General features: G+C 68.8%; 50 protein-coding genes and 2 tRNA genes (1 of these 52 only partly in view). 26 read left to right on the forward strand and 26 right to left on the reverse strand.

Going from position 1 to position 48690, the window contains the following annotated elements; translation table 11 throughout:
* The 4 genes from ASD59_RS09365 to ASD59_RS09380 form a co-directional block, all read left to right on the forward strand.
* Nucleotides 1-629: the 3' portion of a multidrug effflux MFS transporter gene (locus ASD59_RS09365; protein ID WP_055831154.1), read on the forward strand. The gene continues 634 nt to the left of window position 1, outside the view; 629 of the gene's 1263 nt are visible here — the last part of the coding sequence; its start codon lies off the left edge, out of view; its stop codon occupies nucleotides 627-629.
* Between the two features lie 93 nt (nucleotides 630-722).
* The gene (locus ASD59_RS09370; RefSeq protein ID WP_055831155.1) at nucleotides 723-2687 is read left to right on the forward strand and encodes a M1 family metallopeptidase; all 1965 of its coding nucleotides are present in this window, start codon (nucleotides 723-725) and stop codon (nucleotides 2685-2687) included.
* A 255-nt stretch (nucleotides 2688-2942) separates the two neighbouring features.
* Nucleotides 2943-4046 (forward strand): 4-hydroxyphenylpyruvate dioxygenase, encoded by a 1104-nt coding sequence (hppD, locus tag ASD59_RS09375; RefSeq protein WP_055831157.1) that lies wholly within the window; start codon nucleotides 2943-2945, stop codon nucleotides 4044-4046.
* Nucleotides 4039-4224, forward strand: coding sequence for a hypothetical protein (locus tag ASD59_RS09380; RefSeq protein WP_055831159.1), 186 nt, complete (start codon nucleotides 4039-4041; stop codon nucleotides 4222-4224). Before hppD ends, ASD59_RS09380 begins: the two co-directional genes overlap by 8 nt.
* Before the next feature lie 77 nt (nucleotides 4225-4301).
* Here ASD59_RS09380 and ASD59_RS09385 read toward each other — a convergent pair whose 3' ends face one another.
* The 8 genes from ASD59_RS09385 to aroA form a co-directional block, all read right to left on the reverse strand.
* A complete protein-coding gene (locus tag ASD59_RS09385) occupies nucleotides 4302-7595 on the reverse strand; it encodes an error-prone DNA polymerase (protein ID WP_235561783.1) in 3294 nt (1097 codons plus the stop codon).
* Entirely contained in the window at nucleotides 7592-9199 is a 1608-nt protein-coding gene (locus ASD59_RS09390; protein WP_162246630.1) for a Y-family DNA polymerase, read from the reverse strand. The genes ASD59_RS09385 and ASD59_RS09390 overlap by 4 nt, the downstream gene beginning before the upstream one ends.
* Nucleotides 9105-9662 (reverse strand): hypothetical protein, encoded by a 558-nt coding sequence (locus ASD59_RS14380; protein ID WP_055831164.1) that lies wholly within the window; start codon nucleotides 9660-9662, stop codon nucleotides 9105-9107. Before ASD59_RS14380 ends, ASD59_RS09390 begins: the two co-directional genes overlap by 95 nt.
* Before the next feature lie 184 nt (nucleotides 9663-9846).
* On the reverse strand, nucleotides 9847-10266 hold the full coding sequence (gene mscL, locus ASD59_RS09400) for a large-conductance mechanosensitive channel protein MscL (protein WP_055831167.1): 420 nt from the start codon (nucleotides 10264-10266) through the stop codon (nucleotides 9847-9849).
* Nucleotides 10267-10282: 16 nt separating this feature from the next.
* Entirely contained in the window at nucleotides 10283-10570 is a 288-nt protein-coding gene (locus tag ASD59_RS09405) for an integration host factor subunit beta (RefSeq protein ID WP_055831169.1), read from the reverse strand.
* A gap of 223 nt (nucleotides 10571-10793) precedes the next feature.
* Entirely contained in the window at nucleotides 10794-12503 is a 1710-nt protein-coding gene (gene rpsA / locus ASD59_RS09410; RefSeq protein ID WP_055831171.1) for a 30S ribosomal protein S1, read from the reverse strand.
* A 154-nt stretch (nucleotides 12504-12657) separates the two neighbouring features.
* Nucleotides 12658-13308: a (d)CMP kinase gene (cmk, locus tag ASD59_RS09415; protein ID WP_055831173.1), complete on the reverse strand. Its 651-nt coding sequence runs from the start codon at nucleotides 13306-13308 to the stop codon at nucleotides 12658-12660.
* Nucleotides 13305-14627, reverse strand: a complete 1323-nt coding sequence (gene aroA / locus ASD59_RS09420; protein ID WP_082560140.1) for a 3-phosphoshikimate 1-carboxyvinyltransferase — start codon at nucleotides 14625-14627, stop codon at nucleotides 13305-13307. The genes cmk and aroA overlap by 4 nt, the downstream gene beginning before the upstream one ends.
* 118 nt (nucleotides 14628-14745) lie before the next feature.
* Between aroA and ASD59_RS09425 the strand changes: the two genes are divergently transcribed.
* The 4 genes from ASD59_RS09425 to ASD59_RS09440 all read left to right on the forward strand — a co-directional run bounded on the left by ASD59_RS09425 (nucleotide 14746) and on the right by ASD59_RS09440 (nucleotide 16351).
* On the forward strand, nucleotides 14746-15207 hold the full coding sequence (locus ASD59_RS09425) for a TIGR02300 family protein (RefSeq protein ID WP_055831174.1): 462 nt from the start codon (nucleotides 14746-14748) through the stop codon (nucleotides 15205-15207).
* Nucleotides 15208-15362: 155 nt separating this feature from the next.
* Nucleotides 15363-15438: transfer RNA gene (locus ASD59_RS09430), tRNA-Ala, on the forward strand.
* Nucleotides 15439-15589: 151 nt separating this feature from the next.
* Nucleotides 15590-16009, forward strand: coding sequence for an Hsp20 family protein (locus ASD59_RS09435; RefSeq protein ID WP_055831176.1), 420 nt, complete (start codon nucleotides 15590-15592; stop codon nucleotides 16007-16009).
* Nucleotides 16010-16093: 84 nt separating this feature from the next.
* Nucleotides 16094-16351 (forward strand): DUF1150 family protein, encoded by a 258-nt coding sequence (locus tag ASD59_RS09440; RefSeq protein ID WP_055831295.1) that lies wholly within the window; start codon nucleotides 16094-16096, stop codon nucleotides 16349-16351.
* Between the two features lie 6 nt (nucleotides 16352-16357).
* On the opposite strand, the gene ptsN is transcribed toward ASD59_RS09440, so the two are convergent.
* The 3 genes from ptsN to rpoN form a co-directional block, all read right to left on the reverse strand.
* The gene (gene ptsN, locus ASD59_RS09445; protein ID WP_055831178.1) at nucleotides 16358-16825 is read right to left on the reverse strand and encodes a PTS IIA-like nitrogen regulatory protein PtsN; all 468 of its coding nucleotides are present in this window, start codon (nucleotides 16823-16825) and stop codon (nucleotides 16358-16360) included.
* A 75-nt stretch (nucleotides 16826-16900) separates the two neighbouring features.
* The gene (gene hpf / locus ASD59_RS09450; protein ID WP_055831180.1) at nucleotides 16901-17566 is read right to left on the reverse strand and encodes a ribosome hibernation-promoting factor, HPF/YfiA family; all 666 of its coding nucleotides are present in this window, start codon (nucleotides 17564-17566) and stop codon (nucleotides 16901-16903) included.
* Nucleotides 17567-17766: 200 nt separating this feature from the next.
* Nucleotides 17767-19284 carry an RNA polymerase factor sigma-54 gene (gene rpoN, locus ASD59_RS09455; RefSeq protein ID WP_055831188.1) on the reverse strand — a complete coding sequence of 506 codons (1518 nt, stop codon included), beginning with the start codon at nucleotides 19282-19284 and terminating at the stop codon, nucleotides 17767-17769.
* Nucleotides 19285-19446: 162 nt separating this feature from the next.
* On the opposite strand from rpoN, the gene ASD59_RS09460 reads away from it, so the two are divergent.
* A complete protein-coding gene (locus ASD59_RS09460) occupies nucleotides 19447-20742 on the forward strand; it encodes a M20/M25/M40 family metallo-hydrolase (protein WP_055831190.1) in 1296 nt (431 codons plus the stop codon).
* A gap of 4 nt (nucleotides 20743-20746) precedes the next feature.
* Here ASD59_RS09460 and lptB read toward each other — a convergent pair whose 3' ends face one another.
* The 5 genes from lptB to ASD59_RS09485 form a co-directional block, all read right to left on the reverse strand.
* Nucleotides 20747-21538 (reverse strand): LPS export ABC transporter ATP-binding protein, encoded by a 792-nt coding sequence (gene lptB / locus ASD59_RS09465; protein WP_082560141.1) that lies wholly within the window; start codon nucleotides 21536-21538, stop codon nucleotides 20747-20749.
* Nucleotides 21539-21560: 22 nt separating this feature from the next.
* Nucleotides 21561-22034, reverse strand: coding sequence for an LptA/OstA family protein (locus tag ASD59_RS09470; protein WP_235561784.1), 474 nt, complete (start codon nucleotides 22032-22034; stop codon nucleotides 21561-21563).
* A gap of 2 nt (nucleotides 22035-22036) precedes the next feature.
* Nucleotides 22037-22693 (reverse strand): LPS export ABC transporter periplasmic protein LptC, encoded by a 657-nt coding sequence (gene lptC, locus ASD59_RS09475; RefSeq protein ID WP_055831194.1) that lies wholly within the window; start codon nucleotides 22691-22693, stop codon nucleotides 22037-22039.
* The gene (locus tag ASD59_RS09480; protein ID WP_055831196.1) at nucleotides 22693-23307 is read right to left on the reverse strand and encodes a ribonuclease D; all 615 of its coding nucleotides are present in this window, start codon (nucleotides 23305-23307) and stop codon (nucleotides 22693-22695) included. The genes lptC and ASD59_RS09480 overlap by 1 nt, the downstream gene beginning before the upstream one ends.
* A gap of 123 nt (nucleotides 23308-23430) precedes the next feature.
* Nucleotides 23431-23517, reverse strand: a tRNA-Leu gene (locus tag ASD59_RS09485).
* Nucleotides 23518-23696: 179 nt separating this feature from the next.
* On the opposite strand from ASD59_RS09485, the gene ASD59_RS09490 reads away from it, so the two are divergent.
* Nucleotides 23697-24665 carry a complex I NDUFA9 subunit family protein gene (locus ASD59_RS09490; RefSeq protein WP_055831198.1) on the forward strand — a complete coding sequence of 323 codons (969 nt, stop codon included), beginning with the start codon at nucleotides 23697-23699 and terminating at the stop codon, nucleotides 24663-24665.
* 7 nt (nucleotides 24666-24672) lie between these two features.
* Here ASD59_RS09490 and ASD59_RS09495 read toward each other — a convergent pair whose 3' ends face one another.
* Both ASD59_RS09495 and ASD59_RS09500 read right to left on the reverse strand, forming a co-directional pair.
* Nucleotides 24673-25479 carry an undecaprenyl-diphosphate phosphatase gene (locus ASD59_RS09495; RefSeq protein WP_055831200.1) on the reverse strand — a complete coding sequence of 269 codons (807 nt, stop codon included), beginning with the start codon at nucleotides 25477-25479 and terminating at the stop codon, nucleotides 24673-24675.
* Nucleotides 25480-25505: 26 nt separating this feature from the next.
* Entirely contained in the window at nucleotides 25506-26675 is a 1170-nt protein-coding gene (locus tag ASD59_RS09500) for a citrate/2-methylcitrate synthase (RefSeq protein WP_055831299.1), read from the reverse strand.
* Between the two features lie 137 nt (nucleotides 26676-26812).
* Between ASD59_RS09500 and ASD59_RS09505 the strand changes: the two genes are divergently transcribed.
* Genes ASD59_RS09505 through queG form a run of 3 tightly spaced genes read left to right on the forward strand, consistent with a single transcriptional unit; the run spans nucleotide 26813 to nucleotide 29619 of the window.
* Nucleotides 26813-27802, forward strand: a complete 990-nt coding sequence (locus ASD59_RS09505; protein WP_055831202.1) for a cation diffusion facilitator family transporter — start codon at nucleotides 26813-26815, stop codon at nucleotides 27800-27802.
* 47 nt (nucleotides 27803-27849) lie between these two features.
* Nucleotides 27850-28533 carry an FtsZ-binding protein FzlA gene (gene fzlA / locus ASD59_RS09510; RefSeq protein WP_055831207.1) on the forward strand — a complete coding sequence of 228 codons (684 nt, stop codon included), beginning with the start codon at nucleotides 27850-27852 and terminating at the stop codon, nucleotides 28531-28533.
* A gap of 24 nt (nucleotides 28534-28557) precedes the next feature.
* The gene (gene queG / locus ASD59_RS09515) at nucleotides 28558-29619 is read left to right on the forward strand and encodes a tRNA epoxyqueuosine(34) reductase QueG (protein ID WP_055831209.1); all 1062 of its coding nucleotides are present in this window, start codon (nucleotides 28558-28560) and stop codon (nucleotides 29617-29619) included.
* 113 nt (nucleotides 29620-29732) lie between these two features.
* Here queG and ASD59_RS09520 read toward each other — a convergent pair whose 3' ends face one another.
* Both ASD59_RS09520 and ASD59_RS09525 read right to left on the reverse strand, forming a co-directional pair.
* Nucleotides 29733-30275 (reverse strand): FKBP-type peptidyl-prolyl cis-trans isomerase, encoded by a 543-nt coding sequence (locus ASD59_RS09520; RefSeq protein WP_055831210.1) that lies wholly within the window; start codon nucleotides 30273-30275, stop codon nucleotides 29733-29735.
* A complete protein-coding gene (locus ASD59_RS09525) occupies nucleotides 30256-31458 on the reverse strand; it encodes a threonine ammonia-lyase (protein WP_055831211.1) in 1203 nt (400 codons plus the stop codon). The genes ASD59_RS09520 and ASD59_RS09525 overlap by 20 nt, the downstream gene beginning before the upstream one ends.
* A 136-nt stretch (nucleotides 31459-31594) precedes the next feature.
* Here ASD59_RS09525 and ASD59_RS09530 point away from each other — a divergent pair, with 136 nt between their 5' ends.
* The 3 genes from ASD59_RS09530 (at nucleotide 31595) to ASD59_RS09540 (ending at nucleotide 33112) form a co-directional block, all read left to right on the forward strand.
* A complete protein-coding gene (locus ASD59_RS09530) occupies nucleotides 31595-32098 on the forward strand; it encodes a hypothetical protein (RefSeq protein ID WP_055831212.1) in 504 nt (167 codons plus the stop codon).
* Nucleotides 32099-32162: 64 nt separating this feature from the next.
* On the forward strand, nucleotides 32163-32786 hold the full coding sequence (locus tag ASD59_RS09535; RefSeq protein WP_055831214.1) for a BA14K family protein: 624 nt from the start codon (nucleotides 32163-32165) through the stop codon (nucleotides 32784-32786).
* 128 nt (nucleotides 32787-32914) lie between these two features.
* Nucleotides 32915-33112 (forward strand): hypothetical protein, encoded by a 198-nt coding sequence (locus ASD59_RS09540; protein WP_055831216.1) that lies wholly within the window; start codon nucleotides 32915-32917, stop codon nucleotides 33110-33112.
* Nucleotides 33113-33159: 47 nt separating this feature from the next.
* Here the strand turns inward: ASD59_RS09540 and ASD59_RS09545 are convergent, their stop codons facing one another.
* The 3 genes from ASD59_RS09545 to rplU form a co-directional block, all read right to left on the reverse strand.
* Nucleotides 33160-33693 carry a GNAT family N-acetyltransferase gene (locus ASD59_RS09545; RefSeq protein WP_055831217.1) on the reverse strand — a complete coding sequence of 178 codons (534 nt, stop codon included), beginning with the start codon at nucleotides 33691-33693 and terminating at the stop codon, nucleotides 33160-33162.
* Between the two features lie 165 nt (nucleotides 33694-33858).
* Entirely contained in the window at nucleotides 33859-34140 is a 282-nt protein-coding gene (gene rpmA, locus ASD59_RS09550) for a 50S ribosomal protein L27 (protein WP_055831219.1), read from the reverse strand.
* 27 nt (nucleotides 34141-34167) lie between these two features.
* Nucleotides 34168-34764, reverse strand: a complete 597-nt coding sequence (gene rplU, locus ASD59_RS09555) for a 50S ribosomal protein L21 (RefSeq protein WP_055831221.1) — start codon at nucleotides 34762-34764, stop codon at nucleotides 34168-34170.
* Between the two features lie 191 nt (nucleotides 34765-34955).
* Here rplU and ASD59_RS09560 point away from each other — a divergent pair, with 191 nt between their 5' ends.
* Together ASD59_RS09560 and ASD59_RS09565 are read left to right on the forward strand one after the other, a co-directional pair.
* Nucleotides 34956-35615, forward strand: coding sequence for a hypothetical protein (locus ASD59_RS09560; RefSeq protein ID WP_055831223.1), 660 nt, complete (start codon nucleotides 34956-34958; stop codon nucleotides 35613-35615).
* 10 nt (nucleotides 35616-35625) lie between these two features.
* A complete protein-coding gene (locus tag ASD59_RS09565; protein WP_055831225.1) occupies nucleotides 35626-36567 on the forward strand; it encodes a cation diffusion facilitator family transporter in 942 nt (313 codons plus the stop codon).
* Here ASD59_RS09565 and ASD59_RS09570 read toward each other — a convergent pair.
* Complete coding sequence (locus ASD59_RS09570; protein ID WP_055831227.1) at nucleotides 36470-37489, reverse strand: retropepsin-like aspartic protease; 1020 nt, start codon at nucleotides 37487-37489, stop codon at nucleotides 36470-36472. The two genes, ASD59_RS09565 and ASD59_RS09570, sit on opposite strands and share 98 nt — an antisense overlap.
* Nucleotides 37490-37597: 108 nt before the next feature.
* Between ASD59_RS09570 and ASD59_RS09575 the strand changes: the two genes are divergently transcribed.
* From ASD59_RS09575 to ASD59_RS09600, 6 genes are all read left to right on the forward strand, one after another.
* Nucleotides 37598-38674, forward strand: coding sequence for a CobW family GTP-binding protein (locus ASD59_RS09575; RefSeq protein ID WP_055831229.1), 1077 nt, complete (start codon nucleotides 37598-37600; stop codon nucleotides 38672-38674).
* On the forward strand, nucleotides 38671-39636 hold the full coding sequence (locus ASD59_RS09580; RefSeq protein WP_055831230.1) for a WD40 repeat domain-containing protein: 966 nt from the start codon (nucleotides 38671-38673) through the stop codon (nucleotides 39634-39636). The genes ASD59_RS09575 and ASD59_RS09580 overlap by 4 nt, the downstream gene beginning before the upstream one ends.
* A gap of 40 nt (nucleotides 39637-39676) precedes the next feature.
* On the forward strand, nucleotides 39677-40387 hold the full coding sequence (mtgA, locus tag ASD59_RS09585) for a monofunctional biosynthetic peptidoglycan transglycosylase (protein WP_055831232.1): 711 nt from the start codon (nucleotides 39677-39679) through the stop codon (nucleotides 40385-40387).
* A gap of 84 nt (nucleotides 40388-40471) precedes the next feature.
* On the forward strand, nucleotides 40472-42337 hold the full coding sequence (locus tag ASD59_RS09590) for a M2 family metallopeptidase (RefSeq protein ID WP_055831234.1): 1866 nt from the start codon (nucleotides 40472-40474) through the stop codon (nucleotides 42335-42337).
* A 154-nt stretch (nucleotides 42338-42491) separates the two neighbouring features.
* On the forward strand, nucleotides 42492-44372 hold the full coding sequence (locus ASD59_RS09595; protein ID WP_055831236.1) for a TadE/TadG family type IV pilus assembly protein: 1881 nt from the start codon (nucleotides 42492-42494) through the stop codon (nucleotides 44370-44372).
* Between the two features lie 157 nt (nucleotides 44373-44529).
* Nucleotides 44530-46362, forward strand: coding sequence for a ubiquitin-activating E1 FCCH domain-containing protein (locus ASD59_RS09600; protein WP_055831238.1), 1833 nt, complete (start codon nucleotides 44530-44532; stop codon nucleotides 46360-46362).
* 31 nt (nucleotides 46363-46393) lie between these two features.
* Here the strand turns inward: ASD59_RS09600 and ASD59_RS09605 are convergent, their stop codons facing one another.
* Nucleotides 46394-47305 (reverse strand): isopenicillin N synthase family dioxygenase, encoded by a 912-nt coding sequence (locus ASD59_RS09605; protein ID WP_055831301.1) that lies wholly within the window; start codon nucleotides 47303-47305, stop codon nucleotides 46394-46396.
* 225 nt (nucleotides 47306-47530) lie between these two features.
* Between ASD59_RS09605 and ASD59_RS09610 the strand changes: the two genes are divergently transcribed.
* A complete protein-coding gene (locus ASD59_RS09610; RefSeq protein ID WP_055831240.1) occupies nucleotides 47531-48205 on the forward strand; it encodes an OmpA family protein in 675 nt (224 codons plus the stop codon).
* Between the two features lie 148 nt (nucleotides 48206-48353).
* On the forward strand, nucleotides 48354-48521 hold the full coding sequence (locus tag ASD59_RS14260) for a hypothetical protein (RefSeq protein WP_156376990.1): 168 nt from the start codon (nucleotides 48354-48356) through the stop codon (nucleotides 48519-48521).
* Between the two features lie 3 nt (nucleotides 48522-48524).
* Here ASD59_RS14260 and ASD59_RS13945 read toward each other — a convergent pair.
* Nucleotides 48525-48690 (reverse strand): UDP-glucose/GDP-mannose dehydrogenase family protein (locus tag ASD59_RS13945; RefSeq protein ID WP_235561788.1); only part of this gene is annotated, 166 nt, incomplete at its 5' end.

Raw genomic sequence — 48690 nt, forward strand, 5'->3', positions numbered from 1 at the left:
TCGCCTCGGCCTTCCGGCAGGCGCTGACCAACCGCCAGTCGATCGGCTACACCCTCGCCATAACCGCCATCTCGGGCGCCCTGTTCGGCTTCATCAACTCCAGCCAGCAGATCTTCTTCGACGTCTTCCATGAACCGCAGCTGTTCACCGTCGTGTTCGCCCTGGTCGCCGGCGGCATCGCCGTGGCCTCGCTGCTGAATGCGCGGCTGGTGGAGCGTCTGGGTTCACGGCTGATCTCGCACACGGCCCTGCTGGGCTTCATTGCCATATCGTCGGTCCACGCGGCGGTCGCGGTGTCGGGCCATGAGACGATCTGGACCTTCGCCGTCCTGCAGGCCCTGACCATGTTCTGCTTCGGCTTCATCGCCGGCAATTTCGGCTCCATGGCCATGGAGCCGATGGGCCATATCGCCGGCACCGCCTCCTCGGCCCAGGGCTTCATCTCGACCACCGTTGGCGCGACGCTGGGCTTCCTGATCGGCCAGCAGTTCGACGGCTCGGCCGCGCCCATGACCATCGGCTTCGTATGCCTCGGGCTCACGGCGCTGGCCTGCGTCCTGATCGCCGAGCGGGGACGCCTGTTCAAGGCGCGGAACCTCGCCCCGGCGCCGGCGCCCGCCCCCTCTTGATCTTTTTCGCCCGCCGGAGCGTTGTCCCGGCAGGAAACGAACCCGCCCGACCGCCGAAACAATGACGGCGGGCCTTCTGGTCAAGGACTCTCGATGATCCGCACGTTTGGACTGGTCTCCGCCCTCGCCCTCGCGACGGCTCTGGGAGGATGCGCCTCGATGCCCGGATTTGGCCCCTCGTCCGGCTCGGACATGCCGCCCCTTCCGGCCTCGGCCGCCGCCCCGGCGGAATACGCGCGCGACACCCATACCTATGCGCGGCCCGAGATCGCCCATGTGCGCCACGTGGCCCTGGATCTGACCGCCGACTTCCGGGCCCATACGCTCGCCGGCACGGCGTCGCTCGACATCCAGGGCCGGCCTGGCGCGAACGAGGTGGTGCTGGACGTCAAGAACCTGGATATCCGCAACGTCACCGACGCCGCCGGCGCCCCCCTGCAGTATGAGACCGGCGCCAGCGACCCCATCAAGGGCCAGCCCCTGACCGTGCGCTTCCCGGCGCTGGCCGCGGGTGAGAAGCGCCGCATCGTCGTCGCCTATTCGACCCGACCCGACGCCGCCGCCCTGCAGTGGCTGACCCCGTCCCAGACCGCGGGCGGCCAGAAGCCCTATCTGTTCAGCCAGGGCCAGGCCATCCTGACGCGCACCTGGGTGCCGACCCAGGACAGCCCCGGCATCCGCCAGACCTATGACGCCCGCATCGTCGCCCCCGCCGACCTGCGCGTGGTCATGAGCGCCCAGCAGCTGACGCCCGAGGGGGAGGACGCCGGTCCCGGCATGAAGGCCTGGCGGTTCCGCATGACCAATCCGGTGCCGCCCTATCTGATCGCCATCGGCGTCGGCGACCTGGCCTTCGCCGCCATCGACGAGCGCACCGGCGTCTTCACCGAGCCCTCGCGTCTGGAAGCCGCCCGCGCCGAACTGGCCCCGACCGCCGCCATGGTCGACGCGGCCGAGCGGCTGTACGGCCCCTACCGCTGGGGCCGCTACGACCTGCTGGTCCTGCCGCCGTCCTTCCCGTTCGGCGGGATGGAGAATCCGCGCCTGACCTTCGCGACCCCGACCATCATCGCCGGCGACCAGTCGCTGGTCTCGCTGGTGGCGCACGAGCTGGCGCACAGCTGGTCGGGCAACCTCGTCACCAACGCCACCTGGAACGACATGTGGTTGAACGAGGGGTTCACCGTCTATTTCGAGAACCGCATCATGGAGGCCCTCTATGGCGAGGACCGCGCCCTGATGCTGCGCGCGCTCGGCTGGGGCGACCTGCAGACGGAGATGGCGGGCCTGCCCGCCGCCGACACCCGGCTGCACCTCGACCTCGAGGGGCGCGATCCCGACGAAGGCCTGACCGACGTCGCCTATGAGAAGGGCGCCGCCTTCCTGTTCACCATCGAACGGATTGTCGGGCGCGAACGGTTCGACGCCTGGCTGAAGAGCTATTTCGAGCGCAATGCCTTCCGCCCCATGACGACCGACCTGTTCCTGCAGGACATCCGGACCCATCTGATCGCAGGCGACGCCGCGCTGGAACGTCAGCTGATGATGGACGCCTGGATCTATCAGCCCGGCATGCCGTCGAACTGGCAGCCGCCGGTGTCGGGCGCCTTCGGTCCGGTCGACGCGGCCGCCCGCGCCTTCTTCGCCGACAAGGGTCCGGCCTCGGCGATCCCGTGGGCCGGCTGGTCCACGCAGGAGCGTCAGCGCTTCCTCGCCTGGCGGCCGTCTGGCCTGCGCGATGGCGCTGACTGGCTGACCGACGCCCAGCTGGCCGATCTGGAATCATCCCTGAACCTGCGCAACGAAGGCAATGCCGAGGTGCTGTTCGCCTGGCTGCAGATCGCTGTCCAGCATCGCTATCAGGCTGCTGTCCCGACGCTGGAGAACTTCCTGACCACCATGGGCCGGCGCAAATTCGTCCTGCCGCTGTTCACCAGCCTGTGGGCCGAGGGGGACTGGGGCCGTCCCATCGCCACCCGGATCTATGCCCGGGCTCGGCCCGGCTATCACCCGGTGACGACCGGTTCGGTCGACGCTGTGGTGGGCCGGCCCAACTAGCCTTCTCCCTCCCTTCATGGGGAGGAAAGATCGCGCAGCGATCCGGGTGAGGAATTGCAGCGGCAAGCCCGCACGGCGGCGGGTTCGCACTTTCCCACCCGGGGCTCGTCTTCGCCTCGTCGTCCCCCACCACTTCGGGCGAGGGAGAACCACGCCCATGTGACCGCCGCTAGCCTTGGCTTCCGCCCTTCCGGTCACTAGGTTCCGCCCGACGAACGGCGGCCAACGCCGACAAGCGCTTTCAGGAGACGCCCCATGCACGACGCGCCCCAATCCGACGCGGCCACCCGGCTGGACAAGGAAAACCCGCTCGGCGTCGACGGCTTCGAGTTCGTCGAGTTCACGGGCCCCGATCCGGCGGCCATGATCGCGCGCCTTGAACTCATGGGCTTTACCCAGACTCACGTGAACCCGGCCAATGACGTGGTGCGGCTGAAGCAGGGGGACATCACCCTGCTGGTCAACCGCTCGCCCAAGGGTCAGGCGGGCGAGTTCGCGACCGAGCACGGCCCTTCGGCCAACGGCATGGCCTTCCGCGTGGCCGATGCGAAGGCGGCTTTCGAAGGCGCCGTGTCGCGCGGCGGACGTCCGGCCGAGGGTCATGACGGCGGCGCCCTGGGCGGCGGCTATCCCTACATCCTGCAGGGCATCGGCGGCTCGCTGCTCTACCTTGTCGATCAATATGGCGACGCCGGTTCGCTGTATGACGGCTGGGACGAGATCGAGGGCTGGGAAGAGGCCGAGCGCAAGAACTCCGTCGGCCTGTTCATGCTCGACCACCTGACCCACAACGTGCGGCGCGGCCAGATGCGCACCTGGTCCGGCTTCTACGGCGACGTCTTCGCCTTCGAGGAGCAGAAATATTTCGACATCAAGGGCAAGGCGACCGGCCTGTTCTCCCAGGCCATGATCGCGCCCGACCGCGCCATCCGCATTCCGCTGAACGAGAGCCAGGACGAGAATTCCCAGATCGAGGAATTCCTGCGCCGCTACAACGGCGAGGGCATCCAGCACATCGCCCTGGCCACCGACGACATCTTCGAGACGGTGGAGGAGCTGAAGCGCCGAGGCATTCCGTTCCAGGACACGATCGAGACCTATTTCGAACTGATCGACAAACGCCTGCCCAACCACGGCGAGGACGTGGAGCGGATGCGCAAGAACCGCATCCTGATCGACGGTTCGGACGAGGAAGGTCTGCTGCTGCAGATCTTCACCCAGGACACCTTCGGCCCGATCTTCTTCGAGATCATCCAGCGCAAGGGCAACCAGGCGTTCGGCGAGGGCAATTTCCAGGCCCTGTTCGACTCCATCGAGCTGGACCAGATCCGGCGCGGCGTCATCAAGGTGGATGCCTAAGCCGCCGTCCTGGCTGCCCTGGCTCGGCCCGCTTCTCGCGGCCGCGGTCGGGGCGGCGGTCGGCGAATATGGGCTGGGCGGCGGATTCTGGACGGTTCTGGTCGCCGCCCTGGTGTGCGGCTTCGCCCCCATCGTCGGCTATCGAATCTGGAAGTGGCGGTTTCAGCGGAGGGGGTAGTAGCCATCCTCTTCCGCTTCCCTGTTTTGTCTTCGCTTTCGCACCCGAAACCGTCGTCGAATTCTCCGGAGAATTCGTCAGTGAAAGTCCCGCGATCCGGGTAGCACCCGCACGTCCCGCGGATGCCGCCCCCGCGCTGGCGTATGGCCTGATCCCGGCGCCGAATCCGGCGTCAGATGGCCCAGCACCGGCGTCCAGTCCTCCAGTTGATCGACGACCAGATGGGTGACCCCCTCCGCCGTCTGCACCTTGCCCCGCGCCAGCACCATGCGCGCGCCCATGGCCACGGGCCGGAAGCGTTCGAACACGTCGGGCCACAGCACCAGATTGGCCACGCCGGTCTCGTCCTCCACGGTCATGAAACAGACGCCCTTGGCCGTTCCCGGCCTCTGACGGACCAGCACCACCCCGCCGATCGCAACCCGGCGCCCATTTGCCAGCCCCGGATAGGCCTTCGCCGTCAGGGCCCCGACGCCCGCCAGCCGGTCGCGCAGGAAGCTGACCGGATGGCCCTTCAGCGACAGGCGGATGGTCTGGTAGTCGCCGACCACCTCCTCGGACGGCGCCAGCACCGGCAGGGCCTCGGGCGGGCGGCCGTCGGCCTCGTTCAGCCCCATGGCCTCGAACAGCGGCGCCGATGACGCCGGCGCGGCCCCCCTTGCCGCCCACACCCCCTGCCGCCGCGTCAGGTCCAGCGACCCATAGGCGTCCGCCTCGGCCAGCCGGTCCAGCGCCGACGGCGGCAGGTCAGCGCGGCGACGCAGATCGTCGAGATCGGCGAACGGCCCGACCGCGCGCGCCGCCTCGATCCGCAGGGCCCAGTCCTTCCTGAAACCGTCGATCGACCGCATCCCCAGCCGCAGGGCGCAGGGTTCGCCCGGACGGGGCTCAAGCGAGGCGTCCCATCCGCTGCGGTTCACATCCGGATGCCTGACTTCGGCCCCATGCTCGATGGCGTCCCGCACCAGCTGGGCCGGCGCATAGAAGCCCATCGGCTGGCTGTTGAGCAGGGCGGCGGTGAACACCTCGGGATACCGGAGCTTCATCCATGACGAGATGTAGACCAGCAGGGCGAAGGAGCAGGCATGGCTTTCGGGAAAGCCGTACTCCCCGAACCCCTTGATCTGGTCGAAGCAACTGCGGGCGAAGTCGGGATCGTAGCCGCGCTCGATCATCCGGCTGGTGAACCGCACCTCGTGCTCGCCGATGGTGCCCATGTGCCGGAAGGTCGCCATGGCCCGCCTCAGGCTGTTGGCCTCGGCGGGGGTGTATTTCGCCGCTTCCATGGCGATCCGCATCGCCTGTTCCTGGAACAGGGGCACGCCCAGGGTCTTGTGCAGCACCCGCCTCAGTTCGTCGCGGTCGCCATGCTCGGGCGAGGGGTGGGGAAAGTCGATCACGAAGGGCCGGCCCGACCGCTCCGCCTCGCGCCGTTCCGCCCGCCGTTTCAGATAGGGATGCACCATCCCGCCCTGGATCGGGCCCGGCCGCACGATCGCCACCTCCACCACCAGATCGTAGAAAACCCGCGGACGGAGCCGCGGCAGCATCGACATCTGGGCCCGACTCTCGACCTGGAAGACCCCGAGGGAGTCTCCCTTGCACAGCATGTCGTAGACCTCAGGATCCTCCGGCGGGACCGTGTCCAGTTCGAACCGGCGCTCATAGTGTTCCGCGATCAGGTCGAAGCCGCGCCTCAGCGCGGTCAGCATACCCAGCGCCAGCACATCGACCTTCATCAGCCCGAGGAAGTCGATGTCGTCCTTGTCCCACTCGATGAAGGTGCGGTCCGACATGGCGGCGTTGCCGATCGGCACGATCTCCAGCAGCGGCGTCTGGCTCAGCACATAGCCGCCGACGTGCTGGCTCAGATGGCGGGGAAATTTGATCAGTTCGGCCGTCAGCTCCAGCGCCAGCCGCATGCGTACGTCGTCGCGGCTCAGGCCGGTGCGGTCGACATGCTCGTCCTTCACGCTGTCGCCCCATGAGCCCCAGACCGTGTCGGCCATGCGCGCCGTCACGTCCTCGGTCAGCCCCAGAGCCTTGCCCACGTCGCGGATCGCCGAGCGGGGCCGGTAGTGGATGATGGTGGCCACGATCGCCGCCCGGTCGCGGCCATAACGGCGATAGACGTACTGCATCACCTCCTCGCGCCGTTCATGCTCGAAATCGACGTCGATATCCGGCGGCTCGTCCCGGTCGGCGGACATGAAGCGCTCGATCAGCACGTCCTGCTCGGCGGGGTTTACATTGGTGACGCCCAGACAGAAGCAGACCACCGAGTTCGCGGCCGAGCCCCGCCCCTGGCACAGGATCGGCTTCTCCTGCGTCCGCGCCCAATGCACGATGTCGTGCACGGTCAGGAAGTAGTTGGGGTATTTCAGGAGCTTGATGAGCTTCAGCTCCTTGACGATCGTGTCGCGGATTTTCCGTGAAACCCCGTCAGGCCATTTCTCCCGTGCGCCCTTGAAGGCCAGCCGGATCAGGCGCCGCTGCGCCGTCCAGCCCGCCGGCACGGGCTCATCAGGATACCGGTACTCTAGTTCCCGCAGCGAAAACCGGCACGCCCGCGCCACCTCCATGGTCCGCGCCAGCGCCGCCTCATGCCCGCGGAACAGCCGCGCCATCTGGGCCGGCGGCTTCAGATGGCGCTCGGCGTTGGCCTGAAGCCGCCGGCCCGCCTTGTCGATGGTCGTCCCTTCGCGGATGCAGGTCAGGACGTCCTGCACCATCCGCCGGTCGGGGTGGTGGTACAGCACGGCATTGGTCGCGATCATCGACGCGCCCGTGCGATGCGCCATCGCCGCCAGACGGTTAAGCCGCTTGCGGTCGTCGCCGCGCCACAGGGGCGCCGCCGCCAGATACAGGTCGTCGGGCCAGGCCTTTCGCCATGCCGCCAGCCGGGCCTCGAACGCCGCGTCGGGCGTTTCCGGCGCCGGTGCCAGGGCGATCATGCCCTCGCCCAGCCCGGCCGCCTGTTCGAAGGTCAGCCGCGTTTCGGCCTTTTCAATGCGATCGGCGTCCGGGTCGACCCCGGCTTGCGGCACGACCTCGGTCTTGCCCAGCGACAACAGCCGACACAGCCGGCCATAGGCGGCGCGGTCGCGCGGAAAGACCATCAGTTCCGTCCCGTCGGTGAAGCCCAGCCGCGACCCCACGACCAGCGGGATGTCGACGTCCTCGGCCCCCATCAGCGCCCGCACCATCCCCGCCAGGGTATTGCGGTCGGCCACGCCGATGGCGCCCAGCCCCAAGGCCTTCGCCTGCATCGCGATCTCGCCGGGGTGTGACGCGCCCTCCAGAAAGCTGAAATTCGTCATTGCCCCCAGTTCGGCGTACTGGCCGTCCCAGCCTGAGCCCGGGGCGCTCACGGCAGCACCCCGTGCATCCACCACGACGGCGCCCGTTCCTCCGCCGCACCCGAATACTCCCGGCCGTACAGGCCTTCGCGGAACAACCAGTAGCGGCCGCCCGCGTCGTCCTCGACGCGGTAGTAGTCGCGGGTGCGCACCTGGCGGTCATCGGGGCGGGGCCGCCACCATTCGGGCGACAGCCGTTCCGGCCCGTCAGAGCGGGTCACGCGTCGCGACAGCCGCCGCCAGGTGAAGCGCACCGGCGCGCCGTCGGGCAGTTCGGCCAGGGCTTCGACCGGTTCGGGCGGGTCCAGAAGCAGGATCGGCCGGCGCGCGTGGCCCTTCGCCGCGGCTGGCGACCGCCCCAGCGCCGGCCGCCAGCGCTCGACGCGCTCGGGCAGCCAGCTGTCGACGGGCTCGGGCGTCAGCACGCGGTCCTCGCCCAGCCGCGCGGTCAGGCGGTCGATCAGGGCGGCCAGACTCTCGGCCTGTTTCGCCTCGGCCTCGCTTTCCAGCGCCCCCTGTCGCGCCGTCATTGGTTCGATCGCATCGGCGGTCAGCATCATGGCGTCGAGGCCGAACCCCAGCTCCAGCCGGCCCAGCCCCGCCTCACGGAACAGCCGCAGCCACACCCCCGCTTCACGACCGGGCCGGCCCATGCGCACCGACAGGCTGGTGGTCCGGCCGTCCGAGCGGAAGCCCGTCAGGGTCAGGGCCTTGGCCCCCTGCCCGTCGCGCAGCAGCGGCGCGGTCAGGTCGGCGACCAGTTCCGCCAGCCGCGCCTCCACCCCCTCGATGTCGCCGACCGGCTCCATCCAGGCCTGCCACGCCCGGTATTTCGGCGGCGGCCGCACCGGCGTCAGGGCCTCGCCCGCGAAGCCCAGGGCCTGATCCAGTCGTTGCACCAGACCGACGCCGGCCCCGTCCCGGAACCGACGCGCCAGCCCCGCGCGCGGCATGGGATAGAGGTCGCCGATCCGTTTCAGCCCGAACCGCCGCGCCTGGGTCAGGGTGCGGTCGTCGATGCGCAGGGCCTCGACTGGCAAAGGGGCCAGCAGGCCGCGCGCCGTCTCATCGTCGGCGATGCAGCCGCCGCCCTCGGACTCTCCCCAGCGCGCCAGAGCCCAGGCCGCCCCCGGCGTCGGGGCCATGGCGACGCGGGCCCGCGCTCCCGCCTCCGCCAACCGGTCGCGGATCTGAACCAACAGGGCCGCCTCGCCGCCGAACAGATGGGTTGCGCCGGTGAGGTCGAGGAACAGGCCCTCCAACCCCTCTCCCGCCGGATCGACGCTGACGGAAGGCGACCAGCGCTCGGCCCAGACCGCCAGCGCCGTCAGCGCGCGGGCGTCGGCCTCGATATCGGCGGGCTTGCAGATCAGATGCGGGATCATGGCCCGGGCGTCGGCTTGGGTCTGGCCGCGCCGAAGACCCGTCGCCCGCGCCGCCGGATTCAGGGCGTGGATGATCGCCGCGCCCCGGTTGTTCTTCAGGATCAGGGCGAACGGGTTTTTCGGATCGAGGGCGGGGTCAGGCGGCGAGGCCGGACGACGCGCCCGCATGGCCGATCGCCTCCAGACCGTCACCGGCCAGTCGATCAGCCAGACGGAGACGATGCGTCTCATCATCCTGCTCCAGCATCCACGCCCCCGGCCGTTCGCCGCGTCCCCGCACCAGTTCCGCCGCCAGTCGCACCGGGCCGGGGGCCCGGGCATCGTCGGGATCGACAGCGCTGGCCAGGGTCGATATCCGCCAGCGCCGCCGCGCCGCGCTGAGCCCGTCCAGCCCGCGCGGCAACACAAGCCCCACGCATCCGCCCTGTTTGGCGGCGAAATCCAGCCGCCGGGTCTGGGTCAGAGTCGCCGCATCCACCGCGCCCAGGGCCAGGGACACCGCTCCGGACCGCAGCGCCTGTTCCAGGGTCCACAAGGCCTCGGCCGCCGTGTTGACGGGCGCGAGGATCAGGGACACGCCCGGCAAGCCGGGTCCATAGGGCCGGCCGTGCTCGCCCAGCCATGCCCGTGTCGCGGTCATCAGCACCGGCCGCCCATCCCCCTCCAGTCGACGCGACAGGGCGAACGCCATCATGGCAGCCCCATCGCGCGGACCCGCCGCGCACGCCTCTTCCAGCGGCGCGGGCCTCTCGGGAAACAGAGCGGGAGATGACAGGGGCGCGGGGGTCATGAGAGTCCGGAAATCCAGATGTTCACTATTTGTTCCAACAGGCTCCGGAGTCAAACAGAGAATCCCGTTCGCCGTCACAAGAGGGAAATCAGGCCCCGGGTCGCGCCTTCAGCTCATCGCGAATCTCGGCCAGCAGAGCTTCGGTCGGCGTGGGGGCGGGCGCCGTCTCCGGTTGGGCCGCCTGCTCGCGGCGCATCCGGTTGATGCCCTTGACCAGCAGGAACACCACAAAGGCCACGATGGCGAACTGGATCAGGGTGTTGATGAAGGCGCCGTACTGGATGGCCACCTCCTCGACCGCCTCGGTGGAGAGGTCCTCGGGGGCCAGAACCCATTTCAGATTGGCGAAATCGACCCGGCCCAGCGCCAGGCCGATCGGCGGCATGATCACCTGTTCGACCAGGCTGGTGACGATCTTGCCGAATGACGCGCCGATGATGACGCCCACCGCCAGGTCGACGACATTGCCCCGGGCGATGAACTCCTTGAACTCGGTCATGAGGCCCATCGTCGATCTCCGGAGTTCAGGCGTCGGCCGCGTTCAGCCGCTCGCGCAGCTCCTTGCCGCTCTTGAAGAAGGGCACGGCCTTGGCCGGCACATCGACGGTTTCGCCGGTGCGGGGATTGCGCCCCGCCCGCGCGGGACGGGCCCGGACGGAAAAGGCGCCGAAGCCGCGAAGCTCCACGCGGCCGCCCTCGCCGAGCGAATCGACCATCTGGCCGAGCACGATATTGACCACCCGTTCGACCTCGGCATGGGTCAGATGGGTGTTCTCGGCAGCGAGCTTCTCGATCAGCTCAGACTTTATCATCGGCAGGCCCCCGCCCAGTTCAGCCCTTCCCAGAGCCCATACGGGTGCATCCGGGCACGGGATGCAACCCCACCCTAGCCTCCACCCGCCGCAGGAAAAAGCCCCGCCTGGTCGATTGACCGGCGAAATGTCGGTTAACGCTCATAAATCTGCGAGTCGCGCGCACGAAAAAGGCGGCGGGACTGCTCCCGCCGCCTGATCCGTATCCAGATCACAAAGGAGACTATTCCTTGGCGCCGGCCTTCTCGCGAAGGGCCGCGCCCAGGATGTCGCCCAGCGAGGCGCCCGAGTCCGACGAACCGAACTGTTCGATCGCCGCGGTCTCGTCCTTCATTTCCAGAGCCTTGATCGACACCGAGACGCGGCGCGAGGCCTTGTCGATGCCGGTGACCATGGCGTCGACGCGATCGCCGACCGAGAAGCGCTCGGTGCGCTGGTCGTTGCGGTCGCGCGACAGGTCGGACTTGCGGATGAAGGCGGTCGCCGGAGCGTCGTCTTCACCGAACTTGACCTCGATGCCGCCGGTTTCCACCGACGTCACGGTGACGGTGACCTGCTGGCCCTTCTTGAAGGTGTCGCCTTCCATCGGGTCGCCGCCCAGCTGCTTGATGCCCAGCGAGACGCGTTCCTTCTCGACGTCGACGTCCAGCACCTTGGCCTTGACGGTTTCGCCCTTGCGGTAGCGCTGGATGGCTTCCTCGCCGGAGACGTTCCAGTCCAGGTCGGACAGGTGGACCATGCCGTCGATGTCGTTGTCCAGGCCGATGAACAGGCCGAACTCGGTGGCGTTCTTGACCTCGCCCTCGACGGTCGAACCGATCGGGTTGGCGGCCACGAAGGCGTCCCACGGGTTGTCCTGGGCCTGCTTGAGGCCCAGCGAGATGCGGCGCTTGGAGGCGTCGACGTCCAGCACGACCACATCGACTTCCTGCGAGGTCGAGACGATCTTGCCCGGGTGGACGTTCTTCTTGGTCCAGGACATTTCCGAGACGTGGACCAGGCCTTCAACGCCGGCTTCCAGCTCGACGAACGCGCCGTAGTCGGTGATGTTGGTGATGCGGCCGGTCATCTTGGCGCCGACCGGGTATTTCGCTTCCACGCCGTCCCACGGATCGGTCTGCAGCTGCTTCATGCCGAGGCTGATGCGCTGGGTGTCCGGGTTGATCTTGACGATCTGGACCTTGACGGTGTCGCCGACGGCGAGGACCTGCGAGGGGTGCGAGACGCGCTTCCACGACATGTCGGTGACGTGCAGCAGGCCGTCGATGCCGCCCAGGTCCACGAACGCGCCGTAGTCGGTGATGTTCTTGACCACGCCTTCGCGGACTTCGCCTTCCAGCAGCTGGCCGACCAGTTCGGTGCGCTGTTCGGCGCGGGCTTCTTCCAGGATGGCGCGACGCGAGACGACGATGTTGCCGCGCGGACGGTCCATTTTCAGGATGGCGAAGGGCTGTTCCTTGCCCATCAGCGGGCCGACGTCGCGCACCGGGCGGATGTCGACCTGCGAGCCCGGCAGGAAGGCCGAGGCGCCGCCGAGGTCGACGGTGAAGCCGCCCTTGACGCGGCCGACGATGGCGCCGTTGACCGGCTGGCCTTCGGCGAACACGACTTCCAGACGGGTCCAGGCTTCTTCGCGGCGAGCCTTGTCGCGGCTGATGACGGCTTCACCCAGGGCGTTCTCGACGCGCTCGAGATAGACTTCGACATTGTCGCCGAGCTTCGGAATGACGGCGCCTTCGCCGATGCCGAACTCGCGGGCCGGGATGCGGCCTTCGGTCTTCAGACCGACGTCGATGATCAGGATGTCCTTTTCGATGCCGACGACGCGGCCGTGGACGACCTGGCCTTCGCCGAGGTCGCGGCCCTGAAGGGTTTCGTCGAGCAGCGCGGCGAAGTCGTCACGCGAGGGAGAGAAGCTTTGGGTGTCAGTCATGCAGTGTTGAGGTTTCTAACGGCTGTGGCGCGCGACCGAACGGCCCCGCGCGAGGTGAGTGTGAAAGGGGTCATCAGGTCGTCAGGACGCGAGGCGAATGAACCAGAACGCCCGCGGAAGCCGAGGATGACGCGCTGGATTTGCCTTTGGGCCCCTAAAGGCCGTTCCGGACACGCGCCGCCTCGACGATACGGCGGGCCGCATCGAAGGCGGTCTCTATATCCATTTCGGTCGTGTCCAGCAAGACGGCGTCATCAGCCTGGATCATAGGGGCAGCGCCCCGGCCCGCATCACGCTCGTCGCGCCGCACGATGTCGGCCAGCATGTCTTCATAGGCGATGGCGTCGCCCCGGCCCGTCAACTGCTTCCAGCGGCGCATCGCCCGAACTTCCGGGGCCGCGGTCACGAACAGCTTGGCCTGGGCGTCCGGCGCAATGACGGTGCCGATGTCGCGTCCGTCGAGCACCGCTCCGCCGGGCCGGGCGGCGAACGCTTTCTGGAAGGCCAACAGGGCCGCACGCACGCCTGGATAGCCGGCGACCCTGCTGGCGGCTTCGCCGGCTCCCCGGTCGGTCAGCCGGTCGGTGTCGATCAGGTGGCTGGCGTCCAGCGCCCGCGCTATCGCCTCGGCGGCGGCGGCGTCCGCCAGAGATCGCCCCGCGTCCAGCACGCCCAGCCCCACGGCCCGGTACAGCAGACCCGTGTCGAGATGCGGCAGGCCATAGGTCCGCGCCAGCCGGGCGGCGATCGTGCCCTTGCCCGAGGCGGCGGGGCCGTCGACGGCGATAATCAGAAATCGGTTCATTCAGACGCTGCGATATCGGCCCCGAGGCCTCGCATCAACTCGACAAATCCCGGAAAGCTCGTCGCGATCATGCCCGGTTCGTCGACAGCGACCGCCTCGTCGGCCGCCAGGCCCAGCACCAGATGGCTCATGGCGATGCGGTGATCGCCGTGGGTGGTGATGGTCGCGCCGCCCCGAACCGGGCCGCCGGCGACGGTGAAGCCTTCAGGTTCCTCTTCCACCGCGACGCCGCAAGCCTTCAGGCCCGCCGCCATCAGGGCGATGCGGTCGCTTTCCTTGACCCGCATCTCGCCGATGCCGCGCATGACGGTGGAGCCCGCCGCGAAGGCGGCGGTGGCGGCAAGGATCGGATATTCGTCGATCATCGAGGCGGCTCGTTCCGGCGGCACGACCACGCCGGTCAGGGCCGAATGCCGCGCCGTCACGTCGCCCACCTCTTCCCCGCCGGCCATGCGGCGGTTCGAGACCGTCAGATCGGCCCCCATCTCGCGCCATGTCTCGAACAGGCCGGTGCGCAGCGGATTGAGCATGACGCCTTCGACGGTCACCTCCGAGCCCGGAACGATCAGCCCCGCCGCCAGCGGGAAAGCCGCCGAGGATGGATCGCCGGGCACGGCGACGGTGGTTCCCGTCAACGCCTGCCCGCCCTTCAGACTGACGCGCCAGCCCTGTTCCATCGGCAGCACCCCGACCTCGACCCCGAAGGCGCGCAGCATCCGTTCGGTGTGGTCGCGGCTCGGTTCGGGCTCGGCCACCGTGATCACGCCGTTCGCGTTCAGCCCGGCCAGCAGGATGGCCGACTTCACCTGCGCTGACGCCACCGGCTGAACAAAATCGATCGCGGCCAGATCCCCGCCCTGAATCTCGACGGGCAGGCGATCCGGTTCCGCCCTCCAGCCGAAACGCGCGCCCATTTCCGCCAACGGCCCGGTCACCCGCTTCATCGGACGTTTGCGCAGGCTGGCGTCGCCGTCGAAGGTCACGGCGATCGGATAGCCCGCCGCCGCGCCCATCAGCAGCCGTACGCCTGTGCCGGCGTTGCCGCAGTCGATAACGCCGGCCGGCTGTTTGAATCCGCCCTGCCCAGTCACCCGCCAGCGGCCTTCGCCCAGCCGCTCCACGGTCGCTCCGAAGGCTTCCACCGCCCGCGCGGTCGCCAGCACGTCGTCGCCTTCCAGCAACCCCTCGATCTCGGTCACACCCGTGGCCATCGCTCCCAGAATCAGGACGCGGTGCGACATGGACTTGTCGCCGGGAGCGCGCACGAGGCCGTTCAGCGAAGCGCTGCGGCGGGCGGTCAGATAGCCTGGGGTCGACACCCTGCGGTCTCCGGGAGGGTCAGCGGGCGCGGGCGCGCGGAGATGGTTTTTGACAGCGGCGTCAGGGGGTGGCAAGGGAGCCGCCCCATTTCCCCACTCCCGCCAAAGGTCTTCAACCGTGGCCAAACCCGAACTGGGCCAGAAGCAGGTCTGCCCGAACTGCCAGGCCAAATTCTATGACCTGGGCCGCCGCCCGGCTCATTGCCCCAAATGCGCGACCGATTTCGATCCGGAGGAGGCGCTGAAGCTGCGCAACCGCCGTGGCCGTCCGGCCGGCTATCCCGCCGACGAGGCCGACGAGGATCAGGTCAAGGACAAGAAGGTCGACGGCGACGAGGACGAGGAAGAAGAAGCCGTCGCGACGCCCGAGATCGATCAGGAGGGCCACGAGCCCATCCTGACGCCCGACGACGACGACGACGCCCCCGTCGACCCGACCGAGGAGCCCGGCATGGGCGAGGCGACCGAGGACGACGACGTCCTGGCCGATGACGATGACGACGATTCGGTCCCGTTCATCGAGGACGAGGACGACGACGCGTTCGAGGACGAGATCAAGACGCCCAAGGACGACGAATAGGCTTTTTTCGGACCTCCGCCGGACGACTTTTCACACGTCCGGCGGAGACGAAAATAAATGGCTGGACCGGGGTTGATCGCGATCAGGCCCTGACATAGGTTCCGCCGCCTCGCAGCAGGGCCTCCCGGCCCCCACGCGATCCGACCGAAAGGTTCGGGGCTTTAGCTCAGCTGGTAGAGCGCTTGCATGGCATGCAAGAGGTCAGCGGTTCGACTCCGCTAAGCTCCACCATCGAAGGCCCCGCGGGAAACCGCGGGGCCTTCGTCCCATCCGGCTCCCGGTTGATCTCGGGTCCATCCTGCCCCATCTGCACGATACGCCGACGCCTCGCCGATGACGGGGGGCGCAGACGGCGCAAGGCCTGCTTCGGGGGCATGAAACGATGACGACGCGAACCATATTGTTCGACAGCCCCTTCCTGCTGGGCTTCGACCACACCCGGGCGATGATCGACCGGGCCGCCCGCGCCGCCGCGGACAGCTATCCGCCCTACAATGTCGAACAGCGGGGCGAGCACGCCGTGCGGATCACCCTGGCGGTCGCCGGCTTCGGCCCCGAGGATCTGGCCGTGACCCTCGAAGGCCGCCAGCTGACCATCGCCGGCAAGCGCGAACCGTCCGACAAGGCCGACCAGGCGTTTCTGCATCGCGGCATCGCGGGCCGCGGCTTCGTCCGCAGCTTCGTGCTGGCCGACGGGCTGGAGGTGGAGGAGGCGCGACTGGAGCATGGCCTCCTGCATGTCGACATGCGGCGCCCGGAAGACCTGCCGACGGTGCGGCGCATCCCCATCACCACGGGCTGAAAGCCGCGTTTTCCGGTCGCCGCTTTCGGGGCCGGACCCATAAGCCCTCGACGGGCGTTAGTTCAGCGTAAGGAGGCGGTCTTGATGACGCCCATGAAGATGACCAAGAAGGATTTTGAAGGCCTGGGCGCGCCCGACCTTGTCTATGTGCGGGAAATCCGCGCCTCCGACGTTCTGGCCGATGTCGTGCCGGAAGAGTCGAAGGGGCTGAAGATCGACCCCGAGGCGACGCTTTTCGCCGTGCACGCCGCCGACGGCGAGCGGCTGGCGGTGATGATGGATCGTGAAACCGCCTTCGCCGCGGCCGTGGCCCACGAGCTGGAGCCCGTGTCCGTCCACTGACGGCCCTCAGGCCGCCGTGGCCGGGGCCTGGTCCTTGACGAAAAGAGCGCGGATGGCGTCGGTGGTGCGGGCCTGCCGCAGCTGCTCGCGCATCTCCGGCGAACGCAGGGCGCGCGAGATCGCGGCCAGCGCCCGCAGATGCTCGGCGCCGTCCCGGGGCGGAGCGAACAGGGCGAACAGCAGATCAACGGGGCGATCGTCGACCGCGCCATAGGCCACCGGCGTATCCAGGCGCACGAACACCGCCGTGACCCGCCCGACGCCCTCAAGTCGGGCATGCGGCACGGCGACGCCCGAGCCGAGGCCGGTGGAGCCGAGGGCCTCGCGCTCCAGCAGCGCTTCCATCACGCGATTTTCCGGCAAGCCCAGCGCCTGGGCGGCGGCCTCGGCCACCGTATGCAGGGCCTGGCGCTTCGACGATGCGCCGCTGCGCAGGACGACGCCGCCGTCCGCCAGCAAATCACCGATGTCCATGAGGAGTTCCCGACTCTGCCCATACATCCCGAACGGGCGGGGGCCGTTTAGACCACCCGCCTCTATTGGGGAAGACTATACGCTCTTACCGTTTACCGAACCGTGTCCGTTGACCGATTTCGACGTCCGCTCCGGATCGATCCAGCCCACGTTTCCGTCGGGCCGGCGGTAGACCACCGAAATGCCGCCGTGGGCCGCATTGCGGAACAGGACGACCGGATAGCCGGTCATGTCCAGTTCGAGCACGGCGCGTCCGACCGTGATCGTGCGGATCTCCGCCTCGGTCTCGGCGATGACCATGCCGACGGGCGGGGGTTCGCCGGGCGCGCCCGCATCGCCGAAGTCCGCGTCCTCGACCTCATCGGGGCTGCGCAGGACGATGCTTCGCGCCACGTCGCGGGCCGCGTTCTCCGACTTCTCGGGCGACAGGCCGCGCGGGCCAGCGTGATGGTTCTTGAGCCGACGCTTGTAGCGACGGACGCGCTTCTCGAGCTTCTCTAGCGAATCCGAGAACGCACCGTGGGCGTCGCCGCCCAGCCCGCTGGTGACGATGGCCTCTCCGGACGCCAGACGGACCCAACAGTCCACCTTGAAGCCGTGGCCGTCCTTGGACACCACGACCTCGGCGTCCTGGGCGCCGCGTTCGAAATATTTGCCGATCCCGTCTTCGAGTTCCTGGGAGATGCGCGAGCCTAACGCGTCGCCGACATCCACGTGCTTGCCGCTGACTTGGATTTGCATGTCGATAGAACGCGACCGATCGCGAATGGTGTCAACGCCGATCACTGAAATGTGGTGACGCTCGAGGCGGGGGAGAATTCGACGATCGGGGCGCCGGGGAATTCGACCACTTGAGGGACGAGGAATTCGACGACGGATTTCGACGACTGAACGGAGAATTCGACGACGGGCGAGTGATACAGGAGCGACAGCCGGGGCGGTCAACCCGTCCGCAGCATCCGCTTGCGCTCGACCGACGAGGGAATGCGCAGGGCCTCGCGGTATTTGGCCACGGTGCGGCGGGCGATGTCGATGCCGGTCTCTTTCAGAATTTCCACGATCCGGTCGTCGGACAGGACGTCGCCGTCCCGGCCCTCGGTTTCGATCATGGCCTTGATCCGGTGCCGCACGGCCTCGGCCGAGTGGGTGGCCCCGCCGTCGGACGACTGGATCGCCGCGGTGAAGAAGAATTTCAGCTCGAAGACGCCGCGCGGGGTCGAGACGTATTTGTTCGAGGTCACCCGCGAGACCGTCGACTCGTGCATGCCGATGGCGTCGGCGACGGTCTTCAGGTTCAGCGGCCGCAGGAACTCCACGCCGAAGGCGAGGAAGGCGTCCTGCTGGCGCACGATCTCGGACGAGACCTTGAGAATGGTCTTCGCCCGCTGGTCCAGCGACTTCACCAGCCAGCTGGCCTGGGCCGCGCAGTCCGCGACGAAGGTCTTTTCCACGTCCGAGCGCGAACCCGCCGCCACCACGCCGTGATAGCGCTTGTCCATGATCAGGCGCGGCAGGGTGTCCGCGTTCAGTTCGACCTTCCAGCCGCCGGCGGGATCGGCGCGCACATGGACGTCGGGGATCACCGTCTGGGCCGGTTCGCCGCCGAAGCCCGCGCCCGGTCGGGGCGTCAGCGCCTTCAGCTCCGCGATCATCTCGGCCATGTCCTCGGCGTCGACGCCGCAGGCCTTGCGCAGGGCCGACAGGTCCCGTTTGGCCAGCAGGTCCAGATTCTCCAGCAGACAACCCATGGCCGGGTCGAAGCGGTTGCGCTCGATCAGCTGCAGCTTCAGGCATTCGGGCACGGACCGCGCCATGACGCCGGTCGGCTCGAAGCCGTGGCAGACGGTCAGCACCGCCTCGACGCGTTCCAGCGGAATGCCCAGCCGGTCCGCCACCTCGTTCAGGTCGCCGCGCAGATAGCCGCCCTCGTCGACGCCGTCGATCAGGGTCAGGGCGATGGCGTGGTCGGAGGGCGAGAACCCGGCCTGCGAGGCCTGGCCCTGCAGATGCTCCCACAGGGTGGCGTCGCGGGTGTCGGGCTGTTCGCGGCCCTCGCCGTCGGGCAGGCCGCCGCCCGAGCCGGCGCGCGACCAGTCGTTGAGCCCGACCTGGGCCTCGCCGGTCCCGACATCCTCCATCCGGTCCGAGGTGCGCTCGCCGGGGCTGGCGTCGCCGTAGACGTCGTCGGAGCGCGCATCCAGCGAGCGGTCCGCGTCGGCCACCCGGCCCTCGTCAAAACTCATCTCGGCGGCGTCGTGGCTCTCGACCGCAGCCGGAGGCTCGGTCTCGCCGCCCGGTTCGGCGTCCTCGCGCTGCAACAGCGGATTGCGCTCCAGCTCGGCCTCGACGAAGGCGTCCAGCTCGAGGTTCGACAGTTGCAGCAGCTTGATCGCCTGCTGCAGCTGGGGCGTGATGACCAGCCCCTGGCCCTGCCTGATCTCCAGCCTCTGACCGAGCACCGTATTCCCCCGTGCAAGCCGTCGCCGCCCCGTGGCCCGAAACTTGCTGGGGCGACTGTGTCGCCGAACCGGTTAACGGTGTTCTAAACGCCGGGGCGACCGCGTGCGCTTTACTCCGGGCCATGGATCGGAAACGCTGAGGCCTTCCAGCCAGAGGTCGCCATGCGCCTGTTCCTTGCCGTTCTTCTCCTGTTCGTCCTGCCCGCCGCCGCCGAGGCGCAGCCCGGCCGCGCGGAACGGACGATGATGCAGACGGTGACGCAGGAGCATGACCGCCACATCGCCCTGCTGGAGCGGATGGTGAACCAGAACAGCGGCACGCTGAACCTGGCCGGCGTCCGCGCCGTCGGCGACATGGTCCGGACCGAACTGGAGCCGCTCGGCTTTGATGTCCGGTGGGTCGACATGGCCGAGACGGGCCGCGCCGGCCATCTGATCGCCACCCACCCCGGCCGGGGGCGCAACATCCTGCTGATCGGCCATCTGGACACGGTGTTCGAGGCGGACAACCCGTTCCAGCGTTTCGAGCGCCAGGGCGCCCGCGCCACCGGGCCGGGAATCGGCGACGACAAGGGCGGGGTGGTGGTCATCATCGCGGCCCTGCGGGCCATGCGGGCGGCCGGAACCCTGCGGAACGCCAATATCACCCTCGTCCTGACCGGGGACGAGGAGCGGATCGGGGCGCCGGCGTCGGTCGCCCGCCGCGATCTGGTCGAGGCCGGCAAGGCCGCCGCCTTCGCCCTCGAGTTCGAGAACCTGGCCGTCGAGAACGAACAGGACTTCGGCACCATCGCGCGCCGCAGCTCCAGCAACTGGACCCTGACCACGAGCGGCCGGACCGGCCATTCCAGCGGCGTGTTCAACGACACGCTGGGCTATGGGGCCATCTATGAGATGGCGCGCATCCTCGACGGCTTCCGCCGCGAACTGCCGGAGCCCAACCTGACCTACAATGTCGGGGTCATCGCCGGCGGCACGCCCGCCGCCATCGACGCCGAGGGCTTCAATGTCACGGCCTCGGGCAAGACCAATATCGTCGCCTCGACCGCCATCGCCCGCGGCGACCTGCGCACCCTGACCGCCGAACAGGACGCCCGCATCCGCGCCGGCATGCAGGCCATCGTCGACGCCCACCTGCCCCGTACCGGGGCCGAACTGGTCTTCGGCGAGGGCGGCTATCCGCCAATGGCCCCAAGCGAGGGCAATATCGCCCTGCTGGCGCGCCTGAACGCCGTCAACCGCGACCTCGGCCTGCCGGAGATGGCGGCCTATGACCCGGCGCGTCGGGGGGCGGCGGACAGCGGCTTCGTGGCCGCCGATGTGGATACGCTGGGCGGCCTCGGCGTCGCGGGCGGGAACGCCCACGCCGACGGCGAATGGGTCGATCTGGACAGTCTGGTGCGGCAGTCGCAGCGGGCGGCGGTGTTGATCAGCAGGCTGAGCCTGGGGCGGCCCTGACGCCTTACCCGTACATGTCGCCCAGATAGACCCGGCGCACTTCCGGATCGCGGATCACGTCCTCGGCCTTGCCCTCGAACAGCACCGAACCGCCCGAGATGATCGAGGCGTGGTCGATGATCTCCAGCGTCTCGCGGACGTTGTGGTCGGTGATCAGCACGCCGATGCCCTCGCCCGCCAGGTAGCGGATCACCTGGCGGATGTCGGCGATGGCCAGGGGGTCGATGCCGGCGAAGGGTTCGTCCAGCAGCATGAAGCTGGGTTTGCCCGCCAGGGCCCGGGCGATCTCGCAGCGCCGCCGCTCGCCGCCCGACAGGCCCGACGCCGGGGCGTGGCGCAGGTGGTCGATGCGCAGTTCCTCCAGCAGGCGGCGGGTCTCGTCGGCGATCGCCTGGTGGCCGGTATGGTGCAGTTCGACCACCGCCTTGACGTTCTGCTCGACCGTCATGCCGCGGAAGATCGAGGCCTCCTGCGCCAGATAGCCCAGGCCCATGCGGGCGCGCTGGTACATCGGCTGGGGCGTGATGTCCTCGCCGTCCAGCCAGATGGAGCCGGTATCGGGCGGGATCAGGCCGGTGATCATGTAGAAGCAGGTCGTCTTGCCGGCGCCGTTGGGGCCCAGCAGGCCCGCGACCTGGCCGCGCTGGACGTGCAGGGAGACGTCACGCACCACCTGCCGCTGGCCGAACGACTTGGCGATGTTCTCGACCCTCAGGCCCGTGGCGCGCGCCGGCGCGGCCGCCGGCTCGACCGGAGCCTCGTTCACATTGAGGGCTGAGAGTTCCTTGCGCGCCAAAGGTCAGGTCCGAGCCGGAGGCTCAGTTCCCGCTGCGTTCGGGATAGAAGACGCCCTGGACCCGGCCGCCGGTCGCCCCGTCCATCTCCGCCGCCTCGGTGCGGGTGTTGTAGGTCAATCGTCCGCCGGTCATCACGTTCTGGCCCTGGGTCAGAATGACGTCGCCGGTCAGAACGATGGTGTCGTTGGCCGGGGTGTAGACGGCGCGGTCGCCGCGGATCGTCTGCTCGGGCGTGACGAAATAGACATTGCCGCTCGCCTCGACACGGGTGAGGTCGCCGTTGCTGATCGTCCCCTCGACCCGATCGGCCCGGATGCGGTTGTCGCCCTGGGTCAGTTCGGCCCGTCCGCGCAGCGACAGGACCGCCGGCGTGCGCGACACCTCGTCGGCGCCCCACATGATGGGCTGGCCGCCCTGGAAGCTCTGGGCGTCGCCGATCGTCGGCACGGCCGCGAGGCCAAGCGCGAAGGCCGCCGTCAGGAGGGTTCTGGTCATGCTCATCCGTCCGAACTGGCGGGGTTGATCGTCCCGCGCACCTTGTTATCGCCCGCGCCCCTGAACACGACCCGTTCGCCCTGTTCATAGATGACATAGGACGAAGCGTTGACCGTTCCAAGCGGACCCGAGCCCTGGACGCCCTTCGATCCCGTCACCACGCCGGTCGCGGTGTTCACCACAGCCTCGGGCGTGACCAGGGTGAAGCCCGAGCCGCCGTCCGATATCCGAACATTGGGGCCGATCGTGACCGTCCTGGCGGCTTCGTTGTAGGTTCCGCCGTCGGCCGTCAGGGTCGTGACCTTGCGGCCGCCCAGGTTCAGCCTCAGCGCCGGCCCCATCAGCCGGAACTGGCCGGTTTCCGGGTCGCGCACGGCGCTCTTCGCCCCGATCATGAAGCTGCGCCCCTCGGCGTCCTGACCGTGGAACATGGCGCTGTCCAGCCGGACCTCGCGGCTGGTCCCGGCCTTGCGCTCGACGTCCGACATGACGCTGCGCAGGACGATCCAGCTGACGGTGCCGCCGGCCAGGACGATGATCGCCACCGGCAGGATGCGGCGCAGCATATGCACCCGCCGCGACCGGGCGCGGAACGCCTTCGCCGTGGCGGCGACGCGCGCCTCGTCGGCCTGGTCCCGGATGTCGGCGGGGTCTGTCATCAGCTGTGCGCGAAGATGTCCATCTCGTCCCAGCCCGCCAGGTCCAGCGCCGATCGGCTGGGCAGGAAGTCGAAACACCGGCGGGCCAGTTCGGCGCGGCCCTCGCGTTCCAGCATCTCGTCCAGCTTCGCCCTGGCGGCGTGCAGGTAGAGGACGTCGGACGCCGCATATTCCAGCTGGGCGGGCGACAGCTCGGCGGCGCCCCAGTCGCTGGACTGCTGGGTCTTGGACAGGTCGACCCCGACCAGTTCGCGCACGACGTCCTTCAGCCCGTGGCGGTCGGTGTAGGTGCGCGCCAGTCTGGAGGCGATCTTGGTGCAATAGACCGGCCGCGTCTCGACGCCGAGGTGCAGCTGGAACATGCCGATGTCGAAGCGGCCGAAGTGGAACAGCTTCAGCACCGCCGGATCGGTCAGCAGCCGCTTCAGGTTCGGGCAGTCGTAGCCGGGACGGTTCATGCGCACGACATGGGCGTCGCCGTCGCCGGCCGACAGCTGGACCACGCACAGCGGATCACGGCGGAAACGCAGGCCCATGGTCTCGGAATCGATCGCCACCTCGGGCCCCAGATCCAGGCCGTTGGGCAGGTCGCCTTCGTGGAAATGGACGGTCATTCGGGTTCAGCAGCTCTGGCGGCGGAGGAAAACGTCGCCCTCAAGTAGCCGAGCGCCGCGCGCGAGGCGATAGGGCCCTAAAACAAACGGCGCTGCATCGTCGATGCAGCGCCGTTCAAAAGATGGTGCCCAGGAGAGGACTCGAACCTCCACGACATTTCTATCACTGGCACCTGAAGCCAGCGCGTCTACCAATTCCGCCACCTGGGCCCAGACGTTTTCGCACCTGCGTGCTTATCCGTCCGGAAGGCGCGGACCCTTAAGGCAGCCCCCCCAGCGGGTCAACAGGCTTTTGTCGGCTTTGCGTTGCGACGGTGGCGGCCATCGTCTAATCCGGCCCCGGCACGGGGTTCGCCCCGCGCGCGCCGCCGCCTGTTGGAGTCCCTGTGATGAGCGAAGTCGCCCCCGGCCTGGTCACCGTCTTCGGCGGCTCGGGCTTCGTCGGCAGCCAGCTGGTGCGGGCCTTTGCCCGCCGCGGCTGGCGGGTGCGCGTCGCCTGCCGCCGCCCCGACCGCGCCTGGAAGCTGCAGACCTCGGGGTCCGTCGGCCAGATCCAGGCCGTGCGCTGCGACGCCAACAATACGGACGACGTCGCCAGCGCCCTGCACGGCGCCGACGCCGCCGTCAATCTGATCGGCATCCTGTACGAATCGGGCCGCCGCAGCTTCCACGCCCTGCACGTCGAGGCCTCGCGCAACATCGCCGAGGCGGTCGCCGCCGCCAACATCAACCGGCTGGTCCAGATTTCGGCCATCGGCGCCGATCCCGAGAGCGAGTCGGACTACGCCCTGTCCAAGGCCGCGGCCGAGATGGCGGTGCGCGAGGTCAAGCCGGACGCGGTGGTGATCCGGCCGTCGATCATCTTCGGGGCCGGCGACGACTTCCTGAACCGGTTCGCGCAGATGGCCCAGGTCTCGCCCTTCCTGCCGCTGATCGGCGGCGGCAAGACCCGATTCCAGCCCGTCTATGTCGCCGACGTGGCCGAGGCCATCGCCCGCGCCACCGTCCTGCCCGAGGCGGCGGGCCGCACCTTCGAACTGGGCGGGCCGGCGGTGATGACCTTCGAGGAGGTGCTGAAGCTGATCCTGCGCGAGACCTATCGCTCGAACGGCCTGATCCCCCTGCCGTTCTTCGCCGCGCGGGCCATCGGCTCCATGGCCCAGCTGACCGCCATGGTCGGCATTCCGCCGGTGCTGACGCGCGACCAGGTCGTGCTGCTGGAGAAGGACAATGTCGTCGCCGACGGCGCCGAGGGCTTGGCCGAGCTGGGCGTCCAGCCGACGGGCATCGAGGCCATCGCGCCTTCGTATCTGTGGCGCTACCGCCGCGGCGGCCAGTTCGCCGAAGCGACGGCCTGAGCCGGGGCTACAGTCCCCCGGTCAGGGCCAGGCCGACGATCCCGGCCACGCCGACCGCGATCCGCCACCAGGCGAACGGCGCGAAGCCGTGGCGGCTGACGAAGTCGAGCAGGAACCGGACCACGGCCAGAGCCGTCAGGAAGGCCGTGACGAAGCCGATGACGATCAGGCCCGCGTCGCTGAAGTCCAAGCCGTCCCAGCTCTTGAGCAGGTCATAGGCCACCGCGCTGCCCATGGTCGGCAGGGCGAGGAAGAAGCTGAACTCGGCCGCGGACCGCTTGTCGGTGCCCAGCAGCAGACCGCCCGCGATCGTGGCCCCCGAGCGGGACACGCCGGGGATCATGGCCAGGCACTGGAACAGGCCGATCAGGAAATAGACCCGCAACGGATAGCCGTCGGCCTCGAGGAAGGTCGGGACCTTCTTCATCCGGTCCAGCCACAGCAGCAGGACGCCGCCCACGATCAGGGCGATGCAGATCACCAGCGGCGTTTCGAACAGCACCGTCTTGATGAAGTCGTAGGCGAGGAAGCCGATCACGACCGCCGGGGCGAAGGCGACCAGCAGGCCGATCAGGAAGCGGCGGGCCTCGGGGTCGAACGGCCACCGCGTCGCCAGCGCCCACAGCCGCTTGAAATAGACGCTGACGATGGCCAGCAGGGCGCCCAGCTGGATGACGATCTCGAAGGTCTTGCCGTTGCTCTCGAAGCCGAGGAAATGGCCCAGCAACAGCATATGGCCCGTCGACGACACCGGAATGAACTCGGTCAGGCCCTCGACCAGGCCCAGGATGATCGCCGCCAGCCAGTCCGCCATAACGCCCCGTCAAACAGATCGGGTCGTCAGTGCGCGCCCGGTTCGGGACCCACATAGCGCAGGCGGGCCCGGATAGGCGAGCCGTTCGTGGCCTGATCCAGCGCATGACCCAGCAGACCCGCCAGACGGCCCATCAGGAACAGGTCGGCGGCGCCGTCGCGCGGCAGCTCCAGCCGGCGGGCGATCACCGCCAGGGCCAGGGGGAAGTTCGCCTTGCGCCCCGTCGCCGTCTCGCCTTCCTGCACCGCGCGGGCCAGATCAGCCGGCAGATCGGCGGCGGCGAGAAGTGCGGCGGCGCGCGGATCGCCGGCCGGATAGTCGGTCCGGGCGTCGAAACCGACCAGACGGCCCATCTCATGGGCCCGGCGCGCGGCGTCCGCCGCCTGACGCCGCACGGCGACGATCCAGTCAGAGGCCCGGGTCAGTTCGGCCATCGCGGGCGACCCGGCCAGGGTCAGAAGGCCGGCGAAGGCCGCCGCCGCCGGAGCCGCGCCGCCGTCGGCCGCGGCGCGCGTCGCCACCACGGCCGGGTTAATTTCGTGATCGGCCGACAGCACCAGGGCGCGGCGGATCAGATGGGCGTCCCGATCGGGGGTCTTCCAGCTGCGCGCCAGCCGCTGGTGCAGGAACAGACGCGGGCCCGAACCGACGGCGGCGTCCACCGCCTCGTCCAGCACGCGGGCGCATTCCAGGCGCAGCTCCTCGACGGGACGCGGCTTCGGATCGGCGTCCTCTTCGGCGCGGCGGGCGAGGGCCGCGAACAGCCGCGCCCGGATCGAACCGCCCGGAACGGCGCCGATCCGCGGCCGGACGCCCGCGAACGGATTGACCGCCGGCGCGTCCCACAGCCGCCGCGCCACATCCTCCAACGTCGCCGTCTCGGCCAGCTGGACGGCGTCCAGCCCGCGATAGAACAGCCGTCCCCCGGCGATCACCGTCATTGAGGAACAGATATCGGCCTCGCCGCGCGCCGCCCCGCCCGGGGTGCGGCGATAGACGGCGGTCTCCTCGGCCTCGACGGACTCGCCGCTCAGGCGGGCGATGTCATGGGCGGCGTAGAGGCTGCGGCGGGAATCATCCGGGTCGGGCCGCGCCGCGATCCGGCCCCGGCTGACATAGGCGTACAGCGTCTGCGACTTGACCCCCAGTCGGGCCAGCGCCTCGCCCCGTCCGATCCACCGCACTGTGTCCGTCATCTGCACGCGAGCCTCCGAACGCCTCGGCCTCGTGGAACCATGGGACGTCAAGGATGCGGTCCTTTCGTGACGATGACGCTAACGCCCGGGAGGCGCGTGGCCTTGGCAGGGCCGCGCCTTTCCGCGACAAGACGGCGATGACGATCCCCGCCCCGGCCAACGCCCTCGACGACGCTCATTCGGCGACCCGCGCCGTCACCCGGCTGTCGGTCGGCGTGGCCGTGGTCCTCATCGCCTTGAAGGCCTTTGCGCTGGGAGCCTCCGGGTCGGTTTCGATCCTCGCCTCGCTGGCGGATTCGGCGCTCGATCTGGTGGCTTCGCTCGGCGTCTTCTTCGCCGTCCGCTGGGCTGCCGCTCCGGCCGACGAGGATCACCGCCACGGCCATGGCAAGGGCGAGGCGCTCGCGGCCATGATGCAGGCGGGACTGGTGTTCGCCTCGGCCCTGTTCATCGGCTGGGAGGCGATCCAGCGCATCCTCGACCCCCGCCCGGTGACCGCGGGGTACTGGGCCGTGCTGGTGATCCTGATCTCGATCGCCGTGACCGGCTGGCTGGTCTGGATGCAGGGCCGCGCCATCAAGACCAGCGGGTCCAGGGCGGTCGAGGCCGATCGCGCCCACTACGCCGCCGACCTGGCCGCCAACGCCGTGGTCCTGATCGGCGTGATCTCCGGGGCGTTTCTGTCCGCGCCCGGACTCGACGCCGCCGCCGGACTGGTCGTCGCCGTCTGGCTGTTCTGGGGCGCCTACGGGATGCTGAAGACCGCCGCCGACCATCTGGTCGACAAGGCCCTGCCCGAAAGCGACCGCCTCGCCATGACCACCGCCGTCCTGTCGGACCCGCGTATTTCCGGCGTGCACCAGTTGCGCACCCGCATGGCCGGGTCGGTGGTGATGATCCAGATGCATGTCGATCTGGACCCGAACCTGACGCTGGAGGCCGCCCACGCCATCGTCGTCGAGGCCGAGAACCGGCTGCTGGCGGGCTGGCCCGGAGCCGACATCCTGATCCATCCGGATCCGCGCGGCCGGGCGGAACCCCACGGCGGCGCCCCGACCCCAACCCCGACCACGGCCGAGTCCGCGTCACCCTCCTCGCCGAAGTCGAAAAAAGGTCCCTGGGCCTGAGGGCGTGGCTAACGCGGGCTTAACGCCCTCACGTGCATGAAGCGCCCATGTCGGCCTGCGTCCTGTATCATTTCGCCTTCGATCCGGGCTCCCGCGCCGTGCGCCTGGCGCTGGGCGAGGCCAGGAAGGGCTTCACCGAGACCCTGGTTCGTCCGTGGGAGGACGATTGCCCGGTCGCCGGGCTGAACCCGTCGGGCATGCCGCCCGTGCTCCAGGTCACCGGGGACAGCCGGTCCCTGACCCTGTGCGAGCCCGCAGCCATCCTCGGCTGGCTCGAGGACGGCGCGAGTCAGCCCTTCCTGATGCCGACCGATCCGGCCGAACGCGCCGAGACGCGCCGGCTGGTGGCCTGGTTCGACCGCCGTTTCACCGACGAGGTCAACGCCGTCCTGCTGCACGAGCGGATGGAGAAGCCCCTGCTGCGCCTCGGATCGCCCGACGCCCGCGCCCTGCGCGCGGGGCGCGAGGCCCTGAGATCGCACCTCGCCATGCTGGAGGACCTGCTGGCGAACCGGGACGCGCTGGCCGGACGCCGGATTGGTCAGGCCGATTTCATCGCGGCTGCCCATCTGTCGGTGCTGGACTATTTCGGCGAGGTCCCGTGGGCCAACTGGCCGGGCCTGAAGACCTGGTACATGAAGCTGAAATCCCGGCCCTGTTTCCGACCGCTGCTGACCGACCGCTTCCCCGGCGTCGCCGGTTCGTCGTGGTACGCCGATCTCGACTTCTAGGGTCCGGCGCGTCAAACGACGCCCATGCCGGTCGATCTTCGTCCCTTCATCCGCGAACGCGCCGCCGCCCTGGGGTTTGACGCCTGCCGTTTCGCCTCGGCCGCGGCGCCCTGGAGCGCGGGCGAGCGGCTGGCGCATTTCGTCGAGGCGGGCCGTCACGGCGACATGGGCTGGATGGAGACGACGCTGGCGCGCCGCGCCCATCCCACCGCCATGTGGGAGGGCGCCCGGACAGCGATCGTGCTCGGCCTCAACTACGGCCCGGAGTCGGACCCCCTGCCCGAGATGGCCGACCGGTCGGCGGGGTATGTCTCGGTCTATGCGCGCGGCGACGACTATCACGAGCTCATCAAGGGCCGGCTGAAGACGCTGGCGGGTCAGGTCGCCGCCCGCACCGGCGGGGAGGTCAAGGTCTTCGTCGACACCGCTCCCCTGATGGAAAAGCCGCTGGCCCAGCGCGCGGGGCTCGGCTGGCAGGGCAAGCACACCAATCTGCTCAGCCGCACCCACGGCAACTGGCTGTTCCTGGGGGTCATACTGATCGCCGCCGAACTGGAACCCGACCCGCCCGAGGGCGAGCATTGCGGCACGTGCACCGCCTGCCTCGACGCCTGTCCGACCAGGGCCTTCCCGGCGCCCTTCCAGCTCGACGCCCGACGCTGCCTGTCCTACCTGACCATCGAGTTCGCCGGGCCCTGGCCGGACGAGTTCCGCACGGCGACCGGCAGCCGGATCTACGGCTGCGACGACTGCCTGGCGGTCTGTCCGTGGAACAAGTTCGCCGCGGCTTCGAAGGAAGCCCGCGTCCAGGCGCGCGAGGCGCTGGTTTCGCCGCGCCTGGCCGATCTGGTTGCGCTTGACGACGCGGCGTTCCGGACGCTGTTCTCGAAAAGCCCGGTCAAGCGGATCGGACGGGACCGGTTCGTCCGCAATGTGCTGTACGCGATCGGCAACAGCGGCGAGCCCGACCTGATCCCCGCCGCCGAGCGGCTGCTGGATGATCCGGACGCCGTGGTGCGTGACGCCGCGGAGTGGGCGGTGCAGCGGCTCTCCCTCCCCTTCATGGGGAACGATGTCGGCGCGTAGCGACGACAGGGTGGGGAATTTGGAAGCTTGGCGTCGGCGGTGCGAATCTGGCGTACCCCACCCGGGCTCGGCTACGCCTCGCCGTCCCTCCCCATGAAGGGGAGGGAGAACGTCTAGCCCTGGGCGATCGCCCCGCCGCGTTCGCCGCCGGGCGCGCGGGCGATGTCCAGCAGCTTGATGCGGAACACCATGACGGCATTGGCCGGGATGCCCGGCCGGCCCTGTTCGCCATAGCCCTGCGCCGGCGGCACATAGACGACCCATTCATCGCCGACCCGCATCTGCTGCAGCGCCTCGGTCCAGCCCGGCACGACGTCGCCGACGGTGAAGACCGCCGGCTGGCCTGACTGGAACGAGCTGTCGAACACCGTCCCGTCCGTCAGCGTGCCCTCGTAGTCGACCCGGACCAGATCGTTGCGGTCGGGCGTCTCGCCGCCCGGCGGGCCGGACCGGATCACCTTGTACTGCACGCCCGACGGCAGGGATTTCACGCCCTCGGCCTTCGCGTTCGACGACAGGAAGAATTCGGCCGCCCGCAGATTCTGCGCCGCGCTTTCGTCCGGCGCGGCCGGTTCGCGGTTGCACGCCGCCAGCGGCCCCGCCAGCGCCGCCATCATCGACAGCGCCGCGACGCCCCTAGCCCATCCGTAGCGCATAGCCAGCCTCTTCCAGTCCGCGTCTGATTTCCAGGGCGTGGGCCTCGCCGCGCGTCTCGACCATGATGTCGAACTCCGCGCCCTTGGCCGGCACGTCCAGCGCCAGCCGGTTGTGCACCACGTCGATGATGTTTCCGCCCAGGCCGCCGATGACGGCGCTCATCTTGGACAGCATGCCGGGCCGGTCGTCGCCGAGGATGCGATAGACGACCATCTTCTTCTCGCGCACCAGTTCGCGGTTGAGGACCACGGCCAGCATGCGGGCGTCGATGTTTCCGCCGCACAGCACCAGCCCGACCTTCATGCCCCTGAACTTGTCGGGGTAGGCCAGCAAGGCCGCCAGTCCGCCCGCGCCGGCGCCCTCGGCGACCGTCTTCTCCAGCGTGGCGTAATAGGCCACCGCCGTCTCGAAATCCGCCTCCTGGCAGACCAGCACGTCCTCGACCAGTGGATCGGCGATGGCGAAGGGAATGTCGCCGACCGCCTTGATGGCGATGCCCTCGGCGATGGTCTGGCCGCCGCATTTGGCGACCTCGCCCCGTCGTCTGGCGGCGAACGAGGGGTACATGGCCGCCTCGACGCCGAAAATGCGGATGTCCGGCTTCATCGCCCTGGCCGCCACCGAACAGCCCGCGATCAGGCCGCCGCCGCCGATGGGTATGATCAGGGCCTCGAGATCCGGCGCATCCTCGAGGAACTCCACCGCGCAGACGCCCTGCCCCGTTACGATGCCCTCGTCGTCGAAGGCCGAGACGAAGACCAGGCCCTCAGCGTCGCGCAGCCGGTGCGCCTCCTCGGTGGAGCCGGTGAAATCCAGTCCCTTGATCACCACCGTGGCCCCATGCGCCCGGGTGCCGTCCGCCTTCACGAAGGGGGTGCCCTCGGGCATGACGATGGTCACCGGCACGCCCAGGCGGGCTCCGTGATAGGCCAGCGCCTGGGCGTGGTTGCCGGCGCTGGCGGCCACGACGCCGCGTTTGCGCTCGTCGGGCGTCAGCTGCAGCAGCCGGTTCAGCGCCCCGCGCTCCTTGAAGCTGCCGGTGAAATGCAGGTTGTCGAACTTGACCCAGACCTCGGCCCCGGTCAGCTGCGACAGCCGCCGCGAGTGCCGGACCGGCGTCCGGTCCACCTGGCCGGCGATGCGCGCGCGCGCGGCCAGAATATCGTCGAAAGTGACTGTCATGAGCGGTCCCTATACCCGGTCTTCGCCGGGTTGATGCGCGCTTTTGGCCCACCGCCGAACGCCTCGCAACCTTGACCTTATGCCGGCGTTGAGCGTCTGATCGCGGCGTTCGACCCGCGCATCCCCGGAGAGAGCCATGTCTGCCCGTCATCTGATCGCCATCGCCGCCGTGGCCGCCTCCCTGGCGGCGTGCGAGACCGTCTCTCCCGGCGGCTACGGGCCCGGCCCGTCCTCGAGCGCCTTCCGGGCCCAGGACTTCGCCTGGTCCGCCCGTTCCGGCCGCGCCTCGATCGACGGCCGCGTCGATTACCGCCGCGACGGGCAGGTGTTCAGCTGCACCGGCTCGGTCGCCCTGACGCCGGACACCCCCTACACCCGCGCCCGCTTCCAGACCCTGTACGGCTCGACGACCCGCGCCGCGATCCCCGAGGCCGTGGTCCGCGCCCGCACCGTCGCCGATCCCAACGCCGACTATCGCTCCTTCGTCCGCCAGACCTCCTGCGAGAACAACCGCTTCCAGTTCGACAACCTGCCGGATGGAAACTGGTTCGTGATCACCCCGGTCAGCGCCGGCGGGGACCGCGTCGTGCTGATGCGCAATGTGTCCACCCGCGGCGGCCGGGTCGGCGTCATCCTCTAGCCTGCTCCACGTCAGTGCCTGTCGTCTTTGAGGCCGCGTAACTGGCCGCTTCGGAGAGTTAACCATGCGCCCCATCGCCCTCCTGCTGGCCGCCGGCCTGACCCTCGCCGCCGCCCCGGCCGTGGCCCAGACCTGGAGCGGGACGTACGACAGCCGCCACAGCTACAGCGACGACGGAGCCCGGGCCGTCTACAGCGGCCGTCGCAGCGACGGGAACGCCGCGCCCTCCAGCTTTGACTGGCGCAGCCAGCTGGACCGGCCCGGCGACTATCGCTGTGACGCCTTCTGGGACGCGAACCGCACCGACTGCGGCGCCGGCTGGCGCGATCAGCGCCGCCGGGTCAGTCCCGAGGCGCGCCGAGACTATCGCGAACTGGCCGGTTACGGCCGCGACGGTTACGGCGGCCATCACTACAGGCGGTACAGTTACGGAGGCGGATATGGCGGTTACGGCTATTCCACTCGCAATCGTGGTCATGGCTCCAGCCCGGGTTATGACCAGGGCGGCGCGGCGTACTATGGCGCCTACGGTCGTCCGGATCTGGTCTATCCGGGGGGCGGTCGCGCCTATGGCTCCCACGCCGCCTACGGCAGCCGCCAGGACTGGTGCCGGGCCAGCTATCGCTCCTACGATCCCCGCACCGGCTACTATCGCGCCTGGAGCGGCCGCCTGATCTATTGCGGATAGGGCGTTCGCTGACGGCTGTTCATCCGATCACGGATCGGTGGGTGACCGGCGTTCGCCATCGTTTCGCCTTTTCAGGGCCGCTTCGGTCTCCCTGACCCGCAAGGGGCGGTGGATCAGGGAGCGCGTTCATGTCCCAGCACAATATTTCCGGTTCGGAAGTCTTCGGACCCAAGCCCGGCGTCATGCTGCGATCGGTCAAGACCTCGGGTCTGCGCCGCAAGCGCGCCGCCCGCACCTGGGCGGCCTTCATCGCCGGCGCCGTCGTGGCCGTCGCGGGTGGAGCCATCGCCATGGCCGCCGTCTTCGGCCCGACGCTGTTCGGTTAGAATTCGACCTCTCCCTCCCCACTTCGGGGGAGGGAGAATGCCTTACATCACGGCAACCACACCATCCGGCGCGTCGCCGTCTCGGCGTTTCGCGCGCGGCTGAAGTCCTTGCGGACCTCGCCCGTGTAGAGGAAGCCGGCCTTCTCCAGCACCCGGCCCGACGCCGGATTGTCGGAGAAATGCCCGGCCATCAGCGCCCGGCGCTTCCACGCCTTCGACGCCCAGACCGTCGCGCCCTGCAGCGCCTCCGTGGCGTAGCCCCGGCCCCAGAACGGACGCGCGATCCAGTAGCCCACCTCGGGCGCCGGATCCTTGTCCTCGAACAGGCCGAGGACCCCGACAGGGCCGTGGTCCTCATGCTCGATCAGAAAGGTGCGCGCGCGCGCCGGATCCTGCACCGCGACCTGCAGCACGAAGGCCTCGGCGTCGGCGATGCCGAACGGGTGCGGCATACGCAGGGTCATGCGCGCCACGTCGCGATCATTGGCGAGGGTCGCCAGACGGCTGATGTCCTGGGCGCCCGGCGCGCGCAGGGCCAGGCGCCGCGTCTCGACGACGGGGGAGGGTTCAATCACGCACATGACACGGCCTCGTTCGATCTGCCGCCTCCTTGGAGGGCTCGGGCGGCGTCGAGGCGGGGAAACGAAAACGGGGAGCCTGGTGATCCAGACTCCCCGCGGAAATATTTCCCTGGTCCGGATCGCGGCTCTCGAGCCTTGCGCGATCCGGGTGTCAGTCGGTCTGCGCTACTCGGCGGCCATCGGCATGTCGGCGTCGGCCGGAAGAATCGACACGTAACAACGGCCGTTCGCCTTCTTGGTGAACTTCACGGCGCCGTGCGCGGTGGCGAACAGGGTGTGGTCGCGGCCGAGGCCGACGTTGTCGCCCGGATGGAAGGTGGTGCCGCGCTGGCGCACGAGGATGTTGCCGGCCAGCACGCGCTCGCCGCCGAACTTCTTCACGCCGAGGCGTTTCGACTCGGAGTCGCGACCGTTACGCGACGAACCACCGGATTTCTTGTGAGCCATAGGTCTGCTCCCGTTCTCGTACTGAAATTACGCTTCGTCGCCGGCCTTGTCCGCCTTCTTGGCGGGGGCCTTCTTGGCGGGAGCGGCTTTGGTTTCGGTCTTGGCGGCGGCGGCCTTCGGAGCCGCGGCCTTCTTGGCGGCGGGCTTCTCGGCGGCTTCGGCCTTGGGCGCGGCGTCGACGACCTTGGGCGACTTGGCCGGCTTGGCCTTGACCTCGGTCTCCTCGACGCGCGGGGCCAGGCCACGGGCGCGGAGGTTCATCTCGGCCTTGGTCATCAGCGAGGTTTCGCCGTCCCACTTGGCCTTCTCGCCGGCGCCGTCGATGCCGGTGATGCGCAGCACGGTTTCCATCTGGCGATGGCCGTTGGTGCGGCGATAGCCCTGGCGACGGGTCTTCTTGAAGATCTTGATCTTCTCGCCCTTGCGGGTCTCGACCAGGGTCGCGGCGACAGCGGCGCCCGCGATCAGGGGAGCGCCGAGGGTCACGCCCTTGTCGCCGCCCAGCATCAGCACGTCGCCGAACGAAACGTCCGAACCGACATCGCCGTCGAGCTTCTCGACCACGATGACGTCGCCCGGCTGAACCCGGTACTGTTTGCCGCCGGTCTTGATCACCGCGTACATGTTGAAGCCTCAGCGAAACGCAAAAAGAATAAGCCCGACGGGGGACCCCCTCGGGCGAAGAGCGGCGACATAGACGCAGAGGGGTGTCCGAGTCAACGCGGACGGGCGAAAAAACGGGGGTCCGCCGCGCGGCGCGGTCAAATGAAACCCGGCCCTCGACTGTTATAAGATAACATTCTATGACGCCAGGGATGACGCCGGCCGACCTCCAGCAACCCGTTCTCCTGTCCCTGCTGGGGGCCGGCTTCGCCACGGCCTTCCTGCATGCGGCCCTGCCGACCCACTGGCTGCCTTTCGTCCTCGTGGGGCGAGGTCAGCGCTGGAGCCTGCCCCGGGTTCTCGGCGTCGTGGCCGCGGCCGGCCTGGCCCATATCGCCGCCACCGCCGCGGTCGGCGGTTTGATCGTCGCCGCCGGCCTGGCCATGGACCAGTGGATCTCCGGCCTTTTGCCCGGCCTGTCGGCGGGCCTGCTGTTCCTGTTCGGCGCCTTCTATCTCGGACGCGCCCTGCTGCGCCCCGCGATCATGGCCGGCGGCCCGGCGCTGGCGCTGTCGGAGCCGACCGTCTCCCACGCCGCGGCCTTCTGGGGCCTGGTGGCGATGATGGCCGTGTCCCCCGGCGAGGTGCTGCTGCCCATCTATCTGTCGCAGGCGACCGAGGGCGCGCTGGTCCTGACCGCCCTGACCCTGGCCTTCGCGGCCGGGACGGTGTCGGGCATGGCCCTGTTCACCGTCCTCGCCCGGGCCGGATGGTCCGTGCTGCGGCTGGAGCGCTGGGCCCGCTACGAGGGCGTGATCCTCGGCCTGGCCCTGATCCTGATCGGCCTTCTCGTCGTCCTTCGTCAGCACTAAGGATAGCCGCATGGCGCACGCCCACGGCTCTCACGACGACGATCATGGTCACGACCATGGACACAGCCATGGCCCCGGCGGCCATCACGGGCCCGTCGACACCGGCGACTGGCGCTACGCCGTCGGCCTGGTCGTCAATCTGGTCTTTGTGGGCATCGAGTTCGGGGCGGGCCTGTTCAGCGGCTCCACCGCCCTGATGGCCGACGCGGGTCACAACCTGTCCGACGTCCTGGGCCTGGCCATGGCCGGCGGCGCCGCCTGGCTGGCGCGGCGGGCCAGCGGCTCGCAAAGGACCTACGGCTACGGCAAGGCCACCGTTCTGGCGGCCCTGGCCAACGCCCTTCTGCTGATCTTCGCCTGCGGCGCCATCGCCTTCGAGGCCGTGCGCCGTCTGGCCGAACCCGCGCCCGTGATGTCCGGTCTGATCATGATCGTCGCGGCGATCGGCTTCGTCATCAATCTGGGCACGGCCCTGATGTTCATGCGCGACCAGCACACCGACCTGAACGCCAAGGGGGCCTATCTGCACATGATGGCCGATGCGGCCGTCTCGATCGGCGTGGTGATCGCCGGCGGCGTCATCTGGATGACCGGCTGGTCGATCATCGACCCGCTGGTCAGCCTCGGCATCGTGGCGGTGATCCTGATCGGGACATGGGGCCTGCTGAAGGACTCGGTCAATCTGGCGCTGGACGTCGCCCCCCGCGGGGTTGACGTCGAAGCGATCCGCGCCGCCTTCCTGACCCTGCCCGGCGTCACCGCGGTCCACGACCTGCACGTCTGGGGGCTGTCCACGACCGAGACGGCCCTGACCGCCCATCTGTGCCACGGCCGCGCCGACGCCGGGGACCTGCTCAACGAGGCCCATGCCATGGTCCGCGCCCGTTTCGGCATCGGCCACGCCACCCTGCAGCTGGAGGCGGAACCGCTGGCGGACTGCCCCGCCTGCTGACCGCCTCACGGGCCGGCGGCAGGATCAGCCGATGGCCGGGATAGTCGATCACCACCATCCCCTGCGACCGGAACAGGGCGTTGCCGACGAAACCCACCGCCTCGGGTCGGGCGAAATAGCCCTGCGCCGGCTGGACGATCAGGCGCGGCGCGTCCCAGGTGAGCGGCCCGATCTCAAGCCGTCCGCCGAGGTGGACCGGCAGGCTGAGAGACCCGCCCGTCCCGCTGCCGCCGAGGGTGGCGATCGGGGCCGCTTCCGGCCGCTCGCCGCGCACCCGCGCCCATTGCCCCTGGGTCAGGTTGATCCAGACGTGAGGGTCCTCGAACAAGCCCGCCCCGGAATCATAGCGCAGGGGCAGGGCCTGGCCGTCGATAACCGCGTCCAGCCGCAATATGCCGTTGTCGTCGTGCGTGGCCACGACGCGCCCGCATCCGGCCGCCCGCGCCGCCGCCTCGGAGGGCGCCGCCACGGCGATCCGGCCGCCGGCGAAGTCGAGGACGACCACCAGCCCGGACAGGGCGTCCGAGCCGAGGATGCCCACCGCCGGCTCGCCGCCTGGCCCCTGCAGCCCACTGAGGTCCGAGGTGGTCGGCTCGATGACGGGCAGGGTCAGCCCGCCCAGCCTCAGGCCCTCCACCCGCGTCCCTCCGGCCTCGATCACCCCCGCCGAGCCCTCGACCCGGCTTCCCGCCAGCACCGGCAGGCCGGCCCGGGCGGCGAAGGCCGCGTCCAGCGCCGAGCGATTGGCCCCGGTGTCCAGCAGCAGCCACACCGGTTCGCCGGCCTCGCCGATGCGCGCCCGCACGAAGCCGACATGGGCGACGTAGCCCGACTCCACCGCATTGGCGGTTCCGAGAGTCTCGAAGGCGGCGTTGCAGCCTGGGTCGGCGGCGAGCAGGGACAGGACGAGGCTGATCAGCATGGCGGCTCCTTCAAGGCCCGGATTCCGGCCGCGCTTCCGGCGTCCGGCAAGTTAAGTCTCTTTCATCTCGCGGCCCGGCTGACTATCTCAGCGGCCGAAAGGCCTTCCATGACAGACAAGATTCCCGTCACCGTGCTCACCGGCTACCTCGGCGCCGGCAAGACCACCCTGCTGAACCGCATCCTCACCGAGGACCACGGCAAGCGCTACGCCGTCATCGTCAACGAGTTCGGCGAGATCGGCATCGACAACGACCTGGTCGTCGGCGCCGACGAGGACGTGTTCGAGATGAACAACGGCTGCGTCTGCTGCACCGTGCGCGGCGACCTGATCCGCGTCGTCGCTGGCCTGATGAAGCGCCAGCGCCCCGGCAAGCCCGCCTTCGACGCCATCATCGTCGAGACCACCGGCCTGGCCGACCCCGGGCCGGTGGCCCAGACCTTCTTCGTCGACGAGGACGTCAAGGCCAAGACCCGGCTGGACAGCGTCACCGCCCTGGTCGACGCCAAACACGTCATGGCCCGGCTGGACGACTCGAAGGAGGCGCGCGAGCAGGTCGCCTTCGCCGACCGCATCATCCTCAACAAGGTCGACCTGGTCGACGAGGCCGAGCTGGTCGCGGTCGAGGCGCGGTTGCGCCGGCTCAACCCGCTGGCCCCGATCACCCGCGCCGAGCGCGCCAATGTGCCGCTGGACCAGGTGCTGGGCCTCGGCGGCTTCGACCTGGGCCGCATCCTCGACATCAACCCCGAGTTCGCCAACCCGGTCCACGGCGAGGCCGGCCACGTCCACGACGAGCACTGCGGCCATGACCACCACGGCCACGACCACGCGCATCATGATCACGACCACGGCCATTCCCATGGCGCGCGCGGCCATGCGCACGAGGACGACATCAAGGGCGTGTCCCTGTCGCTGGAACGGCCCATGGACGGGACGAAATTCACCGCCTGGCTCGACCGGCTGCTCGGCGAGCAGGGGCAGAATATCCTGCGCGCCAAGGGCATCATCGACGTCAGCGGCGAGGACCGCCGTCTGGTCTTCCAGGCGGTGCACATGATCCTGGAGGGCGACCTGCAGAAGCCGTGGGGAGCCAACGAACGCCGCTGGTCGCGCGCCGTCTTCATCGGCCGCGATCTGGACGAGGCCGCGCTCACGGCCGGTTTCGAGGCCTGCGCCGCGTGAAGACCACCAGTTTCGACGCCCAGATAACCGCCGCCGTGTTCGACGGCGCGGGCGCGATCTTCGCCCTCGGCGACGGCTCGGTCCGGTTCGAGGGTGGCGAGTTCAGCGCCGCCCATGACGGGGCCATCCTGTGCGCCGTCGCCCACCCGTCCGGCGACGGCGTGCTCACCGGCGGCGACGACGGCCGGCTGATCTGGCACCGGCGCGACGAGGCCGGGGTTCTGGCCACCGCCAAGGGGCTGTGGATCGACGCCGTCGACGCCTCGGCCGAGAGCGGGCTGATCGCCTTCTCCGCGGGCAAGACCCTGACCGTCATCGACGCGAAGGACGCCGGTTTCCGCCGCGATTTCCAGCATGAACGGACCGTCTCGGGCGTCGCCTTCGACCCCAAGGGCCGGCGCATCGCGACCTCGACCTATGGCGGCGCGGCCCTGTGGTTCGCTCGCATCGCGCAGCAGAAGCCCACCTTCCTCAAATGGGCGGGATCGCACACGGCCGTGACCTTCTCGCCCGACGGCGCCTTCGTCGTCACCGCCATGCAGGACGCCCAGCTGCACGGCTGGCGGCTGAAGGATCAGAAAAACCTGCGCATGGGCGGCTATCCGTCCAAGGTCCGGGCCATGAGCTTCCTGTCGAACGGCCAGCTGCTGGCCACCTCGGGCGCGCAGGGGGCGGTGCTGTGGCCCTTCGTCGGCGCCAACGGCCCGATGGGGCGCGAGGCCACCGAGATCGGCTTCGACGAGGGCAGTCTGGTCGCGCTCGTGGCGTCGCGGCCGAAGCACGGCCTGCTCGCCGCCGGCCTCAACGACGGCCGGGTCTGGCTGGCCGATCCGGCGGCTCAGGGCCTGAACTTCCTCAAGGCTGAACGCGGCGCGCCCATCACGGCCCTGGCCATGAACGCCGACGCCACGCGCGTCGCCTGGGCCGACGAGGACGGGCAGGCGGGCGTTTCGACGATCTGACCGCTTGCCAAGCCGCCGCCCGGCGTGCTGCGATCCCCCCATGGCGGGGCTGACCAAGACCAGAAAGAAGGGCCGGCCGCTGCTGACCCTGTTCCTGCTCCTGCTCCTTCTGGTGACGGGCAGCATCGTGCTGCAGCGCTTCCTGCCCCCGCCCCCCACCTTCCTGATGACGGCCCGCCTGATCGAGGGCGAGGGCCTGGACTACCGCTGGCGCTCGCTGGATCACATCTCGCCGCGCCTCGTCCAGGCCGTGATCGCGTCCGAGGACGCGACCTTCTGCGCCCACCGCGGCTTCGACATGAAGGCCATCGAGACCGCCTTGAAGGCCAACGCCCGCTCCGAAAAGCGCGGAAGCAGCCGCATCCGGGGCGGCTCGACCATCAGCCAGCAAACGGCCAAGAACGCCTTCCTGTGGCCGGGCCGCGACTGGATACGCAAGGGACTGGAGGCCGGCTACACCGTCGCCATCGAGGCCGTCTGGGGCAAGCGGCGGATCATGGAGGTCTATCTGAACGTCGCCGAATGGGCCCCGGGCGTCTATGGCGCCGAGGCCGCCTCGCGCCACTGGTTCGGCAAGTCGTCGACCGACCTGACCGCGCGCGAGGCCGCGCGCCTGGCCGCCATCCTGCCCAGCCCCCGCCGCTACGACGCGGCCAGCCCGGGTCCCTATGTGCGGCGGCGCACCTCGCGCATCCAGGCCGCCATGGGCACGGTGCGCAATGATGGTCTGGCGTCGTGCGTCCTGGGCTGACGGCGACGCTTGACGCCACGGCTCGGCTCCCCTCCTCTGCCCGCCGAACGAGGCGGGCGAAGAACCGCGCGAGGAGGAAGCCCCATGAAACGCACCCTGATGACTGCCGCCGCTGTTTGCGCCCTCATGGCCGCAGGAGCCTGCGCCTCGACTGACGCCATGAGCGAGTCTGGAGCCACTGCGGGCGCGGTTTCGGACTCCGCTATGGCCCCTCCGGTCACAGCAGCCTCGGCCGCCGCTTTCGTCGCCGACGCCGAGACCCGCCTCGCCGCCCTCAGCGAGGAAGCCGCTCGCATCCAGTGGACCCGCGCCACCAACATCACCCACGACACCATGTGGCTGGAGAGCAAGATCAACGCGGAATACACCGAGCTGCAGGTCGAGCTTGCCAACGGCGCGGCGGCCTTCAACGACGTTCAGGTCCCCGACGACGTCCGCCGCAAGCTGAACCTGCTGCGCCTCGGCATCGTCCTGCCCGCGCCCAACCGCCCCGGCGCGGCCGGCGAGCTGGCCGAGATCACCACGCGGCTGGACTCGACCTATGCGACCGGCAAATTCGAGTTCAAAGGCCGCCAGATCACCCTCGACGACGCCACCACCCTGATGGCCGAGAGCCGCGATCCGGCCGAGACCAGGGCCCTGTACGAAGGCTGGCGCACCATCTCGCCGGTCATGGCCGCCGACTACACCCGCATGGTCGAGATCGCCAACGAAGGCAGCCGCGAACTGGGCTTCGCCGACACCGGCGCCATGTGGCGCGCCGGCTACGACATGGAGCCTGACGCCTTCGCCGCCGAGACCGACCGTCTGTGGACCCAGGTCAAGCCCTTCTACGAAAACCTGCACTGCTATGTGCGCGGACGGCTGAACGCGAAATACGGCGACGCCGTCCAGCCCGACAGCGGCCCGATCCGCGCCGACCTGCTGGGCAATATGTGGTCGCAGCAGTGGGGCAACATCTATGACGTCGTCGCCCCGGCCGAAGGCGGCGCCTCCAGCTATGACCTGACCGAACGCCTGGTCGCCTCGAACTATGACGCGAGGAAGATGGTCGAGACCGGCGAGGGCTTCTACGTCTCCATGGGCCTGCCCGAGCTGCCGGAGACCTTCTGGGAGCGGTCGATGATCACCCGCCCGCGCGACCGCGAGGTGGTCTGCCACGCCTCGGCCTGGGACCTCGACAATGCCGACGACATCCGCATCAAGATGTGCACCCAGGTGAACGGCGACGACTTCTACACCGTCCACCATGAGCTGGGTCACAACTACTATCAGCGCGCCTACAAGGATCAGCCCTTCCTGTTCAAGAACGGGGCGAACGACGGCTTCCACGAAGCCATCGGCGACTTCGTCGGCCTCTCGGCCCTCACCCCCACCTATCTGAACCAGATCGGCCTGCTGCAGACCGTGCCGGGCGCGGAAGAGGACATCCCCTTCCTGCTCAAGATGGCGCTCGACAAGATCGCCTTCCTGCCGTTCGGCCTGATGGTCGACCGCTGGCGCTGGGGCGTCTTCAACGGCGAGACCAGCCCGGCGGAATACAACGACGCCTGGTCGGCCAATATGCTGAAATACCAGGGTCTGGTCCCGCCTGGACCGCGTCCCGCCAACGCCTTCGACCCCGGCGCGAAATACCATATCCCGGGCAACACGCCCTACACCCGCTACTTCCTGGCCCACATCTACCAGTTCCAGTTCCAGCGCGCGGCCTGCAAGGAAGCCGGGTGGACGGGACCGCTGCATCGCTGCTCCATCTACGGCAACAAGGAGGTCGGCGAGCGCTTCGAGCGGATGATGGAAATGGGCCAGTCGCGGCCGTGGCCGGAAGCCATGCAAGCCTTCACGGGCGAGAGCGGCAACGACGCCTCGGCCGTCACCGACTATTTCGCCCCGCTGAACGCCTGGCTGACCGTGCAGAACCGCGGCAAGGACTGTGGCTGGGAGGCGTGAGCGCGGTGCGCCGTCCGAAAGCCACCGCCGCCCCGTGACGAAGTCGCGGCATTAACCCTTGGTATGGGCCCTTCGCTTAACCGTGCGCAATCAATCTGCCCCCGGATAGGCGCGGAAGGATTGCTTCGCGGCTGAACCACGGGCGGATGAGGCGATGAGACGGATCTCCTGGTTTGACGGCCTGTGCCGGGGTCTGCGGGCCTCCGCTCGGCGCTTGGCCGGCGATACGCGTGGCAACGTCGCCATGCTCTTCGCCCTCAGCGTTCCGGTTCTGATCCTGATGACCGTTGGCGGGGTCGACATCCACAGGGCCTCGACCGTGCGGGTGAATCTGCAGGACGCGCTCGATGCAGCGACCCTGTCGGCCGCCCGTTCGCCGTACACCCAGAATGCCGACCTCCAGCGGGTCGGGCTGGCGTCGCTGCGCGCCAACCTGAAAGCCTATCCGAACATCATCCTGCGCGATGCCGACACCTCGTTCGTTCTTAACAGCGACGACGTGGTGGTCGCCTCCTCCAAGGTCGATGTGAAGACCCTGGTCGCCAGCATCTTCCTTCCGCCCTACGGCAAGTTCATGGACGACTATCTGCCGGTCGGGGCCCATTCCGAGGTGGATCGCTCGTCCCGCAACATCGAGGTGGCGCTGGTGCTCGACACCACCGGCTCGATGGCCGGCCAGAAGATCATCGACCTGCGCGCCGCCGCCAAGGACCTGGTCGACATCGTGGTGCAGGACATACAGACGCCCTGGTATTCCAAGGTCGCCATCGTCCCCTATTCGATGGCGGTCAACGTCGACACCTACGCCACCGCCGCCCGGGGCTCGATCGTCGGCTCGGTCAACATCACGGGGGCGGTCATCAATCTCGCCGGCACGCCCCAGATCATCACGGCCGCGACCAAGGCCTCGCCGGTGGTCGTGACCTCGACCGCCCACGGCTTCTCCAACAACGATGTGGTGTGGGTTACCGGCGTCGGCGGGATGACCTCGCTGAACAACAAGCCTTATCTCGTCAAGAACAAGACCGACAATACCTTCCAGCTGTATCGGTTGACCGGATATCCGGTGGACGGACGCAACTACAATGACCTCACCGGGACCACCGGGCGGGTTCAGAGGTGCCAGAACAACGACTGCTCCATCACCATCACCGCCAGCAATCACGGACTCGTCAACAACAACTACGTCTACATCACCGATGTCGGCGGCATGACGCAGATCAACAACCAGACCTATCTGGTCGGCAACGCCACGACCAACAGCTTCACCATCGACATGAACGAGGCGTCGCTGACCCCCTACAGCTCGGGCGGCAGGTCCTGGTGCGCCCAGCAGGGGTGCACCTACTTCGCCTTCGAGAATGTGTACGACGATCTGGTGACCCACCGGATCAGCAGCTGCGTGACCGAGCGGACGGGGGGCAATGCCTATACGGACGCGGCGCCGTCCACCGCCCGCGTGGGCCGGAACTATCCCTCCACGTCCAATCCCTGCCTGGCGAACACGCTGAAGCCCTTGTCCAGCAACAGGGCGGCGGTGAAGGCCGACATCGATCTGTTGAGCGCCTCCGGCTCGACCGGCGGCCACATCGGCGTGGCCTGGGGCTGGTATGCGGTGTCGCCCAACTTCAGCGGCCTGTTCGGCTCGTCCGCGGGCGGGGCCTATAACACCGCCGACACCCTGAAGGCGGTCGTGATCATGACCGACGGCGAGTACAACAGCGGCTACTGCAACGGCGTCATCGCCGCCAACTCGACCAGCGGGTCCGGTTCGGCGGCCCTGCACATCAACTGCAATGCGCCCAACGGCCATCCCTTCGACCAGACGCTGGCCCTGTGCACGGCCATGAAGAACGCCGGCGTGATCGTCTACACCGTGGGCTTCCAGGTGGTGGACGACGCGCGCGCCCGCGCCCTCATCAGCGATTGCGCGACCAGCTCGGGCAACGTCTACATGGCGAACTCGGGCGCCGACCTGCGCCAGGCCTTCTCGGCCATCGGCCGCGACATCACCCAGTTGCGCATATCCCGATAGAGAACCGTGATCGCCGGCGATCATCCGGCGTTAAGACTGCCGGCCCATTCTGAAGCTTCGCAAGCGGGCCTTCGGGCCCGATGATCCGGCGGGACCGCCCACGATGAGACCATCCGTTGCCTCGTGTGTCCGTTACGGCGTGAAGCTTGTCAGAGGCTTGCTGTCCGACGCCCGCGGCAATGTCGCCCTGCTGTTCGGGCTCAGCCTGCCGGTGCTGCTCCTGATCACGGCCGGCGGCGTCGATATCCACCGCGCCTCGACCGTGCGGGTCAATCTGCAGGACGCGCTGGACGCCGCGGCCCTCGCCGCCGCCCGTTCGCCCTACACCGAAAACGCCGACCTCCAGCGCGTGGGCCTGACGTCGCTGCGCGCCAACCTGCAGGCCTATCCCAATGTCATCCTGCGCGAGGCCGATACGAGTTTCGTCCTGAACGACGAGAATGTGGTGGTCGCCGTCTCCAAGGTCGATGTGAAGGCCCTCGTCGCCAACATCTTCCTTCCGCCCTACGGCAAATTCATGGACGACTATCTGCCGGTCGGAGCCCATTCCGAGGTCGACCGGTCGTCAAGGAACCTCGAGGTCGGCCTCGTGCTCGACATCACCGGCTCCATGGCGGGTCAGCGCATCATCGATCTCAAGGCGGCGGCCGTCCAACTGGTCGATATCGTGGTTCAGGACGTCCAGACGCCCTTCTACACGCGGATGGCCATCGTGCCCTACTCGATGGGAGTGAACGTCGGCCCCTACGCCAACAGCGCCCGCGGGACGCCCATCGGCGCCCGGTCCATTTCGCATGCGGCCTGGGCGATGTCGTCGGCAAGGAACATCAGCGGCATCACCCGCGCCAGCCCGGGCGTGGTCACGACATCGACTGCGCACGGACTCCAGTCCAACGACTATGTGTGGATCCGGAACGTCGATGGCATGGAGCAGGTGAACAACCGCGCCTATCGGGTCCAGCGGATCAGTGACACGAAATTCTTCCTGCAGTCCTGGAACGGCGGGTCCTGGGTGACCGTGAACACCAACTGGTACGGCAGTTATGACGATGACGGCCAGATGCGTCAGTGCCTGCTGCCGGACTGCTCGGTCCAGGTGACCGCCCCCGGCCATGGCTTGGAGAACGGCGAGGGCGTCTACATCACCGGGGTCAACGGCATGACCCAGATCAACAACCGGCCCTATCTCGTCGCCAATGTGACGACCAACACCTATTCCATCGGCGTCAACGGCGCGGAATGGGGAGCCCATACCTCCGGCGGGTCGAGCTGGTGCGGCCGGGACGGCTGCCAGTGGCGGGTCTTCACCAATCCGTCCGGCACGCTTCGCGCACTCGAGACCAGCACCTGCGTCAGCGAACGCGCCGGCGCCCAGGCCTATACCGACGCCGCCCCGGGGGGCTCGACCTGGGTCGGGCGCAACTATCCAGCCACCTCGGGGAACCCCTGCCCGTCGGCCGTCATCCTGCCGCTCAACAGCAACAAGTCGACCCTCAAATCCCTGATCAACGGCCTGTCCGTCACGGGCTCGACGGCCGGCCAGATCGGCATGGCGTGGGGCTGGTATTCCGTCTCGCCGAACTTCAACGGCCTGTGGCCGGGCAGCCCCGCCAGCGCCTATGCGCCCGAGGAGACCTTGAAGGCGGTCGTCATCATGACCGACGGCGAGTTCAACACGCCCTACAGCACCGGCGTCATCGCCCGGGACGCCGGCTCCGGTTCCGGCGGAACCGTCGACAGGATCAACCAGAACTCGACCAACGGCGACCCCTTCGATCAGGGCGCGGCGCTGTGCGACGCCATGAAGGCCCGGGGAATCCTCGTCTATACCGTAGGCTTCCAGATCGCCGCCGGCGGCGAAGCCGCAGACCTCCTGGCCGACTGCGCCAGCAGCCCCCAGCACGCCTATCTTCCGTCCAGCGGATCCGACCTCTCCGCCGCCTTCGCCGCCATCGGCCGCGACATCACACGTCTGAGAATATCGAAATAGGACCGGCGGCCCCCTTCAGGGGGACGCGCGATCAGATCAACCGGATTTCCTTCAGCCGCTCGGTCAGGAAATCCTCGGCCATGATCGCCTTGCCGGCATAACGGTCAGGATTGTCCGGGCTGATCATGCCGGGCAGGGTCTCGATCACGAAGTCCGGGTTGAAATGCAGGAAGAACGGCGTGGAGTAGCGGGCGAAGCTCGCCCGCTCGGGCGCAGGATTGATCACCCTGTGGCTGGTCGACGGCAGGACGTGGTTGGTCAGCCGCTGCAGCATGTCGCCGATATTGACCACCAGGGCGCCGGGCGGCGGCGCGATGTCCAGCCATTCGCCGTCGGCGTCCTTCAGCTGCAGGCCGGCCTCCTCGGCCCCCAGCAGCAGGGTGATGACATTGATGTCCTCGTGCGCCCCGGCCCGCACGCCCGACGCCCCCGCCGGGACCGGCGGATAGTGCAGCATCCGCAGGATGCTGTTGCCCATCTCGACCTTGTCCTCGAAAAAGTCGTCGCCCAGCTTCAGATAGCGGGCGATGGCGCGCAGGATCTTCGCCCCCAGGACGTCCATCGCCTCGAACATGCTGTAGACGTGGGTCCGGAAGCCCTCGACCTCGGCCGGCCACACGTTGTCGCGCATGTATTTCCGGTAGGGGTGGCCCTCAGGCAGTTCGCGCCCGACGTGCCAGAATTCCTTCAGATCGACCGTGGCCGCGCCCTTGGCGGCCTCGACGCCGAAGGGGGTCAGCCCCCGCGCGCCGCCCGTGCCCGGCTGGTGATATTTGCGCTTGGTCTCCTCCGGCAGCGCGAAGAAGGCCTTGGTGTCAGCGACAGCGGCGCCGATCACGTCCTCGTCCAGGCCATGATCGGCGATCACGGCGAAGCCATAGCGTTTGAACGACGTCCCAAGTTTGTCCGCGAACGTCTGGAAGTCGGCGTCGTAGAGCTTCATCGACACCGGTTCGATGGCGCGTTTGCCCGCGGTCAGGGCGGCTTCGGGGGTCAGGGTCTCACTCACGGCAGGGCCTCGCAGGATCGGTATTCCGGTTCCTTACGCCCTAACCCGCGACCTTGGCAAAGCCGCGGCGCGCGGCGTTCACATGCCGTACAGGTCGGAACCTCCACCGTAAGCCCACGTTTCGGCGACAGACCGATTTCACGGCAAAGGAAAACCTCCATGCGCAGCAAGCTTCTCCTCACCGGCGCCAGCATCGCCATCCTGCTGGGCGGCGCCGCCTGCACCACCATGGACCCCTACAGCTCGACCCCGCGTCGCAACAACACCGCCACGGGCGCGATCGCCGGCGCCCTCGGCGGCGCGGTGCTGGGCTATCTGACCAACACCTCCAACTCCGAGGAGGGCCGCAAGAACGCCCTGATCGGCGCCGGCATCGGCGCGCTCGGCGGGGCGGCGGTCGGCGCCTATATGGATCGTCAGCAGCGCGAACTCGAGGCCGAACTGTCCGGCTCGGGCGTGGGCGTCGCGCGTCAGGGCGACAACCTGGTCCTGCGCATGCCGTCGGACGTCACCTTTGCTTCCAACCAGTCCAGCATCACCCCGCGCTTCAATGCGACGCTGGACGACGTGGCGGCCGTCCTGAACCGCTACGACCAGTCGATCATCGACATCGTCGGCCATGCCGATTCCGACGGGGCCGACGACTACAACCTGAACCTCTCGCGTCAGCGCGCCTCGTCCGTGGCCCAGGCCCTGGTCAGCCGCAACGTCCTCGCCGACCGGCTGTACGTCGACGGTCGCGGCGAAAGCGCCCCGATCGCATCGAACGCGACCGCCGAAGGCAAGGCGCAGAACCGCCGCGTCGAGATCCTCATCCGCCCGTTCCGCGGCTAGCCGCTCAAGCGGCCGACAGGCGGGTAGCGCCAAGGGAAAGGACGGAGCCCCGGCTCCGTCCTTTTTTTGCGAGCGCACACCGTTCCGTGACTTGCGGCAGGGCGCGTCAGATGCTGGATATGGTCCGCACTCGCTGCGGGGGAATCGCTTGCGTCCGAACCATCAGGAATTCGCCGACGGCGTGAAACTGGCCGCCATCGCCGCGGTTTCGGCGGTGCTTACGGCGACCGTGGTCATCGGCGCCGGCCGCACCCTGATGCCGCAGGACGAGGCCGCGACGGAACAACCCGCCCTCATCCGCGTCGCCCTGCGCTAGCGGTCAGGCCCGTCCGATCGAGACGTAGCGGAAGCCGCGGGCGCGCATGTCCTCGGGCCGGTAGACGTTTCTCAGGTCGACCATGACGGGTTCGCGCAGCAGCAGCTTGACCCGGTCCAGGTCGAGGGCGCGGAACTGGTCCCATTCGGTCAGGATGACGACCGCATGG

The sequence above is a fragment of the Brevundimonas sp. Root608 genome, from assembly GCF_001427825.1.
Classification (GTDB): Bacteria; Pseudomonadota; Alphaproteobacteria; order Caulobacterales; family Caulobacteraceae; genus Brevundimonas.

What these genes read in the sequence shown, in the direction of transcription:
- ASD59_RS09370 (WP_055831155.1), top strand. Translation starts at nt 723, where the DNA reads ATGATCCGCACGTTTGGACTGGTCTCCGCCCTCGCCCTCGCGACGGCT.
- hppD (WP_055831157.1), top strand. Translation starts at nt 2,943, where the DNA reads ATGCACGACGCGCCCCAATCCGACGCGGCCACCCGGCTGGACAAGGAA.
- ASD59_RS09380 (WP_055831159.1), top strand. Translation starts at nt 4,039, where the DNA reads ATGCCTAAGCCGCCGTCCTGGCTGCCCTGGCTCGGCCCGCTTCTCGCG.
- ASD59_RS09390 (WP_162246630.1), bottom strand. Translation starts at nt 9,199, where the DNA reads ATGAGACGCATCGTCTCCGTCTGGCTGATCGACTGGCCGGTGACGGTC.
- ASD59_RS14380 (WP_055831164.1), bottom strand. Translation starts at nt 9,662, where the DNA reads ATGATGGCGTTCGCCCTGTCGCGTCGACTGGAGGGGGATGGGCGGCCG.
- mscL (WP_055831167.1), bottom strand. Translation starts at nt 10,266, where the DNA reads ATGGGCCTCATGACCGAGTTCAAGGAGTTCATCGCCCGGGGCAATGTC.
- ASD59_RS09405 (WP_055831169.1), bottom strand. Translation starts at nt 10,570, where the DNA reads ATGATAAAGTCTGAGCTGATCGAGAAGCTCGCTGCCGAGAACACCCAT.
- rpsA (WP_055831171.1), bottom strand. Translation starts at nt 12,503, where the DNA reads ATGACTGACACCCAAAGCTTCTCTCCCTCGCGTGACGACTTCGCCGCG.
- cmk (WP_055831173.1), bottom strand. Translation starts at nt 13,308, where the DNA reads ATGAACCGATTTCTGATTATCGCCGTCGACGGCCCCGCCGCCTCGGGC.
- ASD59_RS09435 (WP_055831176.1), top strand. Translation starts at nt 15,590, where the DNA reads ATGACGACGCGAACCATATTGTTCGACAGCCCCTTCCTGCTGGGCTTC.
- ASD59_RS09440 (WP_055831295.1), top strand. Translation starts at nt 16,094, where the DNA reads ATGACGCCCATGAAGATGACCAAGAAGGATTTTGAAGGCCTGGGCGCG.
- ptsN (WP_055831178.1), bottom strand. Translation starts at nt 16,825, where the DNA reads ATGGACATCGGTGATTTGCTGGCGGACGGCGGCGTCGTCCTGCGCAGC.
- hpf (WP_055831180.1), bottom strand. Translation starts at nt 17,566, where the DNA reads ATGCAAATCCAAGTCAGCGGCAAGCACGTGGATGTCGGCGACGCGTTA.
- ASD59_RS09460 (WP_055831190.1), top strand. Translation starts at nt 19,447, where the DNA reads ATGCGCCTGTTCCTTGCCGTTCTTCTCCTGTTCGTCCTGCCCGCCGCC.
- ASD59_RS09470 (WP_235561784.1), bottom strand. Translation starts at nt 22,034, where the DNA reads ATGACCAGAACCCTCCTGACGGCGGCCTTCGCGCTTGGCCTCGCGGCC.
- lptC (WP_055831194.1), bottom strand. Translation starts at nt 22,693, where the DNA reads ATGACAGACCCCGCCGACATCCGGGACCAGGCCGACGAGGCGCGCGTC.
- ASD59_RS09480 (WP_055831196.1), bottom strand. Translation starts at nt 23,307, where the DNA reads ATGACCGTCCATTTCCACGAAGGCGACCTGCCCAACGGCCTGGATCTG.
- ASD59_RS09490 (WP_055831198.1), top strand. Translation starts at nt 23,697, where the DNA reads ATGAGCGAAGTCGCCCCCGGCCTGGTCACCGTCTTCGGCGGCTCGGGC.
- ASD59_RS09495 (WP_055831200.1), bottom strand. Translation starts at nt 25,479, where the DNA reads ATGGCGGACTGGCTGGCGGCGATCATCCTGGGCCTGGTCGAGGGCCTG.
- ASD59_RS09500 (WP_055831299.1), bottom strand. Translation starts at nt 26,675, where the DNA reads ATGACGGACACAGTGCGGTGGATCGGACGGGGCGAGGCGCTGGCCCGA.
- ASD59_RS09505 (WP_055831202.1), top strand. Translation starts at nt 26,813, where the DNA reads ATGACGATCCCCGCCCCGGCCAACGCCCTCGACGACGCTCATTCGGCG.
- fzlA (WP_055831207.1), top strand. Translation starts at nt 27,850, where the DNA reads ATGTCGGCCTGCGTCCTGTATCATTTCGCCTTCGATCCGGGCTCCCGC.
- queG (WP_055831209.1), top strand. Translation starts at nt 28,558, where the DNA reads ATGCCGGTCGATCTTCGTCCCTTCATCCGCGAACGCGCCGCCGCCCTG.
- ASD59_RS09520 (WP_055831210.1), bottom strand. Translation starts at nt 30,275, where the DNA reads ATGCGCTACGGATGGGCTAGGGGCGTCGCGGCGCTGTCGATGATGGCG.
- ASD59_RS09525 (WP_055831211.1), bottom strand. Translation starts at nt 31,458, where the DNA reads ATGACAGTCACTTTCGACGATATTCTGGCCGCGCGCGCGCGCATCGCC.
- ASD59_RS09530 (WP_055831212.1), top strand. Translation starts at nt 31,595, where the DNA reads ATGTCTGCCCGTCATCTGATCGCCATCGCCGCCGTGGCCGCCTCCCTG.
- ASD59_RS09535 (WP_055831214.1), top strand. Translation starts at nt 32,163, where the DNA reads ATGCGCCCCATCGCCCTCCTGCTGGCCGCCGGCCTGACCCTCGCCGCC.
- ASD59_RS09540 (WP_055831216.1), top strand. Translation starts at nt 32,915, where the DNA reads ATGTCCCAGCACAATATTTCCGGTTCGGAAGTCTTCGGACCCAAGCCC.
- ASD59_RS09545 (WP_055831217.1), bottom strand. Translation starts at nt 33,693, where the DNA reads ATGTGCGTGATTGAACCCTCCCCCGTCGTCGAGACGCGGCGCCTGGCC.
- rpmA (WP_055831219.1), bottom strand. Translation starts at nt 34,140, where the DNA reads ATGGCTCACAAGAAATCCGGTGGTTCGTCGCGTAACGGTCGCGACTCC.
- rplU (WP_055831221.1), bottom strand. Translation starts at nt 34,764, where the DNA reads ATGTACGCGGTGATCAAGACCGGCGGCAAACAGTACCGGGTTCAGCCG.
- ASD59_RS09560 (WP_055831223.1), top strand. Translation starts at nt 34,956, where the DNA reads ATGACGCCGGCCGACCTCCAGCAACCCGTTCTCCTGTCCCTGCTGGGG.
- ASD59_RS09565 (WP_055831225.1), top strand. Translation starts at nt 35,626, where the DNA reads ATGGCGCACGCCCACGGCTCTCACGACGACGATCATGGTCACGACCAT.
- ASD59_RS09570 (WP_055831227.1), bottom strand. Translation starts at nt 37,489, where the DNA reads ATGCTGATCAGCCTCGTCCTGTCCCTGCTCGCCGCCGACCCAGGCTGC.
- ASD59_RS09575 (WP_055831229.1), top strand. Translation starts at nt 37,598, where the DNA reads ATGACAGACAAGATTCCCGTCACCGTGCTCACCGGCTACCTCGGCGCC.
- mtgA (WP_055831232.1), top strand. Translation starts at nt 39,677, where the DNA reads ATGGCGGGGCTGACCAAGACCAGAAAGAAGGGCCGGCCGCTGCTGACC.
- ASD59_RS09590 (WP_055831234.1), top strand. Translation starts at nt 40,472, where the DNA reads ATGAAACGCACCCTGATGACTGCCGCCGCTGTTTGCGCCCTCATGGCC.
- ASD59_RS09595 (WP_055831236.1), top strand. Translation starts at nt 42,492, where the DNA reads ATGAGACGGATCTCCTGGTTTGACGGCCTGTGCCGGGGTCTGCGGGCC.
- ASD59_RS09605 (WP_055831301.1), bottom strand. Translation starts at nt 47,305, where the DNA reads ATGAAGCTCTACGACGCCGACTTCCAGACGTTCGCGGACAAACTTGGG.
- ASD59_RS09610 (WP_055831240.1), top strand. Translation starts at nt 47,531, where the DNA reads ATGCGCAGCAAGCTTCTCCTCACCGGCGCCAGCATCGCCATCCTGCTG.